Raw genomic sequence first — 57,671 nt, 5'->3', positions numbered from 1 at the left:
AGATATACATGGTGCTGATTCCTGGTGCAGGTTACATACCTAATACAGGTGTCATGCTGAGCGAGGGTTGCCAAGCCAGGCCAAAGGCGCTGGGCTTAGGACCCAGTCCCGTAGGGGTTCGCCGGTTCGAATCCGGTCCCTCGCATAAGACAAAAAAACAGGTACACTCTTATCCACGCTGGTTCTCCTCCTGATTGCCCCCTATAACCGTTGTATCTCAGGGCGCATGCTGATGTATTCCTGCAGTACTGCTCGCTCCCGCTCCAAAGCCTGCCTCTGGAGTTCAACCCTCGCCTCCAGTCTCTCAACAACTGGACGTTTTTGTGCAATTTGCTTCTCCAGACTGAGAGCACGGGTATACTCCTGGTGGGAGAGCTGCCGTCCGATATAGGTGTTGTATTCCTCTACAAGCCTGTTATAATAGTCAGCTTCTCTTTGGTATTCTTCGATTATGTCATTTGATTCTGCCTGCAGCTGCCTGATGCGTTCAACCTGAAGATTATGCCTGTCCATCAGGTCAAGATAATCCTTGAACTGGCGCGGATTGTCGAAGAAGAAACCCCTGTAATAATTCGGGTTCTTCTCACGTGAGACAGTGAAGCCACCTGTAGTTTCAAGTGCGAGCCAGTCGCCGGGTGCTATCTCTGCAACAACCCATGCATGGTTAAAGGCTGTTGGGACAGCATGTGCATCATCAATATTCCCAACCCCGATTTTTGCAGGTATACCTGCAGTTTCAACCATATTCCAGACACCAATGGACATATCGGTGCATACAAACCAGTCAATCTCCCTGTATGTATGGGTTCTGTAATATTCTCTGACAATATCTGTGACTATCCATGTGTTTTTTTCTGCATCCTGAATGACTGTTCCATTATAGTCCGGGTCAATCTCAATTGCCCGTGTATAGGAGGCAACCGCCTCATCGTACCTGCCCATGCTTCTGAGTACATCTCCACGACTGTTCCAGATATCCGGATTATCAGGATCTATCGAGACTGCTGTATTCAGGGATGAGAGTGCGTCAGCCAGATAACCCGCTTCTTTCTGTATCCTGCCCCGGAGATACCATATCTCATGTGCGGACGGATCAACTGCCAGAGCCTTGTTAAATGATGCAATCGCACTATCCAGCTTTTCTGCCTTCGCAAGCCAGATGCCGCGATGTTTCCAGGCTCTTGCATCTGCTGGATCAATTGCCAGAGCCGCATCAAATGAGGCTGTCGCATCTTCATAACGCCCGAGTTCCCCAAGTGCATCACCCCGGTTAATCCAGGCTGCGGTATAATCCGGATCGATGGCACGTGCAGTATCATATGAGAGGATCGCATCCTCAAAGAGTTCAAGCCGAAAGAGAGCCAGACCACGTTTATTCCACGCATCACGGTACAGCGGATCTGCTGCTGCAGCCCTGTTTAATGACCTGAGTGCCTCTTCATTTCGGTTGATATCAAGGAGGAGATCACCATGGGCATACCAGGTATCTGCATTATCCGGGTCAATGGCAAGTGCCCTCTCATAGGAGTACAACGCATCATCAATACGTCCGAGTTCTCGCTCGGCATCACCTTTGTTCTTCCATGCGGGAGCAAAACCCGGATCAAGTAGGATTGCCTGATTATAGGCTTCAACTGCTTCGTGGTACTGTCCCGTTTCTGCAAATCCGACCCCACGTGCATTCCATTCCGAGACAGTATCGACACATCCGGCAGACAGACAGGTCAAAAGAAGAACAATGATCCACATGGAGCAGATCAGAAGAGAGCGGAAGATGTGATCCATACCAGTCACGTTTCTAATAAATGATATGATCTGCTGATCTCATAAGTGTTGAGCTGGTTGCATCACAAATAGAAACAACTGGAACAAAGACATGCTCCATCTGTCGAAATCAGGCTCACCTGGTATTTCCATACATCCTGTCGAGTCCGCACGTAATCTCCGTTTCATCAATCCTGACAAATGCAGAGTTCTGTGTGAGTATGGAGACGCCGCAGACAGGGCAGGCATAATCATCGGGAAGATCCTCAAATGGCGTTCCGGGTTCGATTCCCTTCTGTGGCTGGCCTCTCATAGGATCATAGATATACCCACAGACAATACACCGGAAAGACGAGTGAGCCTCCATACAGGGTACATGATGTCACCGGTCTTAAAAATTATCCCGGCTCTCTATTGAATGCTCGAAGAAAATCGTTTATAATTGATTTTAGTCCGATAATCCGGTGATCTCGCGCCCGGTGACCCCGTCTATGAAGATCGTCTTTTCACCGTTGTCAGTTGCGATTGTGGCTTCATAGACAGGATAATAGATTGTCTGGAACTTCGTAATCTCAGCGGTTGGTTCAAGTCCCTTCAACACCTTCCGAAGCGCCACCTCAGTGACAACCGGGGTTCGCGATCCTCCGCCAAGCGGTTTAAGTGTATGGTGCAGCATCTGATCGAGCGAGGAGAGTTTTGGTATGGGCTGCTCAAGCAGTGGCAGGTAGACGGTTGCCCCGGCCTCATTTTTCATTTCAGTTATCTGACGCTTTTTCTGGAGTATCCTGATTGCCTTTTTCACTTCTGCCTGGGAGAGTGAGGTCTCTGCTTCAAGCTCAGGAAGCGTGAGGGGGCTTTGCGTCAGCACAGCGAGTGTCCTGACCTGCTGCTCCTCAAGGCCAAGAAGCTCAGAAAATCCGGGCCTGATCAGGAGACCATCAGAGAGATCGACTTTCCCCCCATGAAACCCTTCGATGATAAAGGATGCCTTGCGTGTCGTCTTTTTGAGTATCCCGCCATGATACTTTACCCAGACACAGAAGAGCGGCCATGAAACCCGTTCAAGAGCAGTGACCCGGTCAAGGTACCTGCGCATCCAGAAGCTCCGGCGGCAGAAACGCTGTGCAATCCGGATCGCTTCCTCACGCCGTATAGAAGGCGGTATTGCGTTATCTGCCTCATTTACTTTTGGAAGAGGGCTCCCCGGCAGTATTATCGTTGAGTCTTCCTCTTCTTCAGCTTCTTCCGTCTCTGCCTCCACCGGTGCAGTGACTGCAACACCTGGTTCCTCTGCCTTCTGTACAGGATCTGGATTTGTGACTACCGGGACTCCTGCAATAATCTGGGGCGTAACACCCCGGTGTTTCGTCTCGCGCTCCCCAAACTTCATCAGGATCTTCTCCCTGACAAGCCCGCCCATGACGAAAAACTCACCGGGTTCAAGGGTAATCAGCTCCTCAACCTCTTTTCGTGCATTAAAGAAGTGAGCCACCGCTTTGAGATCATTATCGATTGTCAGTTTTCCGATGATTTGGTTATTGCACTGGCTGAGGACGTTCTTCTGGACAAGAGACGGCCGCTGCGTGGCAACGAGGAGCCCCAGTCCACGCTTCCTGCCACGTCTTGATATCTCTTCGATCATCTTGATCGACTCCCGTGACTGCGGAATGAACTTGTCTGCCTCTTCCACGATCAGGAGGTATGGCTTTCGCATCTCTGATTCAATCTCATAGAGGATATTGACAAGCGCAGTTGCTTTTACCCGCATATCCACTTCAGAAACATCGAAGATGATCTGCCGGGATGAGGAGATTGCATCTCTCATCACCGAATAGAGATCAACAGTTTCAATATCAAAATCACAGTCCTCATCTGATCCAATCCATATGATAGGGAAACGATCTTTGAGAGAAAAATACTCACCTTCGGTATCGATGAGACAAAAGCCAATATATGATCTGCAGAGATGTTCGCAGAGGACAGCAATACCCCAGCTCTTCCCAGCTCCGGATTGTGCGATGACACAGGTTCTCCCGGTGACAATCTCCTGCGCACTGATCCCAAGATCACGATCGCCAACTCTTCCTACACCAAGATCCATACTCTCTACAGAGAATGGACGGAAAAGTGAATTAAGATTTGGGAGGATCAACAATTTTTACTCCAAAAAATATAATGTCCTTGAACCCGGATTACCATCATGGTTATCGTGGTCGGATCCGGTGCAGGGGGTGCGGCTGCTGCCCGCTATCTTGCCGAAGCCGGATGCGATGTATTGATCATCGAACGAGGGCCCGCTCTGTCAGGAAAGGATGCAGGCAGCAGTTATGCAAATGTTGATGCCGGAGTCCGCCTGATGCGGACCTTCTGCCTCGGCGGAACAACGATGGTATCTGGGGGAAACGCCCTCCGCTGCCTTGAAGATGAGCTTCTGGATTGTGGAATCGATCTCTCTTCTCATTTTGCAGCAATTGAAAAAGAACTTGCAGTTGCCCCACTTCCAGATCATCTCATCGGTGAAGGGACACGCAGGCTGATTACTGCTGCAGAGAAGTCCGGCTATCCGGTTCACCCCATGCCCAAGTTCATCAACCCCGATCTCTGCTGCATGGATGGCAGATGTGCGTTCGGCTGTCCAAGTGACGCCCGCTGGTCAGCGCTCCGGTTTTTACGCCAGGCAGAAGCAGATGGTGCAGTGATCCGAACCGGAACTGTTGTGGATGACGTGATTCTCAGTCATGGAGAGGCAGCAGGTGTCCGCTCCGGATCAAAGGTTTTCAGGGATGACATGATCATTCTCGCAGCCGGAGCACTGGAGACGCCACGTCTTCTCCAGAACCTCTCGCTCCCGACAACCCCTCTTTTTGCCGATACATTCGTCTCAATTGGTGGCCTGCTTTCGGGCATCGGGATGAATATGGATGTCCCGATGGGTGCATATATCCCCTTTGAAGGCGGGATTCTCCTTCCCCATTACTCCCGCACGCTCCAGGCGCTCCTCGGAAACAAAGGGTTTGAAGCAGGCCAGCAGGATATTATCGGGATGATGGTGAAGATCCGGGATGATGATTGTGGATCTGTTGGATCAGAAATACGAAAAGATGTCACCGTGCAGGATGCCGAACGTCTGATACAGGGATCTGCGTATGCAGCATCAATTCTCACAAACGCCGGGGCAGATCCCGCGAGCCTGGTATCTGCACCACTCAGGGGCTCACACCCCTGCGGGACAGCCAGGATCGGTATCTCAGTGGATACAGAGCTGCAGACAGCAGTCCCGGGACTCTATGTGACAGACGCATCAGTATTGCCAAAGGCTCCGGGAGCACCCCCGATACTCACAATCCTGGCTCTTGCCAGGCATGCTGCAGAAAAGATGGTTACATGAGGGAGTGGTTCTCCACCACTCCCGGTTTTCCCTGTAGCCCCTGACAGGACTCAGAGATACTCCATATCATTCATATACGGCCGCAGAACACGGGGGATCTCAACAGATCCATCCTCCTGCTGATAGTTCTCAAGGATGGCCCGTATGGTCCTGGATGTTGCGACTTCGGTTGAGTTCAGGGTGTGGATATAGTGTTTTGTCTCAAAATCTTCAGGGTCACGCATCCGCATGCCGAGACGGACTGCCTGGTATGATGTACAATTGGAACAGGAGACAACCTCCCGGTATGCCTCTTCACGCGGCATCCAGACCTCAATATCATATTTCTTTGCAGCAACTGTGCCGATATCCCCTGTGCAGATGAGTACGACATGGTAGGGGAGGCCAAGGTCTGTATAGAGCTGTTCTGCATTCAAAAGGAGCTCATCATGGAATGCAGGCGAGTCTTGCGGCTTGCAGAAGACAAACTGCTCGACTTTATGGAACTGGTGCACCCGGAAGAGCCCTTTTGTATCTATACCGTGCGATCCGATCTCTTTTCTGAAGCAGGGGGAGAGTCCGGCGAGTTTCAGGGGGAGATCCTTCTCCTCAAATATCTCGTCCTGATACATTGCACAGATCGGGTGCTCGCTTGTCGCGATCAGGTAGGATTCCATATCCTGGATCTTATACATCACATCCTCAAAATCCGAGAGATCTGTGACGCCCTCATATGACTCCCGGTTCATCATGTATGGGGGGATGATCGGGGTGAATCCCTGCTTCATCAGGAGATCGATGGCATACCGCTGGAGTGCCATATCAAGAAGCACGAGATTCCCTTTGAGATAGGAGAACCCTGATCCCGATGCCCGTGCCGCCCGCTCGAAATCGGCCCATCCCTGTTCGACTGCCAGCTGGCCATGATTTTTAAGGGGAAAACTGAACTGCCGGATTGTTCCGACTTTTCGAATCTCGACATTTCCGGCCTCTCCTTCGCCTGCCGGCACACTCTCATCCAGAATATTTGGCAGGCGCATCAGGTAGTAGCGAACCTGCTCTTCTGCCTCGTCCTTAATCTGGTCCAGAGATCGGATCTTTTCTGGGAGCGCTTTTGCCTCTTCCAGAAGTGCCGAGGTATCGTCACCTGCCTTTCTTGCAGCATTGATCTCGCGCGAGATGGTGTTTCTCCGGCTGCGGAGCGCATCAATTTCGACTTTGAGCTCACGAACCCGCTGGTCTGCCATAAGGAGTTCATCAACCCATACAAGGCGCTCATTGTCGTTTCTTTTCAAGAGATCCGCCCTGACAATATCGGGATTGGCCCGTATGAATTTTATATCAAGCACCTGTTCCACCTACCTGAAAACTACTATATGATCTCGTGTATGAAGGTGTTTATGCTTTTTCACCTGGGGCTTGTAAAAGACAGGGATCAAAGCTTGAGAAACAGGCGTCAGGAGACGTTCTGGTAGAGAAGATGCAGATTATTAAGAAGAGAGTGCTTTAAAAAAATTTAGAACCGGGGTTTCCGGTGCTTCGGGAGGCAGTCACGGCAATAGACGGGTCTGCCCTCTGTTGGCTTAAAGGGAACTTCACATTCGCATCCGCAATCTGAACAGACTGCCTTTGACATCTCACGAGGACCATCAAATCTTCTTGGGCCGCCGAAATTACCCCGGCCGCCAAAATTTCTTCCTTCCATTGTTTTACTCATGCAGTTTTTAATTCTGCACATACAATCTGTTTCAAAAGTATAAAAGCTCATCTCAAGAGGTAGCGTTTAAAAAAAAAGATTATGTCTCCAGATCAGGTATCAGCAGATCAGACGCACTTCAATCTCTCTGCATGAGGCAGGTCAGGCTGGAGTCTACTTCCTTTCGACCAGCTCTTTTGCGGCTTCTGCTATTTCATTGACAGCCTTCTGGAGTTCAAGGCCGATCTTTCTTGTTTTTAATTCGATATGCTCGCGTCCCTCCTCGGTCATGAAGAGAGTCTTCCCAAGGACAACCACGCTCTCTACCGTCAGCTCGACATTCTTTGAAGTCTGGGTGATCAGCTGCTCAACTGTCGGCTTCTCCTGTGCCTCCTCCCCGCTCAAACCCGGCTCTTCGTCCGGGGTATCCGGCTCCTCATCGATGACATACCGGCCTTTCACAAACCTGCCTTTCTTTTCTTCATCAGACATGCTATAGACCTCTTTTCCAATTTATATTAAAGCAGCGGTTCTGTGCCGGCGGGCTGGTATTGTGCAATCGGCTCATTCAGTACAAGCAGCAGTTCGCGGGCATCTGCAGGCGTGGGGAGACAGGCAGCCTGTCTGCAGACATATGCGTTATTCTCTTGCATATCCTGCATATAGGCTTCAGCTTTTGGGATGAGCCTGCGAATGATCTCGTGAGCATCCTGTGACAGGTGCAGGTAGGTTAGAAGCAGGTTGCGTGTTGCAGTGAATGCATCTCTGTAGTAGTGTTGATCTCCGGTGATAACAACATCCAGTGCAGCAAACGAGAGATGGTAAAAGGCGCTGATGCTGTGCAGATACGCTGCGGGGTGCCTCGAGAAGGCAGGCTGCATCGTCTCAAGCATCCGGGAACCGATCTCAGAATATCTCTGATCGCCGGATATCCTGGAGAGGAGAAGGAGATTATGGAGCATAACAGCATTTGCAGACGGGCCTGCCGCATCCTCAAGGTCACGGGTCCGGAAGAGTGAGCCGCCTGCCTGTTCAAACCAGAACCACCCTTCGTCCTCGTGATAAAACCTGGCAATAACCAGATCCAACCATTCTTTTGCAGAAAGAAGGTACTCCGTATTCCAGGTTGCCTGGTGGAGCTGGATTGCTGCGTGTATGAGTTCTGCATAATCGGGGAGAAGGGCATCAGAGGTGATTGTGCCATCGATCATCGAATGGAAAAAGCCGCGATCATCCCTCTTTACAAGCTCCAGGATCGTAGCAAATGCAGATTCAGCGAGTCTGATCATCTCCGGATCACCAAGCAGCAGGCCTGATCGTGCGAGTGAGGCAATCGCCATCCCATTGACATCAAGCAGGATCTTTTCATCGCGGAAGGGACGTGGCCGCTGGTTTCTCAACAAAAGAAGCTTCTCACGGAGAAGATGCAGCCGCCCCTGGTCAGCAGGATCTGATCTGAGAGCAGGAGGGGATCTGGTGTCTGCCTTCTGATCAGGGAGGAGAACCCCTGCTGCCCAGGCGCCATCCTCCTCTCCAAGGAGAGAGATAAGCTCTTTTTTTGACCAGAGATAGAATCCGCCTTCCTCTCCACCGCTCTCTGCATCCTCGGCAGTATAGAAGAGGCCTTCAGGCGAGAGGAGATCACGTTTCATATAGCCGGCAATCCGCTCTGCTTCATCCCTGAGACGGAGATCTCCTGAAATACGATACCCTTCGGCAAATGCAGTCAGTAAAAGAGCCTGATCAGTTGCCATCTTCTCATAGTGCGGTATCATCCACTGCCGGTCTGTTGCATACCGGTGAAAACCTCCACCGATCTGATCGTTTATCCCACCGCTTCTCATCGCATGAAGCGTCTGGAGTGCCATCACTGTAGCGCTTCTCTTCGCTTTGACGCCACCGTACCTGAGGAGAAAGAGAAGTGCCTGGGGGGTGGGGAACTTCATGCCTGTCCCAAAACCTGCATACTGCCGATCATACGTATCTGCAAGCGCTGAATATGCAGCGTCAGTGAAATCTTCGGTATCCGTGGGATGAGATCCCTCAGGCTGCATGAGTTGCCCCGAAAGATACTGCTGTACTGCTTCTTCCACTCGGAGCGCAATCTCCTCTGCCTCTCCCCGGTTTGTCCTCCAGAACTCCCAGATACGATCCAGTACCTGGAAGAGTCCGGGCCTCCCCGCCACCGGATCTCGTGGGAAATATGTTCCGGCAAACAGGGGGCGCTTATCAGGGGTGAGGACGAGGGTGAGTGGCCACCCGCCGCTGCCGGTCATCAGCTGGCAGGCGGTCATTGCAAACCGGTCTACGTCAGGGCGTTCCTCCCGGTCAACCTTGACAGCGACAAACCGATCCCTGAGAGCAGCTGCAACACCTGCATCAGAGAACGACTCCCGGTTCATCACATGGCACCAGTGGCAGGTGGAGTATCCAATCGAGAGGAAGACCAGAATATCCTCCTCTTTTGCCTTTTGAAACGCCTCCTCTGAGAAGGGATGCCAGTCAACAGGGTTGTCTGCATGCTGCCGGAGATATGGGCTCAGTTCATCTGCAAGCCGGTTTGACATACCTGAATCTCTGCTCTCACAGGTTCTTCAAACCTCTGCAATCTGCATAAGGAAACTGGTATAGCAGATGGTTGAGCATAGGTAATCGATGATTCGATCCAACCACTTCATCTCTGCAGCACTCCTCCTCTCTCTTATCTGCATCTGCCTTGGAGCAGGGTGCCTTACTGAGGAGAACGGAGAGCCTGCCCGGGAGACCCCAAAAAGACCGGCATATATAACAGAGGATGATGGCGCAGTCTCGCTCCTTGGAAGTGGGGGTATCCAGACTGCTATTCCCCTCTCTGCAGGAGTTCACCTGATGACCATGGAGACGGGGTGTATCGATGACAGAGACCTTGATTCGTCACAGGTGTTCATCACAACGAAGAATGAGTATATCCGGATTGAAGGCAGGTTTACATCTGAGGCACTGCCCTTCGCAACTGAAAATGGGAAGGCCAGCTGGTCATATGCATTCATGCTCCGGCAGGATGCGGATGCAGACATCCGGATCAGCCACGAGGGGCCCTGGCGACTCACCTTCAGTGTTCCTGAGATGATCAATGCCATTCCTCCGCAGAGTTTCTCCGGAGTCGGCACGGCTGCAACCCCCTTCTTCATGATCCCACAAGGCACTTACTCCTGCGATATTACACTTGAGAATGGCACGTTCATTGGTGTCCATCTCATGGATTATGATGGCAACCTGCTCCCGGGTAATGGATCACAGGTTCTGCTGCCACTACATGAGCTTCGGGATGGAGACGATGAGCTCTTTGTCGGAGACTATACAACCACAGTGCCGGTGACAATAAAACGAGGTGATAACTACCTTCTGAACGTCCTCACTGACGGGGCATGGTCTGTCCACCTCTCCCCTGCCTGATGGAAAAAAACAAACCACTTTGTTCTCTTTCTCATTCAGCCTCTTTTTTGAACCACACTGCCTGGGAGGCGAAGCTCAAATGATGCACCGTCACCATAGACACCATTCTCTGTAATCATAATCCCGGTGATACCCAATATCTCGCGGGAGAGGAAGAGCCCAAATCCTGTGTGCTTTCCAACCCCCCGGGCAAATATAGCTTCTTTTTGATCGTCAGGAATACCGCCCCCGTCATCAGCCCATCTGATGATGCAACCGTCATTGCTCTCTTCACAGGTGATGGTGACAGCTGTTACGCCGGTCCCATGACGGATAGTATTGTCCATCAGGTTCAAAAAGACCTTATCAAGCATCGGATCCGCATAGATGCAGATATCGGAGCAGTGGTTGGTAATTGGAATTGGCTTGCGGTATGCGGTTTTCTGAAGTATGTCCGTGAGAGACTGCCATTGTGGCTCGCTCTGGCCAAGTCCCTCATAAAGGCGGGTAAATTCAATGTGCCGCTGGATGGTGCCTCCCGCTCTTTGGATCCGCTCCAGGTACCGTTTGAGATCCGGATCATCTGCCATTTCATCAGCCAGCTCGAGATTTCCAAGCAGAACCATCACTTCATTGAGGATATCATGCCGGGTAATGGCTGAGAGGAGCTTCAGTTTCCTGTTTGCCATATGCATTGCATCTTCGGCCTGTTTGCGCTGGCTGATATCCTGGAAGATTCCTCGTGTCTGTATCTCTCCATCTGAGTGCCTGGAATTGACATTTCCCTCAACAAAAATCGGCTTTTTGCTCTTTGTGAGAAAGATTGCCTGTACATTATCGACTGCCTTGCCGGAAATGACTTTCTGAAATGTCAGTTTGCAATGGTCAAGAGAGTCCGGATGAATGATATCAAAGAGGGTCAGGTTCAATAGATCGTCTTCAGTATACCCGAGTTTCTCCTTCCAGGTCTCGTTTACAAAGATAAACCTCCCCTTCTCATCGACACTCTGGATGAGGACATTGGCTTTCTCAAATAAATCCCGGTACCGCTCCTCGCTCTCCTGGAGCGCAACTTCATTCTTCTTTGAGTCTGTGATGTCCCGGCTTGATCCAATGATATGGGTAATATGCCCATCTTCACACACCGGTGTGAGCAGAGTCTCCCATACCCGCTCTCCGGCAGGGAGGGAGAGCGTCTCCTCATACATGATCGGCTCAGCCGCATCAACACATTGCTGATAATTTGCAGATACAACAGATCCAGCCTCCTCACCCAGCAGCTCTTCCGGAGTTTTTCCCTGGAGCATCTCTATTGTGATTCCGGTCTTCTCCTGGTGGGCACGGTTGTTCCGGATAAATCTGAATCTCCCATCTTCCAGGACATGAATGAGAAAGATCGCATCATGTGTTCCATGAAAGACGGTTTCGTATTCTGCAGAGAGTGCACGGAGTTCCTCTTCAGCCATCCGCTGGTTGGTGATATCTGTTAACTGTTCAACGATGTAGATAACCTCGCCATCATCACCCAGGACCGGGTACGATCGGCAATCAAGGTGTACACCAGGCTCCGGAAGGAATTTTTCGGTACGTTCGATCTTTTTTGTTCGGAGGGCTTTGGCTGTGGCACAGATCTCACAGGGCTTGTTCTGCGAAATAAGCTCAAAGCACTTCTTTCCCGTGATATCATCAGGTGTGAGGTTCAGAAATGTCAGTCCGGCTTTATTATAGTAGACAAGGGTATGATCAGGCCTTTGTATCCCGATAATATCCGGTATGGAATCAAGCGTTGCTTTCAGGAGCCGTCTGGATACAGAACTGCCAGACCTCTTCTGACCATCCCTGACCACTGATCGGATGATCTCTTCCATCTCACCGGCTCCAGGAATCGTATCGTTTTTGAGGAGAACGCGGGTAGCTCCGCTCTCATAGGCTTGTATAACCCGTGCTGCATCATGGGAACTGATGATGAATAGGGCAGGCGTATCATCTCCGAGGAGCCGGAGATCGCTCAGTGCAGCAATGCCGTCAATGCCAGGGTATGTATCATCAATAACAATACAATCAAAAGACTGCGTGCTGGCAAGGTGGAGTGCTTCATCTGCAGTACCGGCATGAGTAATGAGTTGGGATTCATTGTGTTCCATCATCTGGAGCCAGGAATCCGAATTCGGGAGCCTGGTAGTAAGAAAGAGTACCATCAGAGGAGTGGAATCGGATCTCATTACCTGAGACAATTGTTCTTTCCCCAGATAATAATTATCCAATAAAAGAGTGACTCTTCTCCAAAATTCTGATCGCTCGTGTTTTCCTGAACTTCTTCGGAGCGTTGGAAAAGATCCCGGGCAGAGACCCTGATGCAGCAGCCGGATCATTGTGAGTGAGTGAAGCAGGTGCGGCGCGGGTATAGGGGGGCGGGGTCAAGCAAAGAGGCAGGCTGACAGAACTGATACACCCTTGCTCGAGAGAGCAACCTGAAAGGCGATTCCAAAGGAATCGGGGTGGTATCTGCTTCTGGCACGCCAAACGAAGCTGTCCCGCCCCTCCCGCGCCAGCATCTGCGGTAACCCGGTACACCCAGTACAACCATCACCCAGCTCAGCCTCCCTTGCGAAGCACTTGCGGACGGGACAGGGGCGGTGGGGGTTTTATCTGATACGCACATACGAGTGGCCCTTCTTCAATGTAACACAGGACCTGTTTCTTACTCTTCTACCACTACTACTCTGAAAGCCTGAAGCTTGAGTTATAGATGTGAATGTAGGGATAATACGTCCTTTTTCATTATATTACCCTAAAAATAGCTATTTTGAGGCCATTCATGTACTATGAAAGCCTTTGGACTGGACTGGGTAGGATAGGATTGAGTATCGTATCCGCAACTTTTTGTCATGTTTCAGAGGTGCAATCAACCGAATGGTTCATACCTTCACGCCACCAGAAAAGACGATATGCAGAGAATCGGAAAGACATTCATGGAGCTGACCCGGTATGAACATCTCACTCCTGCAGACCAGCATATGGGAGTTGAACCCCCTCCCCTGGAAAAACCCTTCTCTCTCCAGAACACCATCATCCCGCTTCCGGAAGCAGACGAACTGACAGTACCAGCCCTTGATCTGAGAGAGGCTATCGAGAGGCGGGAATCAGTGAGAGTGTACAGAAAAGATCCTCTTTCCAAAGAAGAGCTCGCCTATCTTCTCCATTCAACACAGGGGATCAGGGAGGTGGCCGATCCCTGGTTTACCAAACGGACAGTGCCGTCTGCCGGGGGGCGGCATGCCTTTGAGACGTATCTCCTCATCAACCGGGTAAAGGGGATCGATCCGGGACTCTACCGCTACCTTGCCTTTTCCAACCGCCTCATCGCCGTAGATACAAGCCCCGGGATCATCGACAGGGCAACAGCTGCCTGCCTCGGCCAGTCGTTTGTGAAGGCGTCTGCAGTGACGTTTATCTGGGGCTGTCTGCTCTACCGGATGTCGTGGCGGTACTCCGAGCGTGCATACCGCCTCGTCCATCTTGATGCAGGCCATGTCTGCCAGAATCTCTACCTTGCAGCAGAGCAGATCGATTGCGGAGTCTGTGCAATCGGGGCATTCGACGACGCAATGATTGCAGATCTGATACAGGCAGATGGAACAAATGAGTTTGTCATCTATTGTGCGACTGTTGGGAAGAAGAAGGAGGGGGATAACAGATGATCCGGTTATCTTTTTTTCGATCCAACCAGCTCCATTCCAAGATCTATTCGCAGCTTTTCATATCCATCAGCTAACCGGTTTGCCAGCAGGGCGACATACGTCCCCTGCCACCGGGCACCTGCCAGCTCATTTGCTGAAGGCAGCCGTTCATTGCCGCCTCCTGCAATTGTTGATGCACCATATGGGGAACACCCGCTCACTTCATCGGTACCCGACTGGCCCCTGAACCCATAGGGGAGTCCGGCAATAAGCATTCCGTGATGGAGAAGTGTAATCTGGGTTGCGAGAATCGTTGATTCCTGTCCGCCATGCTGGGTTCCCGAACTTGTAAAGACCGATCCGACTTTTCCCATCAGTGCCTGCCGCTGCCAGAGCCCGCCTGTCGCATCGAGAAACTGGCGCATCTGACCGCACATGTTGCCAAAGCGGGTGGGTGTCCCAAAGATAACCGCATCTGCGTCTGCCAGTTCCTCGCGACTGCAGACCGGCACCTCTGCAAATTCTGCCTGAAACCGGGCAGCTCCCATCTTTTCGATCACATCCTGAGAGAGGGTCTCCGGCACCCGGCGGAGCAGTGGCACTGCGCCTCCCTCCCGTACTCCTTCAGCCACAGAACCTGCAAGCTGGTGGACATGTCCAAAGAGCGAGTAATAGACGATCAGAATCGTTGTCATAGATACCAGGAAAATCATCTGGTGTATGGTGTAATGAAGGCTTCTGAAGGTCCAATTATGGCATTGGCAATTCCCATATCAATACAAAAAAATCCAAAAGTAATATGAAAAGCGGCGCATATTGCCCAACTTTTAAAATTAGATTACCAACCTGCTGGTGGAGTGCTGCGAGGGGGATCCGAACCCCCGACCTCCAGATATCCCAGATGATGGCGCTTTCGTATGCTCAAAACCCTATGAGTCTGGCGCCCTAACCAGCTAGGCCACCGCAGCAGGTGAATAATTGCACGAAATGTGCATAACAAGAAGGTTGGCTGTTCGTAAATAGCTTGCCATATAGCTCTCAATATGGGAGCAGGAAAGCGGCTCTCTCATAAAAACGTGACGGGTGGAGGACGGGTGATGGAGAAGCGGAAGGTTGTGGGGTAAGAAACAGTGTGACTGGCGGAGGACAGGTTATGGAGAGGCAGAAGGCTATTTGGGTTGGAAACAGCGTGGCGGATGGATGAGGCGTGTGAGAGAAAGAGACAGAAGAAGTCAGAGAGAGAGAAAATATGAGAGATGTGTTGGGGGGAGGGAAATGACTGGATGACGCTTCATCCGTTCTTCTTCATATGGTGCACATACACGTTGAGTGCTGCGGTGATAGCCGCAGTCTCTTTTCCCTGCCTGAGAGATGCAGCCAGTGTCTGCATTCTGGACTCCTCCTCACGATAGAACCTCCGGATATTCCGCATAATCTGTTCTTCCTGGAGGAAATGTGTATGGGTGTTTCCTTCGATGAAATGGCGGTTAAACATCAGCGCAAGATGCATGGGGAGCGTCGTCTTGACACCCAGGAGGACATATTCATAAATCGCACGCCGCATCCTCTCAATCGCCTCTGTTCTGGTGAGGCCATAAGCGCAGAGTTTTGAGAGCAGGGAGTCATACTGGGGCGGGATAGCATAGCCGACATGAATCCCTGAGTCAACCCTGATGCCCGGCCCGCCCGGGGATCGGTACCTGACAATCTTGCCTGGATCGGCTGCAAAGTTATTCAGGGGATCCTCTGCATTGATCCGGCATTCAATCGCATGCCCACGCAGGGTGACATCATCCTGCTCATAGGCAAGCTCAGCACCGCTTGCAATCGCAATCTGCTGCCTGACAATATCGATGCCGGTTATCATCTCGGTGATGGTATGTTCCACCTGCAGGCGGGTATTCATCTCCATGAAATAGTACTCCCCATCTGCATAGAGGAATTCGACAGTGCCGGCATTTGTATAATCACACGATTCAGCAACAGTAAGAGCCGATCCGGTCATCTGTTCACGGAGCTCAGGTGTCATGATCGGACAGGGGGCCTCCTCAATCAGTTTCTGGTGGCGCCGCTGGATTGAACATTCACGCTCAAAGAGATGGATATTGTTTCCATGGGAGTCACTTAGGACCTGAACCTCAATGTGGCGGGGCTTGTCGAGATACTTCTCAATAAAGATCGTTGGATCTCCAAATGCAGACTCGGCTATCCGCATCCCTTTCTCGATTGCACCAGCCAGCTCCTCTGGTTTCCAGACGATCTGCATGCCTATTCCGCCGCCGCCTGCACTTGCCTTCACAATCACCGGGTAGCCAATCTCTTCAGCAAACGCAATTCCTGCCTCGGGAGATCGTACACCTCCCTTTGTCCAGGGGAGAACCGGAACACCTGCCGCACTCATCGTCTCTTTGGAATCAAGCTTGGATCCCATCATATGGATGGTCTGTGAGGAAGGCCCGATGAAGGTGAGATCAGATTTCTCAACAGCCTCGGCAAAATGATAGTTCTCTGCAAGAAACCCGTATCCCGGATGGACAGCTTCAGCTCCACTGATCTCTCCGATCTCAATAATCCTCTCGATATTGAGGTAGCTTTTCGAAGGATGCGCCTCACCGATATGGAATGCCTCATCTGCATATTTTGTGTGGAGTGCATTCTGATCAGGAGTTGAATAGATGGCAACTGTCTCAATATCCAGCTCCCTGCAGGCACGCATCACCCGGATCGCAATCTCGCCACGATTTGCGATGAGCACCTTATCAAAATAGCTCATTGGATCACCAGCAGGATATCTCCGTTCTGAACAACTGCTCCGACATCGACAAAAATCTCTGAAACCTTCCCGTCAGCAGGACTCTGGATGGGGTTTTCCATCTTCATCGCCTCCAGGACGAGTAATGTCTCCCCTTTCTTCACCTCCTGGCCACGTGCAACCTTTATATCAAGAACCATGCCCTGCATGTTGCTCTTTACACCGCCGGGAAGATCACCCCTTGGGATCTGGGATTTGACAGTGCTTCCAACAGGTGCAGAGACCGTACTTCCTTCAACAGAGACGATCCTGATAGAGAAGATCTCTCCATCAACCTCGACCTCCATTGCCTGGGGGAATCCTGAAGAGGAGGAGGAGGAGGATGCCTCTTTGCTGACAGATGGGATCGGCTCAGCAGTCTTCTCTCCACGGAGAAACGCAGGAGCGATAGCGGGATAGAGGATGTACGTCAGGATATCCTCCTCCTGTTTAACGAGATTTTGTGCTGTTGCCTCCTCTTTCATCATCTCATAGACTGGTTCGAGCAGATCTGCCGGACGAACTGTTATCATCTCGCTGCCATCTGCGATCAGCGTTCTGATCTCTTCGCTGATAGCTGCAGGAGGCCGCCCGTAAAGACCATGAATGTAGTCTTTCACCTCTTTGGTGACATTCTGGTAGCGGGCGCCCATCAGGACGTTTAATACAGCCTGTGTCCCGACGATCTGGCTGGTTGGTGTGACAAGCGGCGGATACCCGAGATCTTCCCTGACCTTTGGAATCTCGTCAAAGACATCCTGGAGCTTCTCAATCGCATCCTGCTCCTTTAACTGGGAGACAAGGTTTGAGATCATCCCGCCGGGGAGCTGGTAGACGAGCACATCGCTGTCCACCCGCTCAGATATCGGATCCACAAGCGCATTGTACTTCCTCCTGATATCCATACAGATATTGCGGACTTTCCGGAGAGCCAGAAGATCAAGCCCCGTCTCACGCGGTGTCCCGATAAGTGCCGCAACGACACTCTCGGTGGCAGGCTGGGATGTGCCAAAGGCAAACGGGGACATAGCTGTGTCAAGGATATCAACACCTGCCTCGATTGCCGCCTGGTAGCTCATGATGGCGGTTCCGCTTGTGGAGTGGCTGTGGAGATCGACCAGGAGATCTGTTCTCTTCTTAATCCCCGAGATCAGTTCCCGTGCTGCCTCCGGCATGATCAGACCTGCCATATCCTTGATGCAGACCGAGTCGCACCCACGCGAATAGAGTTCCTCTGCCATATCGATGAATGTTTCAATCGTATGGACAGGACTTGTGGTATAGGAGATTGCACCCTGCATATGTGCACCAAGGTCAGAGACGGCCTTCATGGAGCTCTCCATATTCCGGATATCGTTTAAGGCATCAAAAATCCGGAAAATGTCAACCCCGTTCCGATGAGCAGCCTCTACAAATTTTGAAACAACATCATCAGGGTAATGCCGGTACCCGACCAGATTCTGCCCTCTCAGCAGCATCTGAATGGGAGTGTCCGGAAGCACCTCCTTGAGTGCACGAAGTCTCATCCATGGATCATCGTTTAAAAACCGGATACAGCTATCAAAGGTAGCTCCGCCCCATGCCTCGACCGAGAAGAAACCAATGTTGTTGATCTCTTCTGCAAGCGGTACCATATCTTCGGTTCTAAGGCGGGTAGCAATGAGCGATTGATGTGCATCCCTCAGCGTGGTATCCGTGATGTATACTCTTGAGTTTCCTGATAATGTCATCTAAACACCTCGTGGGCTGAGGAATTGTAAAAAACGAGCCTCTCAGAAATTACACCTGATAGTATAAATAATTCACCAAAGCGTGATCAAAGCTAAAATCAGAGGTATTAATGCAATCAGAGTAAGATATGGCTCCTTTTGCCCCCTTGAAAAAACCGGGATCCATGTACCGCCTCCGCGAAAACCCCGTATGGCAAGAAGGTGTGCCATCTCCTCAGATCGGCGAATATGAAGGGTTAATAAGGAAATGGAAGCAGGAATAATTGTTTTCCAGGTGAATTGATACCCTTTGATATCATATGCGAAGATGATCTGCCTGATGTCAGATACGGCAAGATGAATGCCCTGCATCGTCATCTCGGCTGCAAGTCCGATATCAAACCCAAGCCGGTCGGTCCCTGCCCAGACAAACAGATTGAGCAGCTCTCCACCGCGATATTCGGTAAATGCCCAGAATGAGAGGAAGAGGATGGTGCCGATACGGATTCCATACGATAGTCCGTCACCTCCAAGCAGCTCTGTTCCAAGAGCCGGTGCCAGAACCAGGATCAGCAGGAGAAGAGCGACAGTTCGATTGGGCAGCTTCCATCGGCCCCAGGCGGCGATGACCCACCAGGCAAGTGCGATCACTGCACCCCCAATACTCATGAATGCTCCAAGAGAGAGGCAGAGGACAGAGAAGAGCCGCAATCTCGGATCCAGAAAGACCGGCTTCTCTTCTTCAGATGGAGAGCGCTCTTCTGCTACCGGATCTCCCAATTGACCCTGGCCCTGTACATGGGGTGATCCAAACAGTTCCCTACCATCTCTCTCTTCAGGATCATATCCTGCAGAATGAAGGCTGCCGTCGCTCATCTCATAATAATAATCTGCATCCGGGAGTGTTTCGCGTTCATGCGTGAATATAATGGTAATACCATGCCGCCTCACCCTGATCTGGTTGCAGAGCCAGTCTTTCATCTCCGTGTCAAGAGAAGAGAACGGCTCATCCATAATGAGCAGGTCGGGTTCTTTTGCAAAAGCACAGGCGAGTGTGAGGCGTTTTAATTCACCCCGGGAGAGTGTCAGGGGATCACGATCAAGAAAAACATCAGGTACAATTGCAGTGTCGATTGCAGAGGGATCTATTCCCCATGACTTGATCTCTTCTGTTACTGTTGCTCCGGTTATATGGTATTCGGGGAACTGAAGCGTTATGATACATGATGTGATCCCGGCCCGCGTCACACTCCCGGACTCTGGCGTAAGCTGGCCGGAGAGGAGAAGTGAAAGTGTGCTTTTCCCAGACCCGATTCTGCCGGTCACCAGATGAATGCCGTCTCCAAATACCTGGGTGACTGAGAGCTGAAATGAGCCCTGCTGATACTTTAGAGAACCTGCACTGATCTTCATTCTCAGATCAACTCCACGGTTGCCCGCCCCTTCTCCATGATAACCAGGTGATCTGATCCAGAGGCGGTGCCTGTGAACTGGGTGCTCTGGAGCAGGTATCGTGGCGGGGAGATCCGAATCATCTCCTGCAGATTCTCTGCCGTTGCCCTGTCAAGATGCGAGTCTGCCTCATCAATCACAAGCAGTACTGGATCAGTTACAAGTGCTGTTGCAAGACTGACAAGCACCTTCTCTCCCCCGGAGAGCGTGCGGGTTCTCCGTCCCGTCAGATGATCAAGGGAGAACCTCTCGATGATCTCCCTGGTTCTGCGTGTGATCTCATCATTTGTGCACCTCCGGAACCGGAGAGGAGCAGAAATCTCATCAAAAACCGAGTCAAAGAGGATATTTCTATCTGGAAATTCAGATACCCAGCCAATCTCGAGCTGCCGGGGAGGGGTGCCCTCAATCTCCACCACACCCCTCTCAGGCAGCGCGACACCTGCACAGAGTGAGAGGAGCGTGGTTTTTCCGGCACCATTCCTGCCAAGAACCGTTGTCACCCCCTCTGGCAGCGAGAGTGACGGGATATCAAGTATCCTGTGCCGGATATCTGTCAGTTCAATCATACAAGCCTTTTTCCAATGACAAGAGCTGCTCCTGCTTTCAGGATATCTCCTGGAATAAACGGGAGGACGGCAATTGCTACTGCAGCAGCAATCGGCATCCCTGTTGAGAAGGCAAGCCATGCAGCTCCAAAGCCAAGGATGACAACGGTTGCTGCGGCAAGTCCCATGATATCAGCAAACCTGAATGTCTGCTCCATACAGAATCCTGCGATGAATGCTGCCGGGAGAAACCCGATTATGAATCCTCCGGTTGGCCCAAGGAGTATCCCGATTCCGGCAGTTCCGTTATGAAACACCGGCAGGTTGCAGATGCCAAGCAGGATATACAAGCCGACGGGATAGACTGCATGCCGTTTCATGACAACTGCTGCAAGCAGGACAAAGAGTGTCTGGAGGGTGAAGGGAACAAGCGGCAGCACCGGAATGGTAACTGATACCCAGCCACCGACTGCGATGAGTGCTGTAAATGCTGCGGTTTTTGTCAATATCTGCGCATATTCAATATCCCCGTACATCGTCAACCTGAATGTACTATGCTGGTTGACGATAAAAAAAGAGTGGTGCCGGGGGCGAGACGGGGGATCAGAGGAGGTAACAATCCCCGGCGATAACCCGCTCAATCCTGCCGTTGTCTTTCCTGATGATCAGGGCACCATGCTCATCGATGTCAATTGCCTCGCCAACAAATGTCTTCTTCAGTGTCCTGATCTCAACCCGGTGTTCAAGGGTACAGGAGAGACTCTTCCATTCCCTGAGGAGGGCTTCAAATTCATTATGCTCCACAAGTCCATACCGGCGTTCAAACTCAGTCAGGACACGTGCCAGAAACCTGGATCGATCAACATCATAGCCAAGCTCAGCTGAGATCGACGTCACTTCACGGTTTAAGACGGGCATCAGATCAGGTACCGAGACATTGACGTCTATGCCAACGGAAAGAAGGCAGTAATGAATGGTATCTGCTTCTGCCGAGAGTTCCAGGTGCATTCCGGCCACCTTCTTATCCCCTATGAAGATGTCGTTAGGCCATTTGATTAATGCTCCAAGATCAAACTCCCTCCTGATCGCCCGTGCCACAGCGACTGACGAGGCCATCATTATCGAAAAAACCCGTGCAATTGGGATTTCTGGTTTGAGGACGATTGTCATCCAGATGCCGCCTGCAGGGGATGCCCAGGAACGCCCAAGCCTCCCAATGCCGCCGGTCTGCTCCTCGGCTAATATAACAAGACCCTCGGGAATCTCATCTTTAATCTCCCCTATCATCTGCTTGCCAAGCCAGATTGTGGAAGGAGTACTTGCGACATAATGGATATCAGATCCAATTTTTTTGGTTTTGAGGAGACGCTGTATCTCATAGGGAACCAGTTGCGTGGTCCTCTTTGTCACCAGATACCCTTCTTTCTGGCTGGCTTCAATCTCATAGCCAAGTTTTTTCAGTTCCTGGATATGTTTCCATACAGCTGATCTGCTGATGCCCAGCTCCCTGCTGATCGTTTCCCCGGATACCCGCTCACCATATGCATCCAGGATCTTCAGAATCTTAAACGCAGCACTTGTCATCGCAATTACCTTTTTGCCATAATCTGTTCTGTATCAATTGGGCAGGGGTCTGTCCCACAGACCTGCCTGAGGATGAATGACTGGTGTTCCATAAGTGTGGCAAGATCAAATATGCCGGTTATATCAACAACACCTATCGCGCCGATTACATCTCCATCAAGGTCCCTGACAGGGGCAACCACCACAGGGATTCCTTTATATGCGCCTTCTGCTGGCCTTGTTTTCACCAGCTGGTTTTTCACAAGCACCTCTTCGAGAACAGGTCCCGTATAGGCTCTGTCAACTGCTTTTCCACCCTCTATCCGGAGGCCGGGCTTATCTTTTGACCTTCCGGTTACGGGCAGGCCTGAGAGGATGGTATGAAATGCCATCAGGACCGATTCGAGGTCATCGGCAGATGAATCGCGGGCAATACTATACCGGTGCATAATGGAACACTAACAACCATACCTGTTCCAGCTAAAAGAAGTTTTCCTTTTTCAATGAACAGAAGTCGGTCAGAAAGGCACGTGATGGATATTCATGTGCTGTCGTGAGTATGACGCGGCCTGAGCCTATCATCTCTTCAATGAGGATAGGGTGGCCAGCATCTGTTTCTGCGACTGCTTCACCTTCATACCCGGTAAAGTAGCCATCGCACTCAAAGGCATCCGGATCATATCCTTCCAGCAGGCGCGAGGCATCCCCCTCTCTCCTGATCGTAATTTTTCGGGGTCCGTATTCGAAGTTGTAGCACACCTTGAAGGGGAGCCAGTCATAGCAGTCAGGCACATCGCCGCCCCCGCCATACACAAGCATCTCTCCGCCTGAGCTCAGGAAACGCTCTATCCGCCCTTTTGTTGCCCGCAATGCCGGAAGTACACGGGAGTAGTCCTTATTTGCAAAGCCTGTCGGGATAACAAGTGCGCCAAACCGCCCCCGGTAAAACGGGGCTGCGAGGAGCTGTGGGGTTACCAGCTCGCAGGAGCCAACACAGTCATCGATCAGTCTCTGGAACATCATTTTGTCTTCCCATATCAGTGCAGGGGGTGCTCCTTTCATCCGAATATCAACTCCACTCTTTCATCCTTTGATAACGCCAAGTGGCATCAGGCGGGAAACGATCGTCGAGAGCCCGGCTTCATCAACAACCCGCACCACCTCGTCACTTGACTTATACATCTGCGGTGCTTCCTCAGCGATTGCATTGCCAGAAGGTGCTTTCACAATGATCCCCTGTTTCCTGAGTTCCATTGAAATGTCTGCTCCCCTGACAGCTTTCTTTGCAGCCTTCCTGCTGCTCACCCTCCCCGCGCCATGGCAGGTACTGCCAAATGTTTTCTGCATGGCTGTATCTGTTCCACGGAGCAGGTATGATGCGGTCCCCATGCTTCCGGGAATAATCACCGGCTGCCCGGTTTTCTGATACCTGCCGGGGAGCTCGTGTCTGCCGGGGCCAAAGGCCCGTGTTGCACCTTTCCGGTGGACGCAGACCTCGCTATTCTCTCCATCCACCTCATGCATCTCCCATTTGGCTATATTATGCGCAACATCATAGACAAGCGGCATCTCCCTGTATGCGATGCCAAAGGCCGACTCAAAGATTGTTCGTACCTGGTGGGTGATAATCTGGCGGTTTGCCCAGGCATAGTTTGCAGCTGCTGCCATCGCCGAGAAGTACCCCTCCCCCTCCGGTGAGGTGAGCGGGGCGCAGGCAAGCTGGCGGTCCGGAAGTTTGATTCCATATTTCTTCGAGGCTTTATCAAGTGTTTTGATATGATCTGTACAGACCTGGTGGCCAAATCCACGGGAGCCGCAATGGATCATACAGCAGACCATCCCTTCAGTGATACCAAATGTATCTGCTGCCTCTCTATCCCTGATCTCAGATACCACCTGCAGCTCAAGGAAATGGTTTCCTGATCCAAGGGTGCCGCACTGGGGGATGCCACGTTGTATTGCTTTATCACTGAGAGACTCAAGGCTCGCCTCTTTCATGCACCCGCCCTCCTCACAGTGTGATGCATCTTCGGGAAGGCCAAATCCTTCTTTGATTGCATAGGGCGAGCCTTCCAAAACGAGATCGAGAAGCCCTGACCGGGAGAGGGAAAAAGAACTCTTTGAGCCCACACCGGTTGGCACGCCATCATAGAGGCGTGCGATGATCGATTCAAGATCCCTCAGATCACGGGCTTCAAGCGGTATGGTGATCAGCCTGACACCACAGTTGATATCAAAGCCAACGCCACCGGGCGAGATGACCCCCCCGTCCCTCGAAAACGCGGCGACACCACCTATTGGAAACCCATATCCCCAGTGGATATCCGGCATCCCATATGAATGCCCGATGATTCCGGGAAGGGTTGCGACATTTGCACACTGGCGGACAGCTCCCTCTTCAAGAGTCCTGCCAAGTGCTTCAGAGAGGTACAATCTCCCGGAAACCCTCATATCAGGAGCATAGCCAACCGGAACATCCCATTCGTGAAGCCCGACATGTTGAATACCGTGCAGCATTTCTTCACCTCATACATCAAAGATAATCAAAGCAGAGAATCCATCTTCCACGCTCTCTATTGAGAGCTCTGAATAGGAGATGCCTTTTACCTCACGCCCTCCACCATGCCTGCCTGTAACGAATGGTTCCCCATGGATTTTTGCACAAAGCCCGTCTTCAGTAAACCTGATCTCTGTTTTGCAGACAACAAAGAACTCCGTCTCCGAGATGTAAATAAGTTCTGAGAGGAACTCCCAGAGGAGATCCTCGTCACTGTCTGCAGATACCTGGAAGCTCCTGGTGTTAGCAGATATGCACTCCCCGGTATAGAGAATGCCAAAGAGCGCTTCGCTTGCACGTGCAAACAGCTCTTCCCGGGTTTCTGCTGTGATTCGTATCCTCACATCAGCAGTATGTTCAAGCTCTTCAATACTCATCAAAACTCCCCTGGCCAAAATACCGGGGGATCATCTGCATATTGATTGTCTGGATCCACTTCACCTGGTAACGGGAGATATAAAGCGTATAATCGCCGACTGGAATAGATATATCTGTTGATTTTGGCCTTTTTATGGTGGTCGGAAGAAGTATCGGTCCTCCACAGGACGTACAGACACGGAAGTCACATCCACGATCTTTTATATATGTGCGCACATCTTCTGTGACGGTGATATCCGGCGTACCGGTTGCATCTCCAAACGGGTGTATCATGTACCAGATTAATGGGAAGAGGTTGATTAAAATGGTTCTGATTGAAGCGGTTCTTCGGTAAAAAAAAGGAGGTTTGAGATCAGCTCGCAGCAACAATGCGGGTCATCACATCCAGGTATTGTTCCTTTACTTCATAGACGCTGTTCGTCCCTTCGGCATTTCGCCGAACATGAAGAATACCAATCCTTGATGCAATGATTCCAACCATTGATGCGACTGCTTTGATGCTGATACTGAACCTCTCGTTGAGACGGGCATGAATTTCTGATATGGTAAGTGAACGGATACGGATGAAGAGAGTAAGCAGTTCTTTCCGAATGCCAGACTTGTCTCTGGAGAGGTACGCCTTTAAGCGTTCTTCGATCTCTTTTTTTATCTCCCCCGGCGAGAGCATACACTGTATACCGTTTTACTTATATATATAACTTGTGCTTTAATCTTGACGGTGTGTCGGTATTTTGACTATCTGCTACCAATTTCATAGCACTTCAGTAAACAAGAGATGAATAGCTGCCTGCAGACAAAAACCTATCAATATCAGTCATGGGCCTTGAGAACCTTACTCAGATGGGTCGTGAGAGAACAGGCATGATCTGACAGACGACAGGGTGGGATACTACTATACCCTTCTGTTTGCATACCAGTTGTTCCAGGGGAAGAAAATGACCCAAAAAAAGTGTTCCATATGCGGGGAGGATGCCATCGGAGCCCAGGTATACGGCTGCTGTGGATCATACGTCTGCCTTGAGCATGCCGATAGTAACCTCAGAAAACTCGCTCCGGGTGAGAAACTCGAACTGGGGGCCTGTTATTATCTCAGGTTTTCAGAATAACGAGCAGCTCATCTGAAGATGGGAAGTCCATCACACTGGCCAGTTCACCCGTTTATATCCCCGGTCATCCCGGGCTCTTCTCTCAAAGAGAGAGAAAGAAGAGCCCTTAATCTTCCAGTCTCCGCTTCATCAGCTTCAATGCGATACTAAAGACAAGAGCTGCTGCCAGAAGCACCCAGATGATATTGAAGATGACAAGAGGCGAGAACTCCGTCATTGTTATCGCCCTGTTGATATTGACGGTATTTGCAAGGGGGAGGAAGAGAAATGCAAAATACTGAACAGTCTCCGGAAGAATGGAGATCGGGAAGAACGTTCCTGAGAAGAGGAACATCGGTGTAATGAAGAGAAAGGCAGGGTAGTTCAGTGCATCAATGCTCGGTGTGACTGCGGTGAAACAGAGTCCGATTGCTGCGAAGAGAAGACCTGCTGGAAATGCAAATGGTATCAGCAGAAGGGATGTCGGCATATCGATCACGCCAAAAAGATAGAGCACCGGTATCATGAGTGCCGCATAGATCGTTCCCCTGGTTGCTCCCCAGAGGATCTCGCCTGTGATCACATCCTCAATTGAGAGCGGGGTTGCCACCATCGCGTCAAATGTCTTCTGGTAATACATCCTGACATAACTTGAATACGTGCATTCGTAGAAGGCAGAGAACATCACCGAGATAGAGACAAGTGCGGGAGCAATAAAGACAGGATAGGGGATACCGTCGATATCCTGGATAAGTGCGCCGACACCATAGCCAAGAGCGAGAAGGTAGAGCACCGGTTCGACAAACGGGGGAATAAAATTCACGCGGTATGTCCTGATAAACGCATCAAGGTTCCGGCGCCAGACAGCAAGCGCCCCCCGTGAAATAGCTGAAAAACCAAAAAATCCCATCATCTTACTCCCTGAGTGTTCTCCCGGTCAGCTTCAGAAAGACATCCTCAAGCGTTGCTCTCCGCAGGGTGATCCGTTCGTGACTGCAGGATTCCATGAGCATATGTGCAACCGCCTGTATATCTCCGGTATGCACCTGGACAATGTCTCCAAATACCTGGTATCTGACATTGGCTGCATCGAGACAGGAGAAGACAGCGGGCGTTGCACCAGCCTCAATGATATCCGATCCTGCATATCTCCTGACAAGTTCTTCAGGAGTGCCTTCCACCAGTATCCTGCCATGATCCATGATCACCAGGCGATCACAGAGCCGTTCGGCTTCATCCAGGTAGTGTGTTGTCATCACCAGGGTGCAGCCCTGTGTTCTGAGATGGCGCAGTTTCTCCCATATGAGATGGCGCGCCTGGGGATCGAGTCCGATCGTCGGCTCATCGAGGATTAACAGTTCAGGGTCATTGATGAGCGCTCGTGCAATGATGAGCCGCCGCTTCATCCCTCCGGAGAGTGTTTCGATAGGAGCGTCCCGTTTTTCCACAAGCTGCATGAATTCGAGAAGTTCTTCTGCGCGCCCCTCTGCCACATCCGGTGCAATCCCGAAATACCTCGCATAGATGACAAGATTGGCATATGTTGAGAAGTCCGGATCAGGATTATTCTCCTGCGGCACAACCCCAAGCCTCTTCTTAATCTCGCGGGGATGGGTGTTGGTATCCATATCAAAGACACGAAGCTCTCCACTGGTTCGTTCGGAGACACAATGGATCATCTTCATTGCGGTCGTCTTTCCGGCGCCGTTTGGGCCAAGGAAACCAAATATTTCGCCCTTTTTAACCGAGAAGCTGATGCCGTCGACTGCCTTCAGTGTCCCATACCGCTTCTCCAGTGATGCTGCCTGTATTACATCCATCTGAGTACCTTCTTTCTGCCTGACATGCACAGAGCAGATCCGGCATTCTCACACCAGAAACCTGATCTGCTTCATATGGATGGACGTCAAGAGTACTGGTTGGTTTTTTGAGAGAAGAGTGATCTCTTATCTCACCTGGAGAATATATGGCCTGGCAGGATATTGCAATTACGATCATCACGTTCCTTCTGGCAGTCATGCTGCTGCCCCAGCTGCAGGACGTGCTCCATCGTGGTGCTGTGGTCAACTTCTTTACCGCGAGTTTTACAAGCCTGCTTGCATTCTCTCTCTCCTTCATCTTTGCATCACTGGGCCTCTGGATATCGGTTATCGGCCAGTCCTCGGTTGCAGTCATCTGGCTGCTCTTAGCCTACTACTCAATTCGGAATGTCAGGAACGCCCAGTTTCCCGATGAGTCACTTCTTGCGGTTGCACGCGATTTTCTTATTGTCTGGATGCAGGGGGTTATGTTTCTTGCAACAGATTATACGAGACGCCTTCTTGGCAGGGTATAGTAGCTTTTCTGAGCTGCCGGATATGATCCCCTGGCCCGCCTCTCACTGGTTCCTTTGCATACTTCAGGGATGCCGGACCCGGACAAGGGAGATCAGAACACCCACGATGCAGAGCAGGGCATAGATCCAGAAAGCCACCTGTTGGGCAGAGACAAGAGCGGCAGCCTCCGAGGGCCCGATCTCAGCCTGCCCGATGTAGATTGTGAAGAGGAAGAGTGTGATACCCATTGAGAACGCCATTCCAGCCTGTCTCATGGTAGCCATGGTGGCTGATGCAACGCCATACTCTCCTGGTGTAACCGATCGCATCACCGCATTTGTATTTGGAGAGGAGAAGAGGGCCATGCCAGACCCGATGAAGAGGAGAGCCATAATGAGCATCAAAATCCCTGTTTCTCCGGTAATTGACGACAGTGCAAAGAGACCAAGTGCATTTAATCCCATGCCAAGGGATGCAACAATGCCTGGTTCATACCGGTCAGAGAGTCGTCCGGCCCATGGTGAGAAGAGCACCTGCATCAATGGCTGGGCAATAAGTATCAGGCCTGCAGACTGTGGAGAGAACCCCTTCACTATCTGGAGATAGAGGCTAAGAAGGAAGGAGATTGCAAACGTGGAGCTGTAATTGATCAGGGCTGCAGTATTTGAGAGGGCAAAGACCCGGTTTTGCAGGAATATCCGGGGATCAAAAACCGGAAACGGTGTCCGCATGCCATGGCGGATGAAGACGGCAAGCAGGATGAGTGAGATAAAGAGTGCAATGACCCCTGCTGGCTGCGTGATCATGGTGATGCCGGTGACTCCGAAGAAGACGAGAGTTGCATAGAGTATACTGCCAGGGAGATCAAATTGCGGGGATTTGGGATCAATCCACTCCTCGTGAATGAACCGGCAAACAATGATAGTGATCAGGATGCAGACCGGCACCATGACAAAAAAGATGCTGCGCCATCCAAGATACTGGGTAAGAAGACCACCGATAAGCGGGCCAAGCGCAAGACCGGCATAGACACCTGTCACATTTATCCCAAGAGCCCTGCCGAGTTCTTCTTTCCGAAATGCCGAGGAGACGATAGCAACCGATGTTCCAAAGATGCAGGCGCTCCCTATCCCCTGCAGTGCCCGGCATGCGATGAGGAAGGGAAATGATGGTGAAAACGGGGCACAGAACGAGGAGAGCGCGATGATCAGAATCCCGGCAAGAAAGACCTTCTTTCTTCCATATATATCGCTGATCCTCCCGATAGGGATGAGAAACATCGCCGTTACCAGGATGTAAATCGTTGGCACCCATCCAACCAGAATGGCATTTGCAGAATATTCTGCTGCCATCTGCGGCAGGGCAAGCACCACCATGGATCCGATCAGGGGAGTCAGAAATGACCCGATAGTCGAGACCATCAGGATGATTCGGAGCCGTGAACGTTCATTGCCGGATTGTCTGATCGCCTAACCCTCCCACCAACATAGTTTCCGCTACGTACACGTTCACCATCACCAAGTATGAATGCCACGGAGCGAGCCACCCACAGGTATTTATAGAAATGGTGTCAATCATAGTAGTAATGCGTGGTGGATGTTTTTTTGCCGGTGAATGCTTTTATCACTGGTAGCGCAGCTTCTTTACTATCCGCAGACGATTTCTTAAACGCAAACCCTCCAGCCAGGGCTTTTTATCCATTTTATTGGTTTTTTTGATACGCCTGGAGCGAACGGAATACATTCATCCGTTCAAGGGCGTCAAAAGGTTGTGATTATACTATGTATGGTAAGGATATCAGGATGGAACGTATCATGGATCGGAGATCGGGCAAAATGATCATTGTCCCGCTTGACCACGGGGTATCCCAGGGCCCGATACCGGGTTTGATCGACCTCTGCGGCACAGTTGATGCGGTTGCAGAAGGAGGAGCCACCGCAGTGCTTGGGCATGTGGGGCTTGCCCTCCATGGACACAGGCGATCAGGTGAGGATATCGGGTTAATACTCCACCTCTCTGCCAGCACCTCGCTTGGCCCGGATCCAAATAACAAGGTTATTGTCAATTCACCCACCCATGCACTGAAGATGGGTGCAGATGCCGTATCGGTGCATGTGAATATCGGTGCGGATTCCGAGGCATCAATGATACATGACCTCGGGAGGATTGCCATAGAATGCATGGAATGGGGAATGCCTCTTCTGGCGATGATGTATCCAAGGGGGAGAAAGATCGCAGATGAAAATGATGTGGAGTACGTGAAACTTGCTGCCCGTGTCGCCTCTGAACTCGGTGCGGATATCGTCAAGACCGTCTATACCGGAGATCCCGATTCATTCCGTGAGGTCACAGAAGGATGCAGTGTCCCGGTGGTTGTGGCAGGCGGATCTAAGACCGACGATGCAGCGATGCTTGACCTGATTGAAGGCGCAATGCTTGGCGGTGCAGCAGGAATCTCCATTGGAAGAAATGTCTTCCAGCATCCGGACCCGGCAGCCTTCCTCAGGGCCGCACGCATGGTCCTGATGGAGGAGCGGTCAGCTGACGAGGCTCGTGAAATAGTAGGGATAGGTTGAATCATGATTGGAAAAGAGATCCGGCTTGAACGGATAATGGATCGAAATACCGGGAGAACAGTGATAATCCCAATGGATCACGGGTTCACCCTTGGACAGATTGAAGGACTGATGGATATGCAGGCAGTCGTTGACAATGTGAGTGCAGGCGGAGCAAACGCCATCATCCTCCATAAAGGGATGGTGAGGGGAGGCCACCGCCGAAGGGGGAGGGATATCGGTTTAATCATCCACCTCTCTGCCAGCACCCAGATGAACCCTGATCCAAACGACAAGGTGCTGATCTGCACAGTCGAGGAGGCGATCACGCTCGGCGCAGATGCGGTCTCGATTCATATCAATCTCGGCGCACCACAGGAATCGAATATGATTGAGGCAGCGGGAACCGTCTCGCGTGACTGCAACCGGTGGGGAATCCCACTTTTAATCATGATCTACCCAAGAGGCGAAGGCATTGAACCGCATGATCCAGGGGCTGTTGCTCATTGTGTGCGTGTGGCTGAAGAGCTTGGAGCAGATCTGATCAAGACGAACTACCCGATGGACAGTGAGGCTTTTGCGAGGATCGTCTCTTCTTCATCAGTTCCGGTGCTGGTTGCCGGGGGCGAGAAGGGCGGTGATCTGGATGCGCTCAGGATGATTGATGATGCTGTTGGGGCAGGGTGTTCAGGGGTCTGTATGGGACGCAATGCCTTCCAGCGTACCAATACAACCGAGTTTGTCCATGCCATCACGCGGGTGGTTCATGGCAGGGAGAAGCCCGCAGCTATCGAGAGGGATCTCATATGAAGGAGTTCTGGGTTGAGATATCGCCCTGGAAGAAGGAGGCGGCACTGGCCGCAATAGAAGGCGGGGCAACGGCACTCTTCCTTGATTCAAAAGAGCAGGCTGCAGGGCTTGCCCGGATACCCATTGCCTCGCCCGATGGTGATCTCATCGAGGGGAGGGATTACCGGAGGATCGAAATCTCGGATAAGGCAACAGAAGAGCAGGCAGCAGACTATGCAAAACACGGCCGCGTCATTGTCAGGACCACCGACTGGACCGTCATCCCGCTTGAGAACCTTGTAGCGGTAAGTGATCAGGTAATCGCCGAGGTGACTGATGCAGAGGAAGCAGCGCTTGCGCTTGGCATACTGGAGAAAGGGGTCGGCGGCATCCTCCTGGTATCAGATGATCCAGGCGAGATCAGATCTGTTGCAGCACTTCTGGAAGGCGATGGTGGGACCGTCCCGCTCGTCTCCCTGACCGTGACCGGGATCCGGTCCGTTGGCGTGGGTGATCGGGTCTGTATTGATACCTGCTCACTCCTCAATGAGAGCGAAGGGATGCTTGTTGGGAATACCTCGTCAGCGCTGCTTCTGGTGGCTGCGGAAACGCTGGAGAACCCCTATGTATCACCGAGACCCTTCAGGGTGAATGCAGGAGCTGTTCATATGTACCTCCTCGCACCGGATGGAAAGACCCGGTACCTCTCCGAGGTAGGAGCAGGGCAGACCGGCAGTTCTGTTGCAGCTGATGGGAAGAGCAGGTCGGTTTCGGTTGGCAGGGTAAAGATTGAGCGTCGGCCCATGCTGCTCATCGAGGCAGAACGGGACGGGGCGGTTGCATCTGCTGTTATCCAGAACGCCGAGACCGTCAGGCTTGTCGGGGAAGACGGCAACTGTATCAGTGTCGTTGATCTGCGGGAAGGGGATCAGATCCTTGGCTACCTGACCACAGGAGGCAGGCATTTCGGGGTTGCAATTGATGAGACCATCATTGAGAGATGACGGAAAAAACGTGGTTATCATCGGTGGAACCGGTCAGATGGGCCGGCTCTTCCAGGCGATCTTTGAAGAGGCGGGCTGCCTTGTTGAGGTGACCGGACGAGCATCAGCAGAAGAATACAGAGCCCTCGCACAAGCAGCAGGGGTTGTGCTGGTCACTGTTCCCATCCAGGCAACAGAGGCCGTCATCCGGGATATTGCACCCGTTCTGAAACCTGATCAGCTGATAGCTGATCTCACCTCCCTGAAGGTGATGCCGGTTGCTGCCATGATGGAGTCTGATGCACAGGTGATCGGGCTTCACCCGCTCTTTGGGCCGAATATGGCAACACTCAGGGGCCAGAAGATGATCATGACACCGGTTCGTGCAGATGACAGGACACATGCCTGGCTTTCCGGGATATGTATGGCCGCAGGCATGCATCTGCATGAAACCTCTCCTGAAGAGCATGACAGGGCAATGGCGATTATGCAGGGGCTCGTTCATGTCCAGAGCATAAGCCTTGCCCATACGCTCAGGATCATGAATCTCCGGATACCTGATCTCCTCCCGTTTGCCACCCCGAATGCCCATGCATCACTTGCATTCATGGCACGGACACTCGCACAGGATCCTGACCTCTATGGAGGCATGCTCCTTGGCAACCCGGATCTGGATCTGGTGATCAGAACCTATATCAGCTCCATGAAAGAGATTGGAGATTGTATCCGGGACAAGGGTGAAGAGGAGTTCAGGCAGGAGTTTGAGGCAGACAGCACCTTTGTACTGCCAATGCAAAAAGATGCCATCCCGCTCACAAATAAGCTGCTTGACCTGGTGGTGGAGGAATGGTAGCAGCAGCGCTTGGGCCCTTTGGGACATTCAGCCATGAACTTGCACTCCGACTCTACGGGGAAGAGCCGATCCTCCTTCCAACGATTGCACAGGTCTTTGCCATGGCAGAACGTGGCGAGGCGATTGGCATTGTCCCGCTGGAAAACAGTGAAGCAGGCGGTGTCGGGCCAACACTCGACTGCCTCTGCCGCTATTGTGTCTGGATAACCGGTGAATACTATCTTCCCATTCATCACCATCTTGCATCACATTCAAAAGTAGAGGATATCAGGGTGATATATGCCCATCCCCAGACGCATGAACAGTGCAGCGAGGTGTTTGATCGCCTTGCCATCCCGATAGTCCATACAAGCAGCAATGCGGCAAGTGCAATAGAAGCAAGGGATCAGATTGATGCGGGAGCAGTCATACCGGGTGCTGCTGCTGCTCATTACCAGATCCCAATTATTATGCGTGACCTCCAGAATAATGCATCAAATACCACCCGGTTTATCAGGATCGAAGATGCGGCATATACCGGACGCGATCCGGTCAAGTGCAGCATATTAATCGATCCCAGTGAGGATATCCCCGGCCTTCTCCACAGGCTCCTCTCCCCGTTTGCAAAACGTTCAATCAATCTCTCAAGGATCGAGTCCCGGCCTGCAGGCCGGGGTATCGGAACATACCGGTTCTTCCTTGATTTTGAGGCTGCTCCAGGTTTTTTGGATGCACTTACTGAACTCAGGGCCAGCGTGCCGATCAGGGAGTTTGGCTGCTACCCGACCCTCGAGGTGCCAGGATGATTGTGACACTGGAAAAACAAGCAAATCCAGTGCATCTTACAGTGAAGGCCCCGCCATCCAAGAGCTATACGCACCGTGCCCTTCTCGCAGCTGCACTTGCTGAAGGTGAGTCTCTCATCGAGGATCCACTCGTTGCCGAAGACACCTTGCTGACCCTGAAGGCCTTGAAAAGCCTTGGTGTTGCGTGTGAAGAGAGAAAGGAAGGAGTTTGGATCGAGGGCACTGGCGGCGAACTCCGGCCTGGCGGCCGTGTGGTGCTGGATATGAAAAACTCCGGGACAAGCATGCGTCTTCTGGCATCGGTTGCACTGCTTGCCGATCAGCCGGTTGTCCTGACAGGGAGCAAAAGGATGTGCAAGCGGCCGATAGGAGCCCTGGTATCTGCCTTAAACAGCATCGGGGGTGAGGTGACCTGTCTTGGAGAGCTTGGATATCCTCCAATAGAGGTCTCAGGTACCCTCAGGGGTGGGGATGTGACCATATCGTCTGCTGAGAGCAGCCAGTTTGTCACCTCGCTTCTCCTGGCAGCACCATATGCTGAGGACGATATATCAGTCACTCTTGATGGAGAGCTCGTGTCAGAGAGTTACCTTGCGATTACCAGGTCCCTGATGGCATCATTTGGGGTATCCTCATCTGCACCTGACAACAGGACCTTTGAGGTGGCAGCCGGCCAGGCTTACCAGGGCAGAATCTACAGGGTTGAGGGGGATTATTCATCATCATCCTACTTCTTTGCAATTGGTGCTGTCTGTGGGGGTGAGGTCAGGGTTTCAAACCTGAACCCGGACTCACCCCAGGGTGATCGGCAGTTCCCCTTCCTCCTCAGGGATATGGGCTGCAGCCTGCAGCCATTCAATGACGGATACCAGATCAGCCGTCATGACAGGCTTGCAGGAATCGACTGCACCATGACGGCAATGCCGGATACTGTCCAGACACTTGCAGCTGTTGCCCCGTTTGCAGAGGGAGAGACCATCATCAGAGGCATTGCACATCTCAGGTACAAGGAAAGCGACAGGATTCTCGCCCTCCAAAGGGTGCTTGGCACAGTCGGCGTCCAGGCACCTGTATCAGGTGATGCGATCCGGATCATGCCGGGCAATCTCCATGGAGGGGTAATTGATCCAGAGGATGATCATCGGACAGCCATGAGTGGAGCAGTACTTGGTCTTGGTATTGGTGGCGTCAGTATCAGGGACGCTGAATGCGTCGGAAAATCATTCCCTGATTTCTGGGGTATACTGCGGGGTGCAGGATTATGGAGCGGTACATCTTAATCGGCCTTCGTGGGACAGGCAAGTCGACAATTGGCAGGATATTGGCAGGAAAACTGGCTCTCCCCTTCTTTGACACTGACAAGCTCATAGAGAAGGAAGCAGGGTGCTCTATTGGTGCGATCTTTTCATCATCAGGTGAAGAGGCGTTCCGGGAGATGGAACACACCGTTATCAGCAGGCTTCCCCGGGGCCCTGCTGTGATTGCAACCGGGGGTGGAGCGGTGCTGGATGAGAGGAACCGTCTTATGCTGAGGCGCGATTCGCATATCATCCACCTGACTGCAGATCCAGAAACTCTGGAAGAGCGGACACGCAGAGGGGGCCGGCCTCCTCTTACCTCACTTGACCCGACAGGGGAGATCCGCCATCTTCAGGAGATCCGTGGCCCTCTCTACCGTGGGCTTGCAGATATCTGCCTGAATACGAAAGGAGAGACTGCCAGGGATGTCGCAGAGATGATCAACAGATCCGGCGGCATTCCTGCACGAAGCCTTGATGATTTTGGATCAGTGATGAGTCGGATCGGATCCAGTGCGATAGAGGATCTAATAGAGAGCCCCCAGCTTTTTGGCATCACCGGAAATCCGGTATCACACAGCAGAAGCCCGCATCTCTATAATACACTCTTCCCTGAGTACTCAATACCAGCCCGATACCTCTTCTTCCAGGCAGACTCTGCTCTGGATGCAGTCAGTATGATGCAGGCAGCAGGGGCGAAAGGGCTATCTGTCACAATCCCGTTCAAAGAGACGATGATATCCGCAATTGACAGGCCTGATGCCGGCTGTGATGCCATTGGCGCGGTCAATACGGTCGTCTCCTGTGACGGAACGCTCTATGGCCATAACACCGACTGGATCGGGATCCAGTTGCCACTTTCCGGCCTGAAAGGATCTGATGCCCTTGTGATCGGTGCTGGCGGGGCTGCAGCAGCGGCTGTGTATGCGCTGCAGGCACTTGCTATGGATGTCACAATCATCAACAGGAACATGCGCCGTGGCGAGGCGCTCGCAGAGCGGTTCGGATGCAGCGCAGCACCAGTTGATCAGATACAGAAAGCCGATCTGATCGTCAATGCCACACCCCTTGGGATGAAGGATGAAGATGAGCTCCCTGTTCCAGGGAGGGTGCTTCAGCCCGGTGTTACGGTCTTTGATCTCGTCTATACGCCGCCTTTGACTCCTCTTCTGAAAAAAGCTAAGGCAGCCGGGTGTGCCATTATCCCGGGGACAGAGATGTTTATACACCAGGCAGCGGCACAGTTTCAGCTTCTTACCGGAATTACTCCTGATATCAACCGTATCCGGGAGGTGATGGCATCATGAATTCATATGGCAACCTCTTCAGGGTTACCACATTCGGGGAAAGCCACGGCCCGGGGATTGGTGTTGTTGTCGATGGCTGTCCACCGGGGATTGCACTCGCTGAAGAGGATATACAGGCCCTTATGGAGAGGAGACGGCCAGGCCGCGGCCCGACAATGTCCCCCCGGCCGGAACCAGACAGGATTGAGATATTCTCAGGAGTTTTTGAAGGAAAGACGACAGGAATGCCGGTTGCCATCCTGGTCAGAAATGTTGCACAGCAGAGCAGCGATTATGAGGAGCTCCGTGATATCTTCAGGCCCGGGCATGCCGATTATACCTATGAGAAGAAATACGGCATCCGGGACCACCGGGGCGGCGGGAGGAGTTCCGGCCGGGAGACTGCTGCACGCGTGGCGGCGGGGGCTGTTGCTATTCAGTGCCTGAAACTCAGGGGAATAACTGTATCGAGCCATATCTGCGAGATACACGGGAACAGTGATCCCGCACTGTTTGAACCTGAGATCCTAGCTGCCCAGGAGCGGGGAGATTCTGTTGGCGGGATCATCGGGGTGCATGCATACGGCTGCCCGCCGGGGCTTGGGGATCCGGTATTTGGCAAACTCGATGCATCGATTGCCGGTGCACTGATGGGTATCGGATCTGTCAAGGGCGTTGAGATAGGCGAAGGCTTTGCTGCTGCCGGGATGTATGGGAGTGAGATGAATGATCCGCTCATGCAGTCCGGGTTTGCAACAAACCATGCCGGGGGTATCCTCGGGGGGATATCCAGTGGTGAGCCGATCCGCATCAGGGTTGCAGTCAAGCCGACACCGTCTGTTGCCCTGCCCCAGCAGACGGTTGATAAAAACGGAGACGAGACGACGATCCGCATCAGAGGGAGGCATGACCCCTGCATTGTGCCACGAATTCTTGTGGTTGCGGAGTGCATGCTCGCGCTTGTCCTGATGGATGCACTCCTGATGAAAGAGCGGTTCAGCGGGTTCCTTTGAGAAGGCGGAGAGCCTCTCTCATCTCACTGATATGGAACTGGCCAGCTGCTGTCTCATCTCCTGCATGGCAGAAGGCAAGGTGTGATCCCAGCAGGAGCAGGACCGGCCTGAGCCAGGAGTATCCGGATCCCATGATTGAGACAGCAATTGGCTTTTCTGATGCCACCAGCCAGGAGAGGAGGGTGACAGCGTCATCATCGTTTCCCGGGGCAAGCACAATCTTTGGGATATCACCAAATGATCTGAGCCTGCGGACGCAATCGAAAAATTCACCGGCTGTGAGCATCCGGTCAGCATGATAGGAGGCTATTATCTGTCTGCCTTGTGAACGAACCCACCCTGCATGGAGCGAGAACCGCTCCTCAATATCCACCATATCCGCATATGCCAGCAGTGGGGATATGATAGCTCTCCATTCATCGGCATCACCCTGGAAACGGCCTCCCTCTTCCCTGCTTCTGAGTGTCAGGAGGATTGGTGTATCAATGCGGGATCTGATCACCCCAAGTCTCTCCGGAGAAACAGGATCCATCAGATCGAGGCGGATCTCAAGTGCATATGGCTTCTCTGCTGCTGCCGGTTCGATTCTGTCAGGTGTATGAATTGATATGATATAGTTCATGCGAGATCCCTTTTCAGGAACGGGCCGGTTGTGATCCCGCCCCATGAGACGTTCTTTATCTCTTCTTTCAGCCGGGTGATATCGCCGCCATTGAGGGCATCCCTGTAGGCGCGGCAGACGGTTTCTGCATAGGTTTTGGTTCTGCCCCGAAGCTCAATTGCAAGCACCGCAGCGCCTGCATCAATGATGGCAGGGAGATGGTCTATCAGAGAGGTCTCAACTGCATTGGAGATAATGGTTCTGCATTCGCAATCCACCCTGACCGGAAACGCTTTTCCTGTACTGTCACGGATTGCAATGAGCCTCTTTTCAGCACCGGACGGGCAGGGATGCCGTCCACGGGCAATGCACTGTTTTGTTATCATTGCAGGGACAAGGCCCTGCACAAAGAACTCAACTGATCCATCAACCCGCGATCCGATCGTCACCAGATCAATTAGCCTGAGCTCCCGGGAGAGGGCAATTGATCCAAAGAGATCTGATACCTCCTGAAATGCATCATGGTTAGTGATATTAAGAGCAGATGAACCTGCAATTTCAATACCAGGAGCAATAGTGTGGACAGCCTCTGCAATTCCCGGACTGCCGGCCATGACGCCCCGGATACCGATGCTGACTGCCTCAGGCAGGATGCTGAGTGCGCAGTCCAGAAACTGCTTCCCTGGTATATCAGAAAACTTCCAGAAAATGGCAATATTGTCTCCTGAAGAGAGCTCAATAAGTTGTCTGAACTCATCAAGAACCGCTCTCTGCCAGCCGCCCGGGTCTGTCACAATCCTCCCTCCACAGGATGAGAGAGAGAGATCGGGTTCATAGTAGATCCGGTTGCAGCCACCCCGGATTGCACCTTCTGCCTGCTGGAGTGTGCCTGCATAGACCGCAACAGATGCCGGGGATTGCACCCGCTCTCTTCCCTGTTGCGGGATTTCTCTCTTCAGGTAATCAGAAAGCCGTGCTTCGGCATCGAGAATTGTCTGCTGGTCCGGCTCCTGTGCCCGGATCATGGCATCAGATGCCTCGTCAAGGAACCTCCGCCTCAATGCTGTTATCTCCCTGATCGGAAGGAAGCGATCGCCCTCGTACTCAACAGCTTCTATCTCAAGCACAAACTGTGTATCGCCGGTCCGGTGCAGGAGATCCAGAATGGTGTGTGTGGCAAGTGGTTTATTGACTGCCGCAGCCATCGGGGATTCTGATTCTGCGGATATTGTTACCCGGTCTCCTCCCGGCAGGGTGATCAGCCCCGAGAGCCGGAGGTGATCGCTCTCTAGATCAACCGAGGTGATGACAGGGATCTCTTTCCCTCCCCCATGGTGGTAGGATGCGATCAGATCTGCTGCTGCCCGCTCAACAGATGCCCGTTTATTGATTGCTGCAACAGCACCTCTCCTGACAGGTGAGGGAACAGGTATCCTGACCCGCCCGTCCCGCTCTCTCACCGTCTGCCTGATCTCACACCCGACATCCTCCTCGCCGCCATAGAGAAAGACAATACCATCCCCAATCTCAGGTTTTGCCCCCCTGAGATCGCCGATGACAGCCTCGCTGCGCATCCGATCGTACCACTGGACAATCCCAAAGGAGACACCCCGGTGGTGGGGCCTCTCTTCCGAGAGGAAGGTCGGGCCCAGTGCACCAAAGAGATGGCCCCGGGTAAAGCCCCGGTTGAAACTGTAGTATGCAGGGAGCAGGTCGTCTTCTTCAGGGCTGAACGTGCCGTCTGCGATGGCATCAAGTGCCTGCCGGTAGAGGGAGGTGATGGTGGCGACATATTCCGGAGACTTCATTCTTCCTTCGATCTTGACTGCTGCAACAGGCGGGATCTCTGGTAATCGCGGGTAGATAGCAAGATCACGGGGGGAGAGGAGATAGCTTGCCTGCTCTTCTGCTGTTCTATCCTGCAGTATACAGCCCACATTGTCTGTCTCTCCAATGACCGGTGCATAGAGGCGCCTGCATGGCTGGGCACATCTCCCGCGGTTCCCGCTCCTTCCACCGATGACAGACGAGAGGAGGCACTGGCCCGAATACCCCATGCAGAGGGCGCCATGGGCGAAGATCTCGGTTTCGACCCCGATAGCTGCTGCTGATGCCGTGACGTCCCTGACCTCCTCACGTGAAAGTTCACGGGCAAGGACGATACGCCTGATCCCCTGCCGGGCTGCATACCGTACTCCTTCAGCTGAATGGATCGTCATCTGGGTGGATGCATGGAGCGGCAGTTCCGGAACAATCTCGCGTGCAAGCCTGATGACGCCCATGTCCTGGACGAGAACCGCATCGACACCCATCCTGAAGAGTGCAACGAGGTGACTGGCAACAGCTGGAAGTTCATCATCCAGAATGAGGGTATTGACGGTGACATACACCCGGACACCCCGGGCATGTGCATCCCGGATGGTTTTGGCAAGTGCGTCATCATCAAAATTATCTGCAAACGCACGTGCGCCAAACCGCCTGCCCGAGAGGTACACGGCATCTGCTCCTGCTGCAACAGCAGCCTCGAATGCCTCACGCGAGCCTGCGGGTGCGAGCAGTTCGGGGATGCCGGATCGAGGAGTCATCATGAACAGATAGGCGGCAACAACTGATAAAGAAAGGGTGCTCAGAGGATGAGATGCCCCATGTCACCTGATATCGACCCGCTCACCTGAGACCATGTAATGGATCTTCTCTGCTGCCTTACAGGCATGATCGGCACACCGTTCAAGATAACGGGCGATGAGAAGGTAATTGGTACAGAACCGGATAGTTTCAGGTTCCTCTTCCATGATACGGATGCAGTCTTCATATATTGTATAGCGCATCTGGTCGATGATATCATCACGGTCTGAGAAACCTTCAAGAAGGCTGATCTCCCCTGTCTCAAATGCCCGGAGTGCATCGTCAAGCATCGAGAGTGAACGCGTTGCCATCTCCCTCAGGCCAGCCATATCCCTGACATGCTCACCCGGCGGGAGCTTATAGATGCAGTGACAGATATCCTTTCCATACCTGCCGATACGCTCTGCTGATGAGACGAGATTCATACAGCAGGCGATGGTTCTGAGATCTTTTGCGACAGGCTGGTGCAGTGCCAGAAGCCTGAGTCCCATCTCTTCGAGCTGGTCAGATCTCAGCCTGAGAAAGAGTTTCCGCGGAACCTCGAGTTCCTGGTGCATTGCCGGGGAGCCGTCTGGTGCATCTGTTATGATACAGTACTTCTCCATGCCTCCGGCTATCTCGCATGCCTGCTCACGATCCAGGCGTGTGAAGGCATCAAAAGAGTCACGGAGCATCGTCTGGGCAAAGATGCTGTACTGCTCAACGGCCTGTTTAAAGGATAGCAGCTCCTGGTGGTAATGGTCTTTCATCAGAATCACCCAAATCTCCCCGTAATGTAATTCTCTGTCAGTTCTTCCTGTGGCCGCTCAAAGATGGTGGGTGTCGTATCGAATTCTATGAGCTTTCCCATATACATAAAACCGGTGTAATCTGAGACCCGGGCAGCCTGCTGCATGTTGTGGGTGACGATCACCACGGTATACTCGTTCTTCAGATCAGCGATCAGGTTCTCGATCTTTGATGTTGCGATCGGATCAAGTGCAGAGCATGGTTCATCCATCAGGATAATATCCGGTCCAACCGAGAGGCTGCGTGCGATGCAGAGACGTTGCTGCTGGCCTCCTGAGAGTGAGCGGGCGGCATCATGCAGACGATCCTGCACCTCGTCCCAGAGAGCAGCACCGTGCAGGCTCTCTTCTGCGATTCTGTCAAGCTCTTCCCGATCTTTTATGCCATGAACCTTCGGGCCATAGACGACGTTCTCATAGATGGATTTTGGGAAGGGGTTTGGCTGCTGGAAGACCATGCCGATCCGTTTCCGTAATTCAACCACATCGGTCTGGTGATTGTTAATCTCTTCACCATGGTACCGGATGGATCCGCTGACCCGGCAGCCTGAAATGGTGTCGTTCATCCTGTTAAAACACCGGAGCAGGGTTGATTTCCCACATCCTGACGGGCCGATGAGCGCAGTCACCTGCCGGGCCGGAACCCGGATTGAGATATCGATGAGCGCCTGGGTATCGCCATAGGAGAGGTTGAGATCCTTTGTTTCAAGTGCGTATTCCTTCATGATTTCTACCATTGAATAGTCTTTTTTGCATATCTTCTCATCAGAACGGCAACTGCATAGATGCAGGTGACCAGGGTAAGGAGGACGAGTGCCGTCCCGTACTTCTGGGTATCTGCTCCGGGAACATTTGTTGCAAGCACAAAGAGGTGATAGGGGAGGGCCATGACCGGCTCAAAGACCGATGTCGGCAGATACCTCTTCGAGAAGACAACAGCAGTAAAGAGGAGCGGTGCGGTCTCACCTGCTGCCCGTCCGATCCCAAGAATTGTCCCTGTCAGGATGCCCGGAGCAGCAGCAGGTAAAACCACCCTCGATATCGTATGCCACCGGGTTGCGCCAAGTGCCAGGCTTCCCTGCCTGAGCGAGTCAGGAACGGATTTCAGGGCTTCCTCGCTTGTTCTCACAATTGTCGGAAGGATCATCAGTGCAAGGGTTATCTGGCCAGCGAGGAGTGAGACACCAAGCCCGACAAAGAGGACAAGAAACGCAAAGCCGAAGAGACCAAAGACTATCGAAGGGGTGCCATTCAGTAGATCGTTTCCTGCCCTGATAATCCGTGTGATCCGTCCTTCTACCGTATATTCGTTCAGGTAGATCGCAGCCCCGATACCGATTGGGAGGGCTATTGCGATTGCCCCGGCAACCAGATAGACGGTGCCGACGATCGCGGGGAAGATGCCTCCTTCACGGCCGAGGTTGCGTGGCCCTTCAGTTAAAAACTCCCAGCTGATGGCCGGGAGCCCGTGATAGACGATGTCAAGGATGATCACACAGAGAACGAACAGCACAAGTGCCGTTGCTCCTGTGACAGCTGCAAAGGCAATCTTTTCCTGTGACTGGCGTGAGAAATACCTGGAAATAATAAGGAATGTTCCAAGAGTTGCTGAAAGAAGCACAAGACCAATGAATCCCCCAACCTGGTATGCAAGCCAGAACACCCCGATCAGGAGACTGATCTTAAGGGCCCGTGCTGCTTTTTCTCTTATATGCACAGGGAGAAGGGGGGATTTACCTGAACCGGTCTGCCCTTCCCGGATTCTCCGGAGGATACATGAGGCAGAGAGGTTGATGACGAGGGCTATGAGAAGAAGGACAAGTGCGATGGCAAAGAGGGCATGGTAGTGGGTGCTCCCAACAGATACTTCTCCCATCTCAATACCAAGCGTGGCGGTAAGAGTTCTGACGCTTGAGAGTATATTCCAGAGGGGATCCGGGATCACCGCGGCGTTCCCGGTGACCATGAGAACAGCCATCGTCTCGCCGATTGCCCGTCCAAGACCGAGGATAATGGCGGCAGTGATGCCTGATAGTGCTGAGGGGATGATCACGCCGGTGATCGTCTGCCATCGTGTTGCACCGAGTGCAAGTGATGCGGCCCGGTATTCCTGTGGAACACTGCTGATTGCATCTTCAGAAACAGAGACAATTGTCGGAAGTGCCATGATTCCAAGGATAATTGATCCGGCAAGCCATGTTGCACCTGAAGGGAGATCAAAGGTGATCCTGAGCCAGTTGGTAAGGACGACAAGGCCAAAGAATCCATACACGACAGATGGGATGCCCGCCAGCAGTTCTATTGCAGGTTTTATGGTTTCCCGAAACTGCGGCGGTGCCACTTCTGCGATGAAGATGGCAGATCCAATCCCAAGAGGAATGGCAATGACCATTGCACCAATCGTGACAAGAAGTGTCCCGACGATGATGGCCGAGATCCCATACAACGGAACGACGCTCGTTGGTGTCCAGGTGTCTTTGAAGAGGATATCAACAATGCCAATCTCAAGAAACGCCGGAAGAGCCTCCTTAATCAGGAAGCCGAGGATGAGAATGATTGTGACTGTTGCGACAAGAGCAGTGCAGAGCCACATGCAGGATATTGCATACTCTTTCTTCTGCCGGTTTATGCTGCTCTCTGATTCATGGAGCGATGTATGTTCATCACTCCTTTTCCGTAGTAATCCCATATACATCAAAAAAATGATCGGGATTCATCACCGGACTGGAACAAATCCTTCCTTTTCCACCAATGCCTGGCCTTCAGCACTCATCAGGAAGTCAAGGTAGTCTTTTACAAGGCCAGAGCCTGTTCCAACTGAGTAGAAATGCAGACCTCGTGCTATCGGGTAGCTTCTATCTTTTACATTGGCGATGGTCGGGGCAACAAGCGTCCCATCCTTGTTGATGCTGACTGCTGTTACCGTGTTGTCGAGATACCCAAGGCCGACATACCCGATCGCGCCAGGTGTCTGTGCAATCGTCTGTTTGACTGCGCCATTTGAGTTCAGTTCCTGCTGCGTCCTGACAAACTCTTCTTTGTGCATGACTTCTTCATAAAAGAATTCACGGGTACCTGAAGCACTGTCCCGTCCGACAACAACAATCTCGCTGTCACTTCCGCCGACATCCTGCCAGTTTGTGATCCCGCCCTTGTATATGGCCTTAATCTCGGCAAGTGTCAGCGATGTAACAGGGTTTGACGGATGAATGATCATGGCGATGCCGTCATATGCAATCACATGCTCGACAAGCTCCGGGTACTGGTCCATCTCTGACTGCCTGATGTCCCGTGATGCCATCCCGATATCGGCTGTGCCTTCACCGACTGCCTTGATACCGACACCTGAACCTCCACCGGAGACGAGGATCTCATCATACCTGTGCCTGTCCATATACTCATCAGCCGCAAGCTGTGCAATTGGCAGGACAGTCGTCGATCCAGTAATGGATATTATTCGCATCTCTTTCTTCTCCTCATCACTGACACATCCACTTACAAGGGCGGCTGCACCAATCAGGAGAATTACCAATCCGGCAAGATAAGCCGGATAGATTCTGCTGGTGACTGATTGAGTCATCAATAGAAAGAGTGGGGTGAGAAAGTATAGTGCCTTTCCTCATAAAGTATAGATTAATAATAAAATATAGAGATGCCTATACTTTCATATACAATCCAATACTATTAACATGGAGGAGAGATATGGTTCAATCCGGTTTCTCATCCTGCAGGAGAGAATTCCAATGGAGATACGAAAAATTCAGGTGACAGGGGGGTCCTCGTATGTCCTCTCATTACCCAAGAGCTGGGCAGTTCAACAGAATATCCAGAAGAACGATCCGATCGGCATCATCACCCAGGCAGACGGCAGCCTTCTTGTCACAACAGATATCAAAGGGATCTCTTCTCAGCGGGAGAAGGACTTTTTCCTCAAGGACTTTACAGATCCAGAATGCCTCTTCCGCTGCCTGATCAGCGCCTATATCACCGGCTTCACCACCATCAGGATCACATCCAAAAAGAGAATCCCGCCAGAAATCCGCCAGAAAGTGCGGGACTATACACAGATGGCAATCGGCCAGGAAGTTGGCGAGGAGACAGATTACTCAATTGTCCTCAAAGATATCCTCAACCCCACCGAGATGCCGCTCGAGAACACCATCAAGCGGATGTATGTGATCGTCAAAGCGATGCATTACGATGCCATCACTGCACTTGGAGAGGGGGATGCCGCACTCTGCGATGACATCATCTCCCGTGATAATGATATCGACCGGCTCCACTGGCTGATCAGCAGGCAGTACCACCTGATATCCCATAACCCCTCACTCTCCCGCAGAATGAATATCACAATCGGAACTGCGATGACGTTTCTGCAGATATCCCGGATAATTGAGCGTATCGCCGATCACGCAGTCACCATCGCCTCGAATGTCCAGAACCTGATTCAGATGCAGGAGGGGGTCCCGCTTGATCCTGATCTGGGGCAGAAGATACGTGAGGCAGATGAAGCGGCACTTGGAGTTTTCAGGCGGAGCATACGCTCGTTCTATGATCAGAATATCCATGAGGCAAATGCAAGCATCGGATCTGTCCAGGAGAACACAGGGCTCTACAAGGCCCTGAAAGAGGATTTCTCCAGGCTGGATAGTCCTCAAAGTATATACTATGGGTTTATTGCAAGCAGCATCGCACGGATCGGCGAGTATTCAAGCGATATTGCGGAGATTGTCATCAACCACTGTATCGGCGAAGATGAGCGTGGCAGATGACAGGGGAGAGAGACAGAGAGAGAGAATATTTATCCTCACCGGTTGCAACCGGTAACTATCCAGAATCAGGGAGATGACTACCCAATGGAACATATCCTCGAAGTTGACCAGATGACCTGGGAGAAGCATGTCGAGCGGGCAAAAGACCCGGTTGTTATCTTCTTTTACTCACCTACATGCCCGCACTGCCAGTCGATGATGCCCTACTACCAGGAATTTGCCAGTGAATTGTCAGAAGCAATCCTCTTTGTCAGGATTGATGTCTCGGCAAACCCCTGGATTGCCGAGCGGTATGGCATCATGAGCACACCAACATTTGCCGTCTTCTGTACAGGAAAACCCATATCACAGCGTGTTGGCGCAGTCTATCCTGCGCTTCTCCGGAAGATGATCGAAGAAGGGATTGCGGGTGCAAAGGAGTGTGCAGGACAATCAACAGCCATCGACTATGAGATCACCGGATACGGATGAAAGCCCAGGAGAAAAGACGGGGATTCTATTTTTGACTCTTCTGCAAAATTCTTATCGCTCGTGTTTTTCCTGAATTCTTCGGAACATGGGAAAAGATCCCGGGTATAGAGCATGATAGAGAGCCCGATGCAGCAACCGGATCATTAGGAGTGAGTGAGTGAGTGAGTGAGTGAATGAGTGAAACAGGTGCGGCGCGGGTATAGGGGGGCGGGGTCAGCGAAAGAGGCAGGCTGACAGAACTGATACACCCTTGCTCAAGAGAGCAACCTGAAAGGCGATTCCAAAGGAGTCGGGGTGGTATCTGCTTCTGGCACGCCAAACGAAGCTTTCCCGCCCCTCCCGCGCCAGCATCTGCGGCCGCCCGGCACGAACCTCACTTGCGATAGCATCTTGCGGACGGGGCAGGGGCGGTGGGGGGTTTTCTGAGACGCAAATACGAGTAGCCCTTCTTCAACGTAACCTGGCCCCTGTCTCTTACTATTGTCGCTGACTCTTCTACCTCTACTACTCTGAAAGCCTGAAGCTTGAGCTATAGATGTGAATGTGAGAATGTATGACGTCCTTTTTCATTATATTGGCCAAAAAAATAGCAATTTTGAGGCCATTTGTGTAGTATGAGAGCCTTTGGATAGGAATGGACTATCAGAAGTATGGAGAAGAACCATTAATTTCGAACTACTTGCTTTTTAGTTTCAGAGAGCAGCTTCAATAGCCTCTATCCGCTCAAGATAGCCTTTCATATCCCCTTTCCTGAGGAGGCCTTGTGCATTCATATACCGGACTTTCCCAAAGATCGGGCGTTCCTTCCATGCACGATCATGCTTCCCAAAACACCAGGCAACCCCGGCATACCCGTTTGGATCCCTGCCATCCAGCTCATAGCGATCATTGAACCTGACCGCATGCGAATATGCAATTTCCGGCGTCTCTGACCATTCGAGGATCTTCTTCCCCCAGTACATCCGCATGTAATTATGCATCCTCCCGCAGAGAACCATCTCCTTCTGGGCGGCGTTCCAGAATGGATCATGAGTCTCTGCGCGCTCCAGCTCTTCATATGAGTAGAGATATTCCCGCCTGTCACCTTCATGCTCAAAGAGCGTCTTCTCCGCCCAGTCGGGGAGGCAGGCGAATTGATCATATGCTTCATTATACCAGACAAAATTGATGGCAAGCTCCCGTCTGATAATTAATTCCTCAAGAAAACCGCCTCGTCCTGCCGCCCTCCGTGCCACGTGGGCAGGTGATATCTGCCCAAAATGGAGGTACGGACTCAGGCCCGACGTGACATTCTGCCCAGGATCATTTCGTTTTGTATCATAGAGAGACGGGTTTGTTCCAAGGAAGTGCGTTAGCCTTCTCTCTGCCTCGCCGATTCCGCCCCGCGCGACCTGTGGTTCTGCTGGCGAATACTTCTGAATCCTCTTCAGGAGATCATCAATGCGAGAAGGAGAGAGCCTCATGCCCGTCTCCTGCGACTGCCGCAGAACGGAAGTCTCCTCTGTTGGTTGGAGGAACTGCCCGATCTGTGGGGTGATCTTTCTCCTCAATGTGGCAGCTGACCATTCCTCCTTTAATGACGCTGACCTGATTGGCACAATGGTATCCGACTCCACCTCAAGGCATGGGCAGTCCATTTTGTCAGCTATCTCCCGGCGCCATGCCCGTTCATGTCTCAGGAAGCCGCGATCGCAGACAAGGAGGGCTGCATCTTCTGCTCTCTTTACAATGGAACCTGTTGGATCTCCAAAGAGGAATTCAAATGCTATGCCGCGCTCGATCAAGGCATGTTCAGTCCAGGCAAGCCCTTCCAGCATGAACCGGAAGGTGCGGGGTGAGGCTTCCGGATAATCGGGAATTAGCGTAAAAAGAACGACAATAGGCAGCTTTCGCTGGTTTGCCTCCTGGATCGCGTATTCAAGGGCATGGTTCTCAGTTGCGCGCTGGGAACGCTGCATCCAGTAGACGACACAGTCTCCCTGATAATCCCCGGTTGTGCCGGTATCGTCTGAGAGGTAGTGAATACGTGCCGGCTCGATCATCATGCCTCCTGGCTCTTCTTCTCTGGTTCCGGATCCAGAAGAGCTGCCTGATACTGTAATACTATGCCCGATAGCAGAAGTATTTGTCCCATCGCAACTGACCTGCCTGCAGTGAACACCACACCAGAAACTGATCTGAGAGAGCGCGAAATTGCATTGCTTGAATCTGCACAGGATGGCCAGACGACAACATCGGTTCAGTTATTCCAGGATCTCATCCTCTATTACTACCGTCATTTTGGCAGGGATCTCCCCTGGCGGCATACGGCTGACCCCTACCATATACTCGTCTCTGAGATAATGCTCCAGCAGACACAGGTGGAACGGGTCGTACCAAAATACACTGCATTTCTTGAGGCTTTCCCCTCAATTGACGCACTTGCAGCTGCACCATTACCGGATCTCCTCATGGTATGGTCTGGGCTTGGATACAACAGGCGTGCTATCAGTCTCCAGACGACAGCGGTGATGCTTCGGGATGAGTATAACGGGATTATACCAGCTGATCCAGAAGAACTCAGGCGCCTGCCCGGCATCGGGAAGGCAACTGCTGCTGCAATCTGTGCATATGCCTTCAATATGCCGGTTGTCTATATCGAGACAAATATCCGGCAGCTCATCATCCACTACTTCTTCCAGGGAGCAGACGATATCCCGGATACTGCCCTTGTCCCAGTTCTTGAAAAGGCCCTCTATCGGGACGCACCACGCGATTTCTACAGCGGCATGATGGATTATGGAACAGATCTCAGGAAACGCCGGAAGAACCAGAACACAAGAAGCAGGCACTACCACCGCCAGGCACCGTTTGCGGGATCGGATCGGGAGATCAGGGGGGAGATTCTGAGGCTTCTTCTCAAGCAGAAAGAGATGCCAGGCGATCTGCTCTTCACTTCATGCAATGCCGACCCCGTCCGGGTACAGAGGATTGTCTGTGATCTTGAAAAAGAGGGGTTTGTCCGTTTGGATGCAGGAGTCTATACGATCAGGGATGACACGAGGGTTTCAGACATTCTTCAGCGCGACAATATCCTTGACTCCCGTCAGCTTCCAGACCATTGACCGCTCTTCACGGGCGATCGATTCCGGCGGATCCTGGGGAGAATGACCAAGAGCTGCCAGGATGTTATTGGAAAGCTTCCGATCCTTGATTAATTCAACAAATTTTTCCCTGATCATCTTCTTCTCTATCGAATCAGTTACCTCCTCAATTCTCCCCTGCATTGTCACAAAAGTGTAGCAGGAGAGGTCTTTTGAGTACTTTTCCACTTCAACAGATACATAGGGACTTTCACGGAAGAGATTCATCTTCTTTCCATACTTCGTCGACAAAAAGTAGAGGAACCGTCCATCAAAGACATAGAGGAAAGGTGCAATATAGGGGTATTTTTCCCCTTGAAACGCAATCCGTGAGACATACCCTTCTTCGATAAGGCTGTCGTATTCTTTCTTCTCCATCTTTGGAATTTTAATGATGTCCATCTGAGTACACCTGTTGATGGATATTTCCTCAGGATGTTTAAAGTTATTGATTTTATCCGGAACTGCACTGGTCAATTCCTGCTCTTTTAGCCAGAATTACAAAAACCAGTGCAGAAACAAGTGAAACCACACCTGCTGCCTCAAAAACAAACCGGATATCAGAGATGTCCATGATTAAACCTGAAATTATCGGTGCAGTCACCATTCCAACGCTCATTGCCGTGTTAAAAGCCCCCATGGAGGCCCCCTGCCCGATTGTCCGTCCGGCAATTGCTACAACTGCTGTTGATGCGGGCATCGCAAGTGCACTTCCAATACCAAGCAGAAGTGAGATACAAAAGAGCCCGATAAAGCCGCCCGTAAACGGGATAATAATCAGGCAGAGGGAGACGATGACTGTGCCTCCGGCTATAAGGCTGGTTTTTGAGTATCTGTCTGCCAGCGTGCCAAAGTAGTGCTGGAGAAGGCCGGTTGCCAAAATTGAGGTTGAGATGATGAGCCCGGCCTGAAAGGCTGACAATCCCATCCAGAATGTTGCGATAACCGGGAGAAAAACCATGAATGTGCCGTTTGCATATGCATTCATGATCCGGAAGAAGAGCACCGGACGCATGATGGTGCTGAAGAGGGCATCCCTGATTGAAGATTCCATCCTGAGCGAGATGCCGGATTCCGGGAGGAAAAAGAGGCATATGAAGAAGGCAATGGCTGAGAGGAGTGCCATGAGCTGGAAGACCGGGGCGATACCAACCGCATCAAGAACTGCGCCCCCGATGAGCGGGCCGCACCCAAGGCCAAGGAAAAGGGAGGTGTTGAATGATCCCATGTAGAAGCCCTCCCTGCCCGGTGTTGAGAGATCTGCAACATATGCCATGGCAACCGGAATAACCATCGCAGAGGCAAAGCCATGGGCTATCCTGACAGCAGTGAGTTCAGCAACAGATCCGGCATAGATGTAGGTGAGGGAGATGACACAGAAGAGTCCAAGACCAAGCAGGATGAAGATCTTTCTCCCTCTCCGGTCTGAATATCTCCCGATAAGAGGCATGAAAACGGCCCTCGACAATGCGAAACCAGAAAATATAAGCCCAATCCCGATTCCGGTTGCACCCAGCGTATCTGCATAATAGGGCAGCAGGGGAACGACAATCCCAAGTCCAAGCATCGAGGCAAAGACTGCGATAAAGAGGATGTGAAGTGGGAAAAGGCGACGCACATCTAAAAGCTTGTTCTATAGAGAGATAATGGTGCCTCCCGGGGCAATGAACAATGGAATTTGATTTTTTGACGATCTTCTTCCCGTATTCTGCATTGGCTGCAACTGGTACTATCAATAGGTGTAATAGGTTTGGAGAATAAATACAAAATGACGGTAATCATGCAGGATCTCCTCATCCGTGCCGAAGCATTTGATTCGGTGCTCTTTGACCTTGATAATACGCTTGTTGAGTTTATACCAGCAAAAAAAAAGGCCTGTGCAGCCGTCATAGAATCAATTGGCTGCGGGGATCCTGATGAACTCTTCTCTTATTTTCTCCGCAGGAAGTATGGGTTTGAAGACTGTGCAAATATCTTTGATTACCTCTCGGATAACGGGGTTGCCGGCTCTGCCACGTACCTGAATGCATGTACGACCTATGAGGCGGTGAAACTGGCATCCATTGAGCCATATCCTGGAATCCGGGACGTGGTATCCTCGCTATCCTCTGGTGGCGTGAAGCTTGCGGTTGTCACGGATGCAGACTCAGACCATGCCTGGGAACGGTTGGGAAAAGCCGGGCTGGATGGTTTTTTTGAGGCTGTCATTACCCCGGATATCAGTGGAAGCAGAAAGCCGGATCCAGATTCATTTCTGATGGCTCTTGACAGTCTCCGAACAAAGCCAATCCATGCTCTCACAATCGGTGACAGTATCCGCCGTGATATTGCTCCTGCCCAAAAGCTTGGCATGTGCACGATTCATGCAGCATATGGAGACTGGCACCCGGATGAAACAAAAGAAGCAGCTCTTTGGACGCTCAGTGCGGAGAAGCCTGATCATCTGCACCGCCTGCTGCTTGGAGAGAAGAGCAGATAACGTCAGGGAGGGGAGGGGCAGATGGAATGACTATCCATCATTGGTTGTTTGATAGTGTCCCCCTCTCAATTGCCCTTCTCTCCGGTTAAAGAACAGGTATCTGTCATTTCATACTCCATCGTTTCCTTGGAGAGGAAGTACGCGAGCACTGTCCTGATTGCAACGATTGCACCAAGGAGCAGGATATCCTCAAGTTTTGGAGCAATGATAGTAGCAAGAATATCTGCAGCAATAATAAATTCAAGCCCAAATATTATTTTGTTAGAGAAATCTCTCCGTATATGACCATATTTGAGAGTCCGGCTTCGAAAGATCTCTATTTTGATGATGCCGATTGCTCCCCGGATGCCACCATAAATGATCATGATAGCACCGGCTATCTCAAATATGAGAATACAGTAATCCAGAATGAGATTCAGATAATGCATACAAGATGTAATCAGTATAGCCAATTATTAAAGGATCGCCAAATCAGACAAAGCCTGGAGCGTCCTTTCAAGGGCCTCGGGCAGTTGACCAGCATATCCGGGTTATTCTCTTGTAGGTTCAGAGAGAATACTAGGTGAGGTACAAGGTATGGAGAGAAAAGGAGGGGTTCAGGAGATGATGCGGCTGATGGCAAGGAAAGTCAGTTCCATCGCCGATTCGATTGAAAATCACGAAGTGGATGCATTCACGACCGCTATTCTGAGATCAAACTGCATCTATGTGATGGGAGCAGGACGGTCCGGGCTGGTTGCAAAAGCATTTGCAATGAGGCTGATGCATCTTGGGCTTACATCATATGTTGTCGGTGAGACGATCACCCCGGCAATTGAAGATAGAGATATGATTATTGCCTTCTCGGGGTCAGGCAACACAAATACCGTCGCCGACATTGCAGAGACCGCAAAAGAGATCGGATCAACAATAGGGCTCATCACATCAAAGAAAGACTCAAGGATCGGAAAGATTGCCGATGTTGTTGTTGTTGTCGAGAGCCAGCGGGACGAGGTGACAGATGACTCCCATGAGTATGAGATCCGCCAGATGATGGGGGAACACCGGTCATTTGCCCCGCTTGGGACGCTCTTTGAGACAACCGCCATGATTTTTTCTGATGCGCTTGTCTCGCGCCTGATGGAACTGACAGAGACATCAGAGACTGAACTGAAGAAACGTCATACAAACATTGAATGAGGAATGGGATATGCGATTTGCAGACAGGGTAAAAAATATCGAGATATCCGGTATACGGAAGCTCTTTGAGGCGGCTGGCCCGGACTCCATCAACCTGGGACTCGGCCAGCCGGATTTTGATACGCCGCTCCATATCAGGGAAGCGGCAATCAAGGCAATACATGAGGGGAAGACAGGCTACACGCCAAACCTTGGCATACCAGAGCTGAGGGAGGCACTCTCTGCCAAATTCAAAAGAGAAAACGGCCTGACTTATCAGCCGGGGGAGATGATTGTCACAGCAGGTGCAAGTGAGGCACTGCATATCGCAATGCAGGCGTGCATCAACCCAAAAGACAAGGTCATCTTCTCGGATCCCGGGTTTGTCTCGTATGGCGCACTTGCAGAATTTGCAGGAGGCATACCGGTTCAGGTGCCGCTTGACCGGGATCTCAGAATGGATCCCGACAAAACAATTCCTCTCCTTGATGATGCAACAATGATTGTCCTCAATTCCCCGGCAAATCCGACAGGCGTTGTCGAACGCGAGGAGACGATCCGGGGAATTGTTGAATATGCCGATGATAAAGGTGTACTGGTCATCTCAGATGAGGTCTATGAACACTTCATCTATGATGCAACACACAAAAGTGCAGCTCTCTATGGTGACAATGTCCTTACCGTCAATGCAACCAGCAAAACATATGCAATGACTGGCTGGCGAATCGGGGTGCTTGCTGCAGGCCAGGAGATTATTGAGGAATGTGTCAAGGTGCACCAGTACTCACTCGCCTGTGCCACCTCCATCTCCCAGTATGCAGCATATGCCGCATACACCGGTGATCAGGGTGTTGTCACTGCGATGAGGGATGAGTACCGTGCCCGCCGGGATCTCCTGGCAGCCGGTCTGCACAATCTCGGATTTGAGTTTGCCCTCCCTGAAGGTGCATTCTATCTCTTTGTCCCGATGACAACTGATCAGATAGAGGCCATCATCAGATCAGGCGTTATCATTGTACCGGGTACTGCATTTGGATCACGTGGAGAGGGCTATGCCCGGATCAGTTATGCTGCTTCACAGAATACCTTACAAGAAGCACTTAACCGAATTGAGAACGTTGTATAGTGACGAGGTGGCAATATAATGATGGAATTACTCAGACGGCTCTCAGATGCCCATGGAATGTCAGGATTTGAAGAGAACCTTGCAGACATTATAACAGAGGAGATCAAAGACCATGTTGACGAGATCTCAACTGACGCAATGGGCAATCTCATTGCCGTAAAAAAGGGCGGGGACTATTCGGTGATGCTTGCAGCCCATATGGATGAGATCGGTTTAATGGTTCAGTACATTGATGATAAAGGCTTCATCCGGTTTGTCGGTATCGGGGGCTGGTTCACCCCTGCACTCTATACACAGCGGGTTATTATCCATGGGAAGCATGGGATGGTTACCGGTGTCCTTGGCGGTAAACCCCCGCACATGATGACTGATGAGGAGAAGAAGAAGTCAATGAAAATGGAGGATCTCTTCATTGATGTCGGTGCAACCTCTGCTGAAGAGGTGGCAGCACGTGGTGTAGAGCCTGGTTGCCCGATTACAATTGATCGGGAGATGCGCACGCTCTTTGGAAGCCGGGTGACAGGGAAGGCATTTGATAACCGGGTTGGTGTTCTGATGCTGATAGAGACCCTCAAAAAAGTGGAATCTCCCCATACCATCTACGGAGTCTTTACAGTTCAGGAAGAGGTCGGGCTGAAGGGCGCGAAGACGAGTGCGTTTGCACTGAAGCCGGACTGTGCCATCGCAACCGATGTCACGATCCCAGGTGACCACCCGGGAATTGAGAAGAAAGATGCCAGCATCGAGATGGGCAAAGGCCCGGTGATCATCATGGTTTCTGCAAGCGGCAGGGGCCTGATATCAAGTCCGAAGATGGTACAGTGGCTCCGCTCGAGTGCTGAATCCGCAGGCATCCCACACCAGATAGAAGTAGGTACTGGCGGCAATACCGATGCGACGGTAATCCATCTTGAGCAGGGTGGCATTCCAAGTGTCCCGCTCTCGATTGCGGCACGGTATATCCACTCCCCTGTTGAGGTCGTCGACTGCAATGATATCGAAGACGGTGTCCGGCTCCTCTGTGAGGCATTACAGACACGGCCTTCGTAAAAGCCCTCGTACTACCGGGCGTTGCATCCGGACCGGGAGCGTCCTGCCTGTGTGTCAATACAGGGGTAGGATTGGTCGTATCGGGAAAAATGCAACAGAAAACAATATCTTTTTATTCATTCATCACGTATAGGATAGAGCACTTTGCAGGGTCCCGGTAGGGTAGCGGATATCCTAGAAGCCTGCGGAGCTTTTGACCCGGGTTCAAGTCCCGGCCGGGGCGCTTCCTTCTTTTTCCAGGTGTTTCAGTGTTTTTTGTCTGCGGCTTGAGAGCCCGGCCTGCCCAAAAACCAGTCAATCCCAATCATCTAAAAGATCGGATACCCCCATCCCTTAATAGGAATCCAGACAATTTCTAAGAGAGACAAAACGTCTGGATGTAACCGATCCAAACAGCAATTATTCAGAGGACTTATAGTATGAATGAAATACCCGGCCTGAATTTTGACGAGTTGAAAGTGCAGAAACTAGAGGAGCTGCAAGCAGACGGTGTTCTGGCATACCCCTGGACTTTTTCAAGGACACATACCGCAGATCAGATCCTCTCGCGGTTTTCTGAGATATCACATGAGAAGAGCGAAGAGGTCGTAACCGCCGCTGGAAGACTCTACACGAAACGATCGCACGGCAAAACTACATTTGCCGATCTTGGAGATGAAAGCGGAAAAATACAGCTTTATATCCGGAAAAATGACCTCGGTGATGAGGCATATACCTTCTTCTCGAAAAATATCGATGCCGGTGATATCGTTGGTGTGACAGGCCACGTATTTCGGACAAAAGTGGGCGAGATAAGCATCTGGGCAGACGAGATCACCCTTCTTGCAAAATCGGTCTGCCAGCTGCCGGAAAAATACCATGGGCTGACAAAAGTTGAGACCAGGTACAGGCAGCGCTACCTTGATCTCATCGGAAACCAGGAGGCACGGGAGATCTTCAAAACCCGCAGCAGGATCATCAGCAGCCTCAGATCAGTTCTCGATGAGAAAGGGTACATGGAATGTGAAACCCCGACGATTCAGCCGGTGTATGGTGGAGCGAATGCACGCCCCTTCACCACGTACCACAATTACCTTGAACAGAAACTCTACCTCAGGATCGCACCTGAACTCTACCTGAAACGGTTAATTGTCGGCGGATTTGAGAAGGTCTTTGAAATATCAAAGAACTTCAGGAACGAGGATATCGATACCCACCACAATCCTGAGTTCACCATGATTGAGATCTACGCTGCCTATGCAGATTACCATGATATGATGAATCTCACCGAGGAGCTTGTATCTGAACTGGTGAGGGGAGCTGCAGGCAGCTATGAGGTCTTGTATGAGGAGAAGGCCATCAATTTTGCACCACCCTGGAAACGGGTCTCAATGGAACAGTCTGTCCTTGATGCTACAGGGATAGATGTCAATTCCGCCTCTCCTGAGGAACTCAGACGGTTCGCTGACCAGGAGATGATCGAAGGGCGTGAGAAGGCAGCAGCCAGGGGCGAGTATCTTGCACTCTTCTTCGAACATTTCGTCGAACCAACCCTCATCCAGCCGACTTTTATCTATGACTTCCCGATTGAGAACTCACCGCTTGCCAAGAAGCACCGT

Annotated in this window: 55 protein-coding genes and 3 tRNA genes (1 of these 58 running past the window's edge); 23 read left to right on the top strand and 35 right to left on the bottom strand. The window is 51.7% G+C overall.

The window, feature by feature from the left end; genetic code table 11:
- The first annotated feature begins 60 nt into the window (after window positions 1-60).
- Window positions 61-145 (top strand) — tRNA-Leu (locus ABCO64_RS05290).
- Between the two features lie 56 nt (window positions 146-201).
- On the opposite strand, the gene ABCO64_RS05285 is transcribed toward ABCO64_RS05290, so the two are convergent.
- The 3 genes from ABCO64_RS05285 to ABCO64_RS05275 form a co-directional block, all read right to left on the bottom strand.
- Window positions 202-1,785, bottom strand: a complete 1,584-nt coding sequence (locus ABCO64_RS05285) for a tetratricopeptide repeat protein (protein WP_253459423.1) — start codon at window positions 1,783-1,785, stop codon at window positions 202-204.
- Window positions 1,786-1,900: 115 nt separating this feature from the next.
- A complete protein-coding gene (locus ABCO64_RS05280; RefSeq protein WP_371922869.1) occupies window positions 1,901-2,131 on the bottom strand; it encodes a rubredoxin in 231 nt (76 codons plus the stop codon).
- 81 nt (window positions 2,132-2,212) lie between these two features.
- Window positions 2,213-3,865 carry an ATP-binding protein gene (locus tag ABCO64_RS05275; RefSeq protein WP_253459421.1) on the bottom strand — a complete coding sequence of 551 codons (1,653 nt, stop codon included), beginning with the start codon at window positions 3,863-3,865 and terminating at the stop codon, window positions 2,213-2,215.
- A 99-nt stretch (window positions 3,866-3,964) separates the two neighbouring features.
- Here ABCO64_RS05275 and ABCO64_RS05270 point away from each other — a divergent pair, with 99 nt between their 5' ends.
- Entirely contained in the window at window positions 3,965-5,152 is a 1,188-nt protein-coding gene (locus tag ABCO64_RS05270) for an FAD-dependent oxidoreductase (protein WP_253459419.1), read from the top strand.
- Between the two features lie 50 nt (window positions 5,153-5,202).
- Here the strand turns inward: ABCO64_RS05270 and serS are convergent, their stop codons facing one another.
- From serS to ABCO64_RS05250, 4 genes are all read right to left on the bottom strand, one after another.
- Window positions 5,203-6,480, bottom strand: coding sequence for a serine--tRNA ligase (serS, locus tag ABCO64_RS05265; protein ID WP_253459417.1), 1,278 nt, complete (start codon window positions 6,478-6,480; stop codon window positions 5,203-5,205).
- Between the two features lie 167 nt (window positions 6,481-6,647).
- Window positions 6,648-6,836, bottom strand: a complete 189-nt coding sequence (locus tag ABCO64_RS05260) for a CxxC-x17-CxxC domain-containing protein (RefSeq protein ID WP_253456584.1) — start codon at window positions 6,834-6,836, stop codon at window positions 6,648-6,650.
- Between the two features lie 165 nt (window positions 6,837-7,001).
- Window positions 7,002-7,319, bottom strand: a complete 318-nt coding sequence (locus tag ABCO64_RS05255; protein ID WP_253456586.1) for a hypothetical protein — start codon at window positions 7,317-7,319, stop codon at window positions 7,002-7,004.
- Window positions 7,320-7,345: 26 nt separating this feature from the next.
- The gene (locus tag ABCO64_RS05250) at window positions 7,346-9,394 is read right to left on the bottom strand and encodes a thioredoxin domain-containing protein (RefSeq protein WP_253456589.1); all 2,049 of its coding nucleotides are present in this window, start codon (window positions 9,392-9,394) and stop codon (window positions 7,346-7,348) included.
- Window positions 9,395-9,482: 88 nt separating this feature from the next.
- On the opposite strand from ABCO64_RS05250, the gene ABCO64_RS05245 reads away from it, so the two are divergent.
- Window positions 9,483-10,262, top strand: a complete 780-nt coding sequence (locus ABCO64_RS05245) for a hypothetical protein (RefSeq protein WP_253456591.1) — start codon at window positions 9,483-9,485, stop codon at window positions 10,260-10,262.
- 35 nt (window positions 10,263-10,297) lie between these two features.
- Here ABCO64_RS05245 and ABCO64_RS05240 read toward each other — a convergent pair whose 3' ends face one another.
- Window positions 10,298-12,463 (bottom strand): PAS domain S-box protein, encoded by a 2,166-nt coding sequence (locus ABCO64_RS05240; RefSeq protein WP_253456593.1) that lies wholly within the window; start codon window positions 12,461-12,463, stop codon window positions 10,298-10,300.
- A gap of 726 nt (window positions 12,464-13,189) precedes the next feature.
- Here ABCO64_RS05240 and ABCO64_RS05235 point away from each other — a divergent pair.
- On the top strand, window positions 13,190-13,942 hold the full coding sequence (locus ABCO64_RS05235) for a SagB/ThcOx family dehydrogenase (protein ID WP_253456595.1): 753 nt from the start codon (window positions 13,190-13,192) through the stop codon (window positions 13,940-13,942).
- Between the two features lie 5 nt (window positions 13,943-13,947).
- On the opposite strand, the gene wrbA is transcribed toward ABCO64_RS05235, so the two are convergent.
- From wrbA to ABCO64_RS05165, 14 genes are all read right to left on the bottom strand, one after another.
- Window positions 13,948-14,616: an NAD(P)H:quinone oxidoreductase gene (gene wrbA, locus ABCO64_RS05230; protein ID WP_253456597.1), complete on the bottom strand. Its 669-nt coding sequence runs from the start codon at window positions 14,614-14,616 to the stop codon at window positions 13,948-13,950.
- A gap of 163 nt (window positions 14,617-14,779) precedes the next feature.
- A tRNA-Met gene (locus ABCO64_RS05225) sits at window positions 14,780-14,889 on the bottom strand.
- A gap of 323 nt (window positions 14,890-15,212) precedes the next feature.
- Window positions 15,213-16,694 carry an acetyl-CoA carboxylase biotin carboxylase subunit gene (locus ABCO64_RS05220; RefSeq protein WP_253456599.1) on the bottom strand — a complete coding sequence of 494 codons (1,482 nt, stop codon included), beginning with the start codon at window positions 16,692-16,694 and terminating at the stop codon, window positions 15,213-15,215.
- Entirely contained in the window at window positions 16,691-18,442 is a 1,752-nt protein-coding gene (gene oadA, locus ABCO64_RS05215) for a sodium-extruding oxaloacetate decarboxylase subunit alpha (protein WP_253456601.1), read from the bottom strand. The genes ABCO64_RS05220 and oadA overlap by 4 nt, the downstream gene beginning before the upstream one ends.
- Window positions 18,443-18,514: 72 nt before the next feature.
- A complete protein-coding gene (locus tag ABCO64_RS05210) occupies window positions 18,515-19,834 on the bottom strand; it encodes an ATP-binding cassette domain-containing protein (RefSeq protein WP_253456604.1) in 1,320 nt (439 codons plus the stop codon).
- A 2-nt stretch (window positions 19,835-19,836) separates the two neighbouring features.
- Window positions 19,837-20,442, bottom strand: a complete 606-nt coding sequence (locus tag ABCO64_RS05205; RefSeq protein WP_253456607.1) for an ATP-binding cassette domain-containing protein — start codon at window positions 20,440-20,442, stop codon at window positions 19,837-19,839.
- Entirely contained in the window at window positions 20,439-20,957 is a 519-nt protein-coding gene (locus tag ABCO64_RS05200; protein WP_253457352.1) for a biotin transporter BioY, read from the bottom strand. The genes ABCO64_RS05205 and ABCO64_RS05200 overlap by 4 nt, the downstream gene beginning before the upstream one ends.
- Before the next feature lie 67 nt (window positions 20,958-21,024).
- Window positions 21,025-22,005, bottom strand: a complete 981-nt coding sequence (locus ABCO64_RS05195) for a biotin--[acetyl-CoA-carboxylase] ligase (RefSeq protein ID WP_253456609.1) — start codon at window positions 22,003-22,005, stop codon at window positions 21,025-21,027.
- 5 nt (window positions 22,006-22,010) lie between these two features.
- Window positions 22,011-22,433: a DUF2111 domain-containing protein gene (locus tag ABCO64_RS05190; protein ID WP_253456611.1), complete on the bottom strand. Its 423-nt coding sequence runs from the start codon at window positions 22,431-22,433 to the stop codon at window positions 22,011-22,013.
- Between the two features lie 31 nt (window positions 22,434-22,464).
- Window positions 22,465-23,007, bottom strand: coding sequence for a hypothetical protein (locus ABCO64_RS05185; RefSeq protein ID WP_253456613.1), 543 nt, complete (start codon window positions 23,005-23,007; stop codon window positions 22,465-22,467).
- A 60-nt stretch (window positions 23,008-23,067) separates the two neighbouring features.
- A complete protein-coding gene (locus tag ABCO64_RS05180; RefSeq protein WP_292616844.1) occupies window positions 23,068-24,501 on the bottom strand; it encodes an RtcB family protein in 1,434 nt (477 codons plus the stop codon).
- A 9-nt stretch (window positions 24,502-24,510) separates the two neighbouring features.
- Complete coding sequence (locus ABCO64_RS05175; RefSeq protein ID WP_253456615.1) at window positions 24,511-24,918, bottom strand: archease; 408 nt, start codon at window positions 24,916-24,918, stop codon at window positions 24,511-24,513.
- Window positions 24,908-25,192 (bottom strand): hypothetical protein, encoded by a 285-nt coding sequence (locus tag ABCO64_RS05170; RefSeq protein ID WP_253456617.1) that lies wholly within the window; start codon window positions 25,190-25,192, stop codon window positions 24,908-24,910. Before ABCO64_RS05170 ends, ABCO64_RS05175 begins: the two co-directional genes overlap by 11 nt.
- 79 nt (window positions 25,193-25,271) lie before the next feature.
- Window positions 25,272-25,586 carry a DUF2551 domain-containing protein gene (locus ABCO64_RS05165; protein ID WP_253456619.1) on the bottom strand — a complete coding sequence of 105 codons (315 nt, stop codon included), beginning with the start codon at window positions 25,584-25,586 and terminating at the stop codon, window positions 25,272-25,274.
- A gap of 268 nt (window positions 25,587-25,854) precedes the next feature.
- Here ABCO64_RS05165 and ABCO64_RS05160 point away from each other — a divergent pair, with 268 nt between their 5' ends.
- Window positions 25,855-26,025 carry a hypothetical protein gene (locus ABCO64_RS05160; protein WP_253456622.1) on the top strand — a complete coding sequence of 57 codons (171 nt, stop codon included), beginning with the start codon at window positions 25,855-25,857 and terminating at the stop codon, window positions 26,023-26,025.
- A gap of 106 nt (window positions 26,026-26,131) precedes the next feature.
- Here the strand turns inward: ABCO64_RS05160 and ABCO64_RS05155 are convergent, their stop codons facing one another.
- Both ABCO64_RS05155 and ABCO64_RS05150 read right to left on the bottom strand, forming a co-directional pair.
- Window positions 26,132-26,917, bottom strand: coding sequence for an ABC transporter permease (locus ABCO64_RS05155; RefSeq protein ID WP_253456624.1), 786 nt, complete (start codon window positions 26,915-26,917; stop codon window positions 26,132-26,134).
- Window position 26,918: 1 nt separating this feature from the next.
- Complete coding sequence (locus tag ABCO64_RS05150) at window positions 26,919-27,824, bottom strand: ABC transporter ATP-binding protein (protein WP_253456627.1); 906 nt, start codon at window positions 27,822-27,824, stop codon at window positions 26,919-26,921.
- Window positions 27,825-27,970: 146 nt separating this feature from the next.
- Between ABCO64_RS05150 and ABCO64_RS05145 the strand changes: the two genes are divergently transcribed.
- On the top strand, window positions 27,971-28,339 hold the full coding sequence (locus ABCO64_RS05145) for a hypothetical protein (protein WP_253456630.1): 369 nt from the start codon (window positions 27,971-27,973) through the stop codon (window positions 28,337-28,339).
- A gap of 63 nt (window positions 28,340-28,402) precedes the next feature.
- On the opposite strand, the gene ABCO64_RS05140 is transcribed toward ABCO64_RS05145, so the two are convergent.
- Window positions 28,403-29,740 carry an MFS transporter gene (locus ABCO64_RS05140; protein ID WP_253456633.1) on the bottom strand — a complete coding sequence of 446 codons (1,338 nt, stop codon included), beginning with the start codon at window positions 29,738-29,740 and terminating at the stop codon, window positions 28,403-28,405.
- A gap of 360 nt (window positions 29,741-30,100) precedes the next feature.
- On the opposite strand from ABCO64_RS05140, the gene ABCO64_RS05135 reads away from it, so the two are divergent.
- The 8 genes from ABCO64_RS05135 to ABCO64_RS05100 are packed head-to-tail and all read left to right on the top strand — an operon-like array spanning window position 30,101 to window position 37,881.
- Window positions 30,101-30,895: a 2-amino-3,7-dideoxy-D-threo-hept-6-ulosonate synthase gene (locus tag ABCO64_RS05135; RefSeq protein WP_253456637.1), complete on the top strand. Its 795-nt coding sequence runs from the start codon at window positions 30,101-30,103 to the stop codon at window positions 30,893-30,895.
- A gap of 3 nt (window positions 30,896-30,898) precedes the next feature.
- Entirely contained in the window at window positions 30,899-31,684 is a 786-nt protein-coding gene (locus ABCO64_RS05130) for a 2-amino-3,7-dideoxy-D-threo-hept-6-ulosonate synthase (RefSeq protein WP_253456640.1), read from the top strand.
- Complete coding sequence (locus ABCO64_RS05125; RefSeq protein ID WP_253456643.1) at window positions 31,681-32,667, top strand: 3-dehydroquinate synthase II; 987 nt, start codon at window positions 31,681-31,683, stop codon at window positions 32,665-32,667. The genes ABCO64_RS05130 and ABCO64_RS05125 overlap by 4 nt, the downstream gene beginning before the upstream one ends.
- Entirely contained in the window at window positions 32,657-33,499 is an 843-nt protein-coding gene (locus ABCO64_RS05120) for a prephenate dehydrogenase/arogenate dehydrogenase family protein (protein WP_253456646.1), read from the top strand. The genes ABCO64_RS05125 and ABCO64_RS05120 overlap by 11 nt, the downstream gene beginning before the upstream one ends.
- Window positions 33,493-34,284, top strand: a complete 792-nt coding sequence (locus tag ABCO64_RS05115; RefSeq protein WP_253456649.1) for a prephenate dehydratase — start codon at window positions 33,493-33,495, stop codon at window positions 34,282-34,284. Before ABCO64_RS05120 ends, ABCO64_RS05115 begins: the two co-directional genes overlap by 7 nt.
- Window positions 34,284-35,564 (top strand): 3-phosphoshikimate 1-carboxyvinyltransferase, encoded by a 1,281-nt coding sequence (aroA, locus tag ABCO64_RS05110; protein WP_371922848.1) that lies wholly within the window; start codon window positions 34,284-34,286, stop codon window positions 35,562-35,564. The genes ABCO64_RS05115 and aroA overlap by 1 nt, the downstream gene beginning before the upstream one ends.
- Complete coding sequence (gene aroE, locus ABCO64_RS05105) at window positions 35,546-36,889, top strand: shikimate dehydrogenase (RefSeq protein WP_253456655.1); 1,344 nt, start codon at window positions 35,546-35,548, stop codon at window positions 36,887-36,889. Before aroA ends, aroE begins: the two co-directional genes overlap by 19 nt.
- Entirely contained in the window at window positions 36,886-37,881 is a 996-nt protein-coding gene (locus ABCO64_RS05100; protein ID WP_253456658.1) for a chorismate synthase, read from the top strand. The genes aroE and ABCO64_RS05100 overlap by 4 nt, the downstream gene beginning before the upstream one ends.
- On the opposite strand, the gene ABCO64_RS05095 is transcribed toward ABCO64_RS05100, so the two are convergent.
- From ABCO64_RS05095 to ABCO64_RS05070, 6 genes are all read right to left on the bottom strand, one after another.
- Window positions 37,865-38,503: a type I 3-dehydroquinate dehydratase gene (locus ABCO64_RS05095; protein ID WP_253456661.1), complete on the bottom strand. Its 639-nt coding sequence runs from the start codon at window positions 38,501-38,503 to the stop codon at window positions 37,865-37,867. The genes ABCO64_RS05100 and ABCO64_RS05095 overlap by 17 nt on opposite strands.
- A complete protein-coding gene (locus ABCO64_RS05090; protein WP_253456666.1) occupies window positions 38,500-41,070 on the bottom strand; it encodes a U32 family peptidase in 2,571 nt (856 codons plus the stop codon). The genes ABCO64_RS05095 and ABCO64_RS05090 overlap by 4 nt, the downstream gene beginning before the upstream one ends.
- Before the next feature lie 60 nt (window positions 41,071-41,130).
- Window positions 41,131-41,856, bottom strand: coding sequence for a phosphate signaling complex PhoU family protein (locus ABCO64_RS05085; protein WP_253456669.1), 726 nt, complete (start codon window positions 41,854-41,856; stop codon window positions 41,131-41,133).
- Between the two features lie 5 nt (window positions 41,857-41,861).
- The gene (gene pstB, locus ABCO64_RS05080; protein ID WP_343089251.1) at window positions 41,862-42,632 is read right to left on the bottom strand and encodes a phosphate ABC transporter ATP-binding protein PstB; all 771 of its coding nucleotides are present in this window, start codon (window positions 42,630-42,632) and stop codon (window positions 41,862-41,864) included.
- Entirely contained in the window at window positions 42,626-44,488 is a 1,863-nt protein-coding gene (gene pstA, locus ABCO64_RS05075) for a phosphate ABC transporter permease PstA (protein ID WP_253457358.1), read from the bottom strand. The genes pstB and pstA overlap by 7 nt, the downstream gene beginning before the upstream one ends.
- A gap of 123 nt (window positions 44,489-44,611) precedes the next feature.
- A complete protein-coding gene (locus ABCO64_RS05070) occupies window positions 44,612-45,475 on the bottom strand; it encodes a phosphate ABC transporter substrate-binding protein (protein WP_253456674.1) in 864 nt (287 codons plus the stop codon).
- Between the two features lie 109 nt (window positions 45,476-45,584).
- On the opposite strand from ABCO64_RS05070, the gene ABCO64_RS05065 reads away from it, so the two are divergent.
- On the top strand, window positions 45,585-46,667 hold the full coding sequence (locus ABCO64_RS05065) for a PhoU domain-containing protein (protein ID WP_343089250.1): 1,083 nt from the start codon (window positions 45,585-45,587) through the stop codon (window positions 46,665-46,667).
- Window positions 46,668-46,751: 84 nt separating this feature from the next.
- On the top strand, window positions 46,752-47,138 hold the full coding sequence (locus ABCO64_RS05060; protein WP_253456680.1) for a thioredoxin family protein: 387 nt from the start codon (window positions 46,752-46,754) through the stop codon (window positions 47,136-47,138).
- A 692-nt stretch (window positions 47,139-47,830) separates the two neighbouring features.
- Here the strand turns inward: ABCO64_RS05060 and ABCO64_RS05055 are convergent.
- Window positions 47,831-49,183 carry a deoxyribodipyrimidine photo-lyase gene (locus tag ABCO64_RS05055; RefSeq protein WP_253456683.1) on the bottom strand — a complete coding sequence of 451 codons (1,353 nt, stop codon included), beginning with the start codon at window positions 49,181-49,183 and terminating at the stop codon, window positions 47,831-47,833.
- A gap of 108 nt (window positions 49,184-49,291) precedes the next feature.
- Between ABCO64_RS05055 and ABCO64_RS05050 the strand changes: the two genes are divergently transcribed.
- Window positions 49,292-50,242 carry an HhH-GPD family protein gene (locus ABCO64_RS05050; protein WP_343089249.1) on the top strand — a complete coding sequence of 317 codons (951 nt, stop codon included), beginning with the start codon at window positions 49,292-49,294 and terminating at the stop codon, window positions 50,240-50,242.
- Here the strand turns inward: ABCO64_RS05050 and ABCO64_RS05045 are convergent.
- Together ABCO64_RS05045 and ABCO64_RS05040 are read right to left on the bottom strand one after the other, a co-directional pair.
- A complete protein-coding gene (locus ABCO64_RS05045) occupies window positions 50,186-50,662 on the bottom strand; it encodes a pyridoxamine 5'-phosphate oxidase family protein (protein ID WP_253456690.1) in 477 nt (158 codons plus the stop codon). The genes ABCO64_RS05050 and ABCO64_RS05045 overlap by 57 nt on opposite strands.
- Window positions 50,663-50,714: 52 nt before the next feature.
- On the bottom strand, window positions 50,715-51,878 hold the full coding sequence (locus ABCO64_RS05040; protein ID WP_253456693.1) for an MFS transporter: 1,164 nt from the start codon (window positions 51,876-51,878) through the stop codon (window positions 50,715-50,717).
- Window positions 51,879-52,028: 150 nt separating this feature from the next.
- Here ABCO64_RS05040 and ABCO64_RS05035 point away from each other — a divergent pair, with 150 nt between their 5' ends.
- A complete protein-coding gene (locus ABCO64_RS05035; protein ID WP_253456696.1) occupies window positions 52,029-52,739 on the top strand; it encodes an HAD family hydrolase in 711 nt (236 codons plus the stop codon).
- Window positions 52,740-52,804: 65 nt separating this feature from the next.
- On the opposite strand, the gene ABCO64_RS05030 is transcribed toward ABCO64_RS05035, so the two are convergent.
- Entirely contained in the window at window positions 52,805-53,167 is a 363-nt protein-coding gene (locus ABCO64_RS05030; protein WP_292615820.1) for a DUF1622 domain-containing protein, read from the bottom strand.
- Window positions 53,168-53,315: 148 nt separating this feature from the next.
- Here ABCO64_RS05030 and hxlB point away from each other — a divergent pair, with 148 nt between their 5' ends.
- The 5 genes from hxlB to lysS form a co-directional block, all read left to right on the top strand.
- Window positions 53,316-53,918 (top strand): 6-phospho-3-hexuloisomerase, encoded by a 603-nt coding sequence (hxlB, locus tag ABCO64_RS05025; protein ID WP_253456702.1) that lies wholly within the window; start codon window positions 53,316-53,318, stop codon window positions 53,916-53,918.
- Between the two features lie 10 nt (window positions 53,919-53,928).
- Entirely contained in the window at window positions 53,929-55,023 is a 1,095-nt protein-coding gene (locus tag ABCO64_RS05020; RefSeq protein WP_253456705.1) for a pyridoxal phosphate-dependent aminotransferase, read from the top strand.
- Window positions 55,024-55,038: 15 nt separating this feature from the next.
- Window positions 55,039-56,073: a M42 family metallopeptidase gene (locus ABCO64_RS05015; protein ID WP_253457361.1), complete on the top strand. Its 1,035-nt coding sequence runs from the start codon at window positions 55,039-55,041 to the stop codon at window positions 56,071-56,073.
- A 151-nt stretch (window positions 56,074-56,224) separates the two neighbouring features.
- Window positions 56,225-56,296: transfer RNA gene (locus tag ABCO64_RS05010), tRNA-Arg, on the top strand.
- Between the two features lie 196 nt (window positions 56,297-56,492).
- Window positions 56,493-57,671, top strand: the 5' portion of a protein-coding gene (gene lysS / locus ABCO64_RS05005; protein ID WP_253456708.1) for a lysine--tRNA ligase. It continues 339 nt past the right edge of the window; the window shows 1,179 of its 1,518 coding nt (coding positions 1-1,179); it begins with the start codon at window positions 56,493-56,495; the stop codon falls past the right edge of the window.

Origin of the sequence: Methanocalculus natronophilus (assembly GCF_038751955.1) — an archaeon.
Lineage (GTDB): Archaea > Halobacteriota > Methanomicrobia > Methanomicrobiales > Methanocorpusculaceae > Methanocalculus > Methanocalculus natronophilus.
Note: the sequence above shows the minus strand (reverse complement) of the source record. Positions and strands in the feature narration are given on the sequence as shown.

Coding starts and splice junctions, on each gene's coding strand:
- ABCO64_RS05020 (WP_253456705.1), top strand. CDS start 53,929: ATGCGATTTGCAGACAGGGTAAAAAATATCGAGATATCCGGTATACGG.
- ABCO64_RS05175 (WP_253456615.1), bottom strand. CDS start 24,918: ATGAGTATTGAAGAGCTTGAACATACTGCTGATGTGAGGATACGAATC.
- ABCO64_RS05270 (WP_253459419.1), top strand. CDS start 3,965: ATGGTTATCGTGGTCGGATCCGGTGCAGGGGGTGCGGCTGCTGCCCGC.
- ABCO64_RS05275 (WP_253459421.1), bottom strand. CDS start 3,865: ATGGATCTTGGTGTAGGAAGAGTTGGCGATCGTGATCTTGGGATCAGT.
- ABCO64_RS05140 (WP_253456633.1), bottom strand. CDS start 29,740: ATGGTCTCGACTATCGGGTCATTTCTGACTCCCCTGATCGGATCCATG.
- ABCO64_RS05220 (WP_253456599.1), bottom strand. CDS start 16,694: ATGAGCTATTTTGATAAGGTGCTCATCGCAAATCGTGGCGAGATTGCG.
- ABCO64_RS05030 (WP_292615820.1), bottom strand. CDS start 53,167: ATGCATTATCTGAATCTCATTCTGGATTACTGTATTCTCATATTTGAG.
- ABCO64_RS05180 (WP_292616844.1), bottom strand. CDS start 24,501: ATGCTGCACGGTATTCAACATGTCGGGCTTCACGAATGGGATGTTCCG.
- ABCO64_RS05125 (WP_253456643.1), top strand. CDS start 31,681: ATGAAGGAGTTCTGGGTTGAGATATCGCCCTGGAAGAAGGAGGCGGCA.
- ABCO64_RS05165 (WP_253456619.1), bottom strand. CDS start 25,586: ATGCTCTCGCCGGGGGAGATAAAAAAAGAGATCGAAGAACGCTTAAAG.
- ABCO64_RS05150 (WP_253456627.1), bottom strand. CDS start 27,824: ATGGATGTAATACAGGCAGCATCACTGGAGAAGCGGTATGGGACACTG.
- ABCO64_RS05260 (WP_253456584.1), bottom strand. CDS start 6,836: ATGGAAGGAAGAAATTTTGGCGGCCGGGGTAATTTCGGCGGCCCAAGA.
- aroE (WP_253456655.1), top strand. CDS start 35,546: ATGGAGCGGTACATCTTAATCGGCCTTCGTGGGACAGGCAAGTCGACA.
- ABCO64_RS05160 (WP_253456622.1), top strand. CDS start 25,855: ATGACCCAAAAAAAGTGTTCCATATGCGGGGAGGATGCCATCGGAGCC.
- ABCO64_RS05060 (WP_253456680.1), top strand. CDS start 46,752: ATGGAACATATCCTCGAAGTTGACCAGATGACCTGGGAGAAGCATGTC.
- ABCO64_RS05205 (WP_253456607.1), bottom strand. CDS start 20,442: ATGATTGAACTGACAGATATCCGGCACAGGATACTTGATATCCCGTCA.
- ABCO64_RS05255 (WP_253456586.1), bottom strand. CDS start 7,319: ATGTCTGATGAAGAAAAGAAAGGCAGGTTTGTGAAAGGCCGGTATGTC.
- ABCO64_RS05210 (WP_253456604.1), bottom strand. CDS start 19,834: ATGAAGATCAGTGCAGGTTCTCTAAAGTATCAGCAGGGCTCATTTCAG.
- ABCO64_RS05190 (WP_253456611.1), bottom strand. CDS start 22,433: ATGCACCGGTATAGTATTGCCCGCGATTCATCTGCCGATGACCTCGAA.
- ABCO64_RS05145 (WP_253456630.1), top strand. CDS start 27,971: ATGGCCTGGCAGGATATTGCAATTACGATCATCACGTTCCTTCTGGCA.
- ABCO64_RS05095 (WP_253456661.1), bottom strand. CDS start 38,503: ATGAACTATATCATATCAATTCATACACCTGACAGAATCGAACCGGCA.
- ABCO64_RS05055 (WP_253456683.1), bottom strand. CDS start 49,183: ATGATGATCGAGCCGGCACGTATTCACTACCTCTCAGACGATACCGGC.
- pstB (WP_343089251.1), bottom strand. CDS start 42,632: ATGGTAGAAATCATGAAGGAATACGCACTTGAAACAAAGGATCTCAAC.
- ABCO64_RS05100 (WP_253456658.1), top strand. CDS start 36,886: ATGAATTCATATGGCAACCTCTTCAGGGTTACCACATTCGGGGAAAGC.
- ABCO64_RS05185 (WP_253456613.1), bottom strand. CDS start 23,007: ATGATGTTCCAGAGACTGATCGATGACTGTGTTGGCTCCTGCGAGCTG.
- ABCO64_RS05250 (WP_253456589.1), bottom strand. CDS start 9,394: ATGTCAAACCGGCTTGCAGATGAACTGAGCCCATATCTCCGGCAGCAT.
- ABCO64_RS05240 (WP_253456593.1), bottom strand. CDS start 12,463: ATGAGATCCGATTCCACTCCTCTGATGGTACTCTTTCTTACTACCAGG.
- ABCO64_RS05130 (WP_253456640.1), top strand. CDS start 30,899: ATGATTGGAAAAGAGATCCGGCTTGAACGGATAATGGATCGAAATACC.
- ABCO64_RS05170 (WP_253456617.1), bottom strand. CDS start 25,192: ATGATACACCCGTTTGGAGATGCAACCGGTACGCCGGATATCACCGTC.
- ABCO64_RS05085 (WP_253456669.1), bottom strand. CDS start 41,856: ATGAAAGACCATTACCACCAGGAGCTGCTATCCTTTAAACAGGCCGTT.
- pstA (WP_253457358.1), bottom strand. CDS start 44,488: ATGTGGCTCTGCACTGCTCTTGTCGCAACAGTCACAATCATTCTCATC.
- ABCO64_RS05235 (WP_253456595.1), top strand. CDS start 13,190: ATGCAGAGAATCGGAAAGACATTCATGGAGCTGACCCGGTATGAACAT.
- ABCO64_RS05035 (WP_253456696.1), top strand. CDS start 52,029: ATGACGGTAATCATGCAGGATCTCCTCATCCGTGCCGAAGCATTTGAT.
- ABCO64_RS05070 (WP_253456674.1), bottom strand. CDS start 45,475: ATGACTCAATCAGTCACCAGCAGAATCTATCCGGCTTATCTTGCCGGA.
- ABCO64_RS05135 (WP_253456637.1), top strand. CDS start 30,101: ATGTATGGTAAGGATATCAGGATGGAACGTATCATGGATCGGAGATCG.
- wrbA (WP_253456597.1), bottom strand. CDS start 14,616: ATGACAACGATTCTGATCGTCTATTACTCGCTCTTTGGACATGTCCAC.
- ABCO64_RS05045 (WP_253456690.1), bottom strand. CDS start 50,662: ATGGACATCATTAAAATTCCAAAGATGGAGAAGAAAGAATACGACAGC.
- ABCO64_RS05200 (WP_253457352.1), bottom strand. CDS start 20,957: ATGTACGGGGATATTGAATATGCGCAGATATTGACAAAAACCGCAGCA.
- hxlB (WP_253456702.1), top strand. CDS start 53,316: ATGGAGAGAAAAGGAGGGGTTCAGGAGATGATGCGGCTGATGGCAAGG.
- ABCO64_RS05280 (WP_371922869.1), bottom strand. CDS start 2,131: ATGGAGGCTCACTCGTCTTTCCGGTGTATTGTCTGTGGGTATATCTAT.
- ABCO64_RS05155 (WP_253456624.1), bottom strand. CDS start 26,917: ATGATGGGATTTTTTGGTTTTTCAGCTATTTCACGGGGGGCGCTTGCT.
- ABCO64_RS05195 (WP_253456609.1), bottom strand. CDS start 22,005: ATGACAAGTGCTGCGTTTAAGATTCTGAAGATCCTGGATGCATATGGT.
- oadA (WP_253456601.1), bottom strand. CDS start 18,442: ATGACATTATCAGGAAACTCAAGAGTATACATCACGGATACCACGCTG.
- ABCO64_RS05245 (WP_253456591.1), top strand. CDS start 9,483: ATGATTCGATCCAACCACTTCATCTCTGCAGCACTCCTCCTCTCTCTT.
- ABCO64_RS05090 (WP_253456666.1), bottom strand. CDS start 41,070: ATGATGACTCCTCGATCCGGCATCCCCGAACTGCTCGCACCCGCAGGC.
- ABCO64_RS05285 (WP_253459423.1), bottom strand. CDS start 1,785: ATGGATCACATCTTCCGCTCTCTTCTGATCTGCTCCATGTGGATCATT.
- ABCO64_RS05065 (WP_343089250.1), top strand. CDS start 45,585: ATGGAGGAGAGATATGGTTCAATCCGGTTTCTCATCCTGCAGGAGAGA.
- ABCO64_RS05115 (WP_253456649.1), top strand. CDS start 33,493: ATGGTAGCAGCAGCGCTTGGGCCCTTTGGGACATTCAGCCATGAACTT.